Origin of the sequence: Streptomyces viridochromogenes, from assembly GCF_001270495.1 — a bacterium.
Taxonomy (GTDB): domain Bacteria; phylum Actinomycetota; class Actinomycetes; order Streptomycetales; family Streptomycetaceae; genus Streptomyces; species Streptomyces viridochromogenes_A.
Window position 1 is genome coordinate 1 of sequence record NZ_LGUR01000213.1, and the last position, 57,671, is coordinate 57,671.

Consider the following 57,671-nt stretch of genomic DNA (forward strand, 5'->3'; position numbering starts at 1 on the left):
ATGCCGGGCTGGGCGCCGAGGATCAGCCGGAAGCCCATGCGGACCATTTCCTGGTCGTCCGCGATCAGTACGCGGATCACCGTGTCGTTCACGCCGGTGGTCCTGCCATGGCGGCCGGCATCGGGAAGTCGGCGGTCACCCGCCAGCCGCCGTCGTCGGTGGGGGCGGCGGTCAGCGTGCCCTCCACCGCTTCTACGCGTTCGCGCAGGCCGACCAGGCCGAAGCCGCCACGTCCGCCGACCGGGCCGGGGTGGCGTGCGGCCGGTGCCGTGTTGTGCACCTCTACCCGCAGCCGGGGCCCGTCCACGTCGACCCGTACGGCCACCACGGCGCCGTGCGCGTGGCGGCGCACGTTGGTCAGGGCCTCCTGCACGACTCGGTGCACGGAGGTCTCCACCTCGGGGGCGAGACGCGCCTCGCGGGCCGCCGCGGCGACGTGCAGCTGGACGTCGGCTTCGTCTTCCGAGAACGCCGAGACCAGCCGGGCGAGTTCCGCCCACACCTCGCCGGGCCGGATGCCCTCGTGGCAGTCCTCGCGCAGGACCCGCACCAGGCGGCGCATCGAGTCCAGCGTCTCCGAACCGGACCGGGTGATGTTCTCCAGCAGTGGTCCGACCTGTTCCGGCGCGGTGTGCTGGAGGGCCAGCGCGGCATTGGCCTGGACGATCATGCCGGTGACGTGGTGGGCGACGAAGTCGTGCAGGTCGCGGGCCCGCTGCTCCTCCAGCAGCCGCGCGCGCAGGCCCCAGGCGAGAGCTGTGCCGGCGCCCAGCGTCATCAGCAGGCACCAGTTGACGGCGGTCTGGCTGTCGGTCTGGATGTCCCTCGGCAGCCAGCGCAGCGGGATCGCGATGGCCGCCACGGCCAGTGCGGCCGACACGGCTGCCGCGGTCCTCGGGTGCGGCACCTCCCACACTGCACGGGAAAGCAGCACCAGCAGAGCGACGCTCTCCAGCAGTCCCCAGGTACCGGCACCGTCCGGGCCCGCGACTGTGCCGATCCCGATAGTGAGGGCCAGTGAGCCGCCGGCGACGAGTACGGCACGTACCTGCGTCTTGGGCCCACGGCCGGGCCACAACAGCGCCGCTGTGGGTCTCCCCGGCGCTCGGCGCCCTGCTCGACCGGCTGCCCGCCGACCGCCACCCGGTCCCCGGCACACCCACCGGAACCCTGGGCCGCGAGGCACTGGCCCACCCCGGTGAACTCGTCGCGGTGATCGGAGACCGCCCCGGCGACCCGGCGGTCACCGCCGAGCGCGCGCCCGACCCGCGCCGGGCCGGCACCGGCGCGCCGCTGACGGACGGCACGGGCAGGATGTACGAGTCCCTGGCCCGGGTCGCCACCATCCTCGTCATCGTTCCGCTGCTAGTGCTGGCGGCCTCCGCCGCGCGCCTGTCGGTCTCCCGCCGCGACCAGCGCCTCGCCGCGCTGCGCCTGATCGGCGCCACGCCGGGCCGCGTCGCCGCAATGACGGCCGCCGAGGCACTGCTCACCGGAACGGCCGGGGCGCTGCTCGGGGCCGTGGGGTACGCGGTGCTGCTGCCGGCGGCGGCGAGTCTGCCGCTCGCAGGAGGCGCCTGGTACCCGGCCGACCTGTGGATCGGCGCGCTGCCACTGCTGGCGGTCATGGCCGGGGTGGTCGCGCTGGTCGTCATCAGCGCGCTCGCCGGGCTCCGTCAGGTGGTCGTCGGCCCACTGGGCGTGGCCCGCCGCTCCCGCAGCCGCGGCTTCGTGGCCGTCGTCGCCGGATACGGCTGGATCAGCAAGGAGTACGGCAGCGACGACGCCGTGGCGCTGTCCGCGTTCGCCGCGGTCTTCCTGGCGCTGGCCGTGATCGGGCCGTGGGTGGTCCGGTTGCTCGGCAGGATCGTCACCGCCCTGGCCAAGCGGCCGGCGACACTGCTGGCCGGTCGCCGGCTGCTGGACGATCCCAAGGCTGCCTGGCGGATCGTCTCCGGACTCACCCTGGCCGGTTTCGTCGCCGGGTTCTTCGCCCTGCTCACCATGGACAGCACTTCCCCGTGGGGAGGACGGCCCGACCAGCTCGCCATCGCCGCCCCGGCGAACAAGGTGACCCAGATGCGGACGCAGGCCGAACAGCGCCTGCACGCCGCCGGGGTGAGCGCCGTGGTCGGAGTGGACGACGGCTTCGTGGCCACGGCTCCCTACGACAGCCGCCAGGTCACCGCCACCGTCTCCGGCGGCCCGGCCGAACTGGACCGCGCCCGCACCGCGCTGACCGGCCTGACGCCGGACCAGTACCCGCTCACCACCATCGACGTGAACTGGTCCGAGACACAGTTCACCCAGGACTTCACCACCATCACCCGAGTGGTGCTCGTGGTGACCTTCACGGTCGCCATCACCTCGGCCGGGATCACCGCGGCCGCCAACGTCCTGGACCGCCGCCGCACCTACGCCCTGCTGCACCTGGCCGGAACCCCACTGCGCGTCAACCGCGAGACGCTCATCCCGGTCACCGTGCTGGCAGGCGGCGCTCTCGCGACCGGACTGCTGTGCGGGGGATCGATGATGCTGGCCGGCGGCGACTCCTCGTTCGACGCACGCGGCCTGACCGTCCTCGCGGTGTGCTGCGCCGCCGGCGTCGGCGGAATCCTGGCGGCCGGCGCACTGAGCCGCCCCCTGCTGCGGGCCGTCACCGGGCAGGCAGGGGCACGGGGAGAGTGAACGCTGCGGGGCTGAGCCCGACGGCCGGGCCCAGCCCCTGCGGCACACGGAGCCGGCGTACGGCCGCGCCAGGCATCCGGGCTTGGCAGTGATCTGCTCGATGCGCAAGCGGGCTGAGGGCCCGCCTCTGAAACGCAGCAACGGCTTCCCAAGGAAACAAGCCCCAGGCCGTCGGCCTGGGGCTTCAAGAAGAGCGGGTGACGAGAATCGAACTCGTGGGCACGGGCCACACGTCCTGCCCGGCCTCACCACGGTCAAGGATGCCGGAGCTGCAAGGGTGGTCGACGGTGCTGAGGGCTCCGGTTGATCCCCGGGGCGGAACCCTCAGCACCGTTGCGATGCAGTCCACCAGCCACTCATGCAGAATCGCAGAATTCAGCAATTGGTCAGATGCTGAGTTGGCTGGTCAAGACCCGCAAGGAGGGTTCGAACGTGTACTACTCGCTGACCAGTCCGCGGGTCGCGGAGCTGCTGCGGGTCGCACGGACCATCCTGTCCGGCGTTCTCGCCGGGCAGGCCGACCTGCTGGCCGACCTGCAGGCCGCGCAGGGTGAGCAAAAGCCGCCGTCGTAGGGCCGACCCTCAAACATCGGCTGTCTCCCGGGAGTTGGACAGCTGGATGGCCATCCGGGGGAGCAGAGGCCACCCGTGAGCACCCTTGACCGATAGACCCCCGCAGGTCGGCACGCACCCGCGCGTCTTCGCCACGTTCACCGCGCCGAGCTTCGGCCCGGCCCACAGTCGTCCCTCCAGCGGGCGGCCCTGCCGATGCCGGGTCCGGCACGACGACACAGACCCTGCCCTCGGCACCCCTCGATCCGGACACGTACGACTACGAAGCGGCCGTGCTCTGGAATGCTCACGCCGGTGCCTGTGGCGCCGCTTCTCCATCTACCTCCGCCGTGAGGTCGCCAAGCGCGCCGGCCTCACCCGACGGGCCTCGAAATGGCGTCGTGCCGAGCGGCAGCGGGTCTGCCGGACGGCTTCCGCTTCTACGACCTTCGTCACACTGGTCACACCGGTCAGCACTTCGACGACGAGCGGCAGTGTGAGCCGGCGGCCGGGCTCGACGAGATGGTGCGCGCCGAGCGCGCGAAGAGCCCCAAGGACAACTCCGCGCACCACAAGGAGGAAGCCGCGGCACCTCTACGACGGCCGCGACGGGGAGGACCTGGCTGCCTGGCTCCGCGATCACCTCGAGGTGACGGTCATGTGCCGGGACCGTTCCAGCGGATACGGGGAGGGCGCCGGGTCGGGGTGCCACAGGCCGAACAGGTCGCGGATCGCTGTCACCACCTTCTTCGTGCGGTATCCGTTGTGGCCGTTGCCGCCCGAACGCGAGCCCCGCCCGCCGCCGCGCTCGGCCTCGGCGGCGGCCAGATACTCATCCAACTCGCTCTCCAGGGCGGCCTGCATCAGGTGCTGCTTGATCGCGGGCAGCGGACCGTCCTCACCGACCAGCCTCAGCCCGCCGCCGCGGACCCTGTCCTGGGCTGGCAGCGTCAGCGCGTCCAGCAGGTCCAGGCTCAGCCCGTCCACGGACTCCTGCGTTCTCCTCAGGCCGCGCCGTCCGCGGCCGCCCCGTCGACGGCAAGCGACACGCCGCCCACCGTCTCAAGAGAGTGAGTCTTCTGGATCGTCATCAGGTGTCCTTTCTGGTGAAGTACCCACCTGATTCATGACACTCCCCTGGACTATGGAGACCGACGTGTCTCCTGACGGACGCGGCCGGGAGGCGGCGATGAGGCCGAAGCGGCGACCGCACAGGACCCATATCGCTTTTCCATACGAGGCACAGGGACGTGCCCGAATTTTCGTGCTTTACCTGGAGTTGAACAACCGGCAGGTCACGGCGGCCGTCTTCGTCGGCGCCCGGCAGGATGCGGGACGCGCTCCACATACTGCCGCGTACCGCGCTTGCCGAACGCGGGGAGTTGTCAACCCATGGTGCAGGCTACGGACCAGCTCCGTGCGCAGTACGAAAGACGGGGGCCAACGTGACCAGGGTGATCGCGGAGGGCGGGAATCTGCCCGCCGTCTTCACGAGTTTCGTGGGCAGGCGGCATGAGACCGCTGAGATCCGCCGCCTTCTGGATATGCGGCGGTTTGTGACGCTCACGGGCATGGGCGGTGTGGGTAAGACACGGCTGGCGCTGCAGGTGGCCGCCGCGTCCCGGGAGGCGTTCGCGGACGGGGTGTGGCTGGTGGACCTCGCCTCGGTGCACGACCCGTCGGCGGTAGCGGTCGCGGCGGCGAGCGCACTGCGGGTGCCGGATCTCGGGGTTCTGCCCCTCATGGACCAACTCGCGGGCTATCTCGCGGGGCGGCGGGTGCTGCTGGTGCTGGACAACTGCGAGCACCTGATCGAGGCGTGCGCCGAACTGGCCGACACCCTCCTGTCGACCGCTCCGGAGCTGCGCATCCTCGCCACGAGCCGCCACACCTTGGGAGTCACGGGCGAGCACGTCTTCGCCCTTGCGCCCCTTCCGCAGGACGAGGCGGTTGAACTGCTGCGGGACCGGGCGACCGCCGTCCAGCCGAAGTTCCACGTCACCGAGACCGCCCATGCCCAGATCGCGTGTCTGTGCGCCGATCTGGACGGTCTTCCGCTGGCGATCGAGCTGGCCGCGTCCCGGCTGCGCACGCTCACCGTCGGACAGCTGACGGACCGGCTGGAGAACCGCTTCTCGCTGCTCACCTGCGGCAGCCGGACGGCACCGACCCATCAACGCACCCTGCGCGGGGTGATCGACTGGAGCTACGAGCTGTGCGCCCCGGCCGAGCGGCTGCTGTGGAACCGCCTGACCGTCTTCGCCGGCGGGTTCACCCTGGAGGCCGCCGAGGGCGTCTGCTCCGGGGACGGAATCGCGGAGGCAGAGGTGCTGGATCTCCTCGACCGGCTCATCACCCAGTCCGTCGTACTGAGGTGCGAGGTCGATGGTCTGCCTCGTTACCGGCTGTTGGAGACCATCCGGGAGTACGGCCGCGAGCGGCTCGCGGACTCCGGCGAGCAGGACGAACTGCGTCGACGGCACCGCGACTTCTTCCTCGCCCTGGCCCACGGAATCGACCGGAACTGGTACGGCCCCGGCCAGTTGGAGAACATGGCCCGGCTGCGCGTCGAGCACACCAACCTGCTGGCCGCTCTGGAGTACGACGGTGAGCCCCGGCCCCGGCTGGCGCTGGTCGCGGCCCTGTGCTGGCACTGGTGCGTCGGCGGCTTCCTCAGCGAGGGGCGCCGCCAGTTCGAGCGGGCGCTCGCCGCCGTGCCCGACCCCAGCCCGGAGCGCGCCCGTGCGCTTCTCGCCGCCACCTGGGTAGCGCAGACGCAGGGTGACCTGGCGACAGCCGACCGCTGGCTGGACGAGGCCGACGCGCTGGCCGAGCGGCTGGGCGACCCGTGGGTGCGGATCCAGGTGGAGGGCCTGCGCGGGGTGTCCGCGCACTATCGGGGGCGACCGGAGGAGGGCGTCCGTCGGTACGAGGAGGCCCTGGCCGCCATGACCGCGCTGGGCGACGAGCGCGAGGCGACCTCCTGGCTGATCGCGCTGGCAGGTGCCCGGGCGTACGGCGGGGGCCCTCATGCGGCGGAGACGGGCAGACAGTACAACGCCGCCGCCCAGGCGAGCGGGGAGCGGTGGGGTCGCGCTCAGGTTCTGATGGCCCTGGGGCACGACGCCTGGGCCCGCGGTGACCGTGAGTCGACCGAGGCCCTGGTCAGGTCCGCGCTGGAAAGCATGCGTGGCTTCAGTGATCACGCGATGGTCGGGAGGATGGTGGAACTGCTCGCCTGGACCACCGCCGAAGACCGCGCTCACGAGCGGGCCGCCCGGCTGCTCGGCGTGGCGGAGGCCCTGTGGCGCGACGCCGGCAGCTCGATCTGTGCGTTCGGACCACAGATGGCTGAACAGCACGCGCGTTGCGAGCGAGCTGTCGTCGGGGCGCTGGGGGAGGCGTCGTACAGGAAGGCGTTCGCCGAAGGCGGCATGCACCACACTCCCAGCCGGGCCGTCGACTTCGTCCTGGCCGCCGATTCCGACGTCGTCACCGAATGCGACGTCGATACCGAGGTCGGCGGTGATTCCGATGTCAGGGAACCGGCATCGGGTGGGATGCGGCGACGGCACGCGCCTGCCACGGCACACATCGAGCCGGTGTCGCCCGACGAGGGATGCCGCGTGTACGACGTGCTGCTTGTCGACGACGACCCGACGGTCAGGGAGAGCATCCGGCTCATCCTTGAGCAGAGCGGCCACCGGGTGCGTACCGCCGCCGACGGCGTGACCGGGCTCAGCCTGTTCCGTCAGCAGACTCCGGACGTGGCCGTGCTCGCGGGCCGGTTGCCCGGCTTGGACGGGGTGAGCCTGGCCGGGCGGATTCGCGAGGAGTCCGTGGTGCCCGTTCTGCTCTTGTCGGACCGTGACGACCCGGAGGATGTGGTGACGTGCCTGGACGCGGGAGCCGACGACTGCCTGGCCAAGCCCTTCGACGGATCGGTGCTGGCCGCCCGCGTCCGTGCCCTACTGCGTCGAACCGTCGCCGCAGACCAGTGGCCCGACACCCGTGCGGTCCGGTTCGGGGACCTGGTGTACTCCCCCATGTCGCTGGAGGTGCACAAGGGTGGGGAACCCGTCCACTTGACCACGACCGAGATGAAGCTGTTCCGGGAGTTCGCGGCTTCGCCCGGCATCGTCCTCACCCGCGACCTTCTGCTGGAGCGGGTCTGGGGCTACGCGTGGTCCGGCGACACGCACGTCGTGGACGTCCAGGTGATGCGGCTGCGTACCAAGATCGGCCGCGACCGCATCGAAACGGTCCGCGGCTTCGGCTACAAGCTACTTGCCTGAGCCGGGGGTTCGGCCGTCACCACCCTGCTGCCGCCATGCGCCGCCCAGTTGGGACAGGCGGTCGGACGTATCGTCAGGGAGGAGCACCAGACGTGCTTCGTCCCCGCCGTCACCGGCGACGTCGTCGAGGACGAACACGAGGGCGGCCAGGGCGCTCTACGGCTCGTCGGCGAGAAGGCCGCCGCCCTCCCGGACGACGACAGTCGGCGGCGCGGTTGCCTCGCCGGCCGAGCTGACCGCCCCGGGGTCCGCCCTCGACACGGCGTCTTGGAAGCAGTCGCGGAAGGCGTCCCAGTTGCGCCCGAAGTAGTCCGGGAACCCGAGCACGGCGGCCCGTTCGGTGAACAGGTCCTGGCCGGTACGGCAACGGCAGACACGCACCTCCGCGCCCGCCGGAACGTCAGCCGCCGCCTCGGCCGGCGGGCGGAGCACGCCGTTGTGCCGATCAATGCGGTCCTCTCACTCTCGGTTGTCGGGGCGGTGCGGCAGAAGGCCGCCTGTCCGCCGCACCACCCGGTTGTCGGCGGTCCCTGGGCCTGAGGTTCCCCCGAGACGTGGGGAGAGGTGACAGCGGAGTGACACGACAACCGCGTCCCGCCGGGCACTGCTCCGCGGGACGCCGTTCCCGTGGGGGAGCTACGGCCGGCCTACATACCGGAAGCTGGAGTAGTGGTCGATCGAGACGAACACGTCACCGGTTTGCACCGCCCGCACGATGCGGAAGTTGCCGGTGGCGATACCGGAGCGTTCCGGGTTGCTCGGGTACACGGAGCCGTAGTACTCCTGGAACGTCCCCGCGTAACCCCGCGCGCGGGCGTCGGGCCCGTGGTGGTGCAGGAAGTTCCGCAGAGCGCTGCCATGGTCGTAGTACTGGCCGCCCGACTCGATCCAGCCATGATGGTGGGTGCCCCAGCTGTCATGGTAGTTCTCGACCTCGAAGGCGGCGCCGCGCGGGGCGACGTTGTGGAAGTTGGGCCAGCTGATCTGCCGCCAGTAGTTCAGCGCCGCCTGAACGCCCCGGGGAATCGCCTGCGGGTGCGCAGGGGTGCCGGCGACGCTGGGTGTCGCCGAGCAGGACGCCGCGGGCAGGCTGGCGCAGCTGGGGCCTGAGGCGGCATGCGCTGTCGCCGACATGCCGAGCCCGCCGATGGTGAGGCTGAGCAGTACGGCCGGAACGGCGAGCTTGTGCAGGCGGCGGCTCTTCGGGCGGGTGCGGGTGGGACGCTCGGCGTGTGCGGTGCGTGACATCTCGGTGGAAGACAACACGTCTCCTTGACTTGTTTCGGTGTTTCGCCCGGGGGCTGTTCGCCCCGGTGCCACCAAGGAACCGGACGTCCATGGCAATGGCCTCTCAGTCGGCTCACAGTTGTTTGACAGACGGAAATGACACCCGACCGTGAGAAAGCCCCCATCCCGGCAGCGGGGGACAAGAGATTTCGGCGGGGACCGGTCGGCATGGCAGTGGCCCCGGGCCGGACCGGTTGCGTGGACGGCTGCTCCACCACCGAGTGGTGGCTCGCGGGAGCGTCATGACCAGGTGGTACCGCGCGACGGGGTGGAGAGCGCTAGATGTATTGGCCCGCAGGGTTGTTCAAGCGGGTTGTGGGTGGCTGGCCGCCCAGTGCGGCATCAGGGCTTGATCAAGTTCCGTAGGTGTCCGGATCGTTGGTGATGCCCAGGATGGGGAGTGCTCGTTGGGGATCGTCGCGGATCGCCCGGGTGGTCTTGGCGATGTTGTCGGCTCCGAGGGTTTTCAGCACGCCGATGGCGAGGGGTTGCCGGGGGCGCGGTTGGAAGCGTCGTCGGCTCGCGTACGACCCCGGCGCTTGCTGCCGCCGCCCGTACCCGCGCCACATCAAAGCGGCGCTGCCTCGACTGTGACGGTAGCGGCAGGAAGTGAGCACCGGATGGCTTACATGATCGACCGCTACCCGTCTGAGGAATCACCGCGTCTCGGTGCGATGACCTTGCACCCTGTCGCTGAGTCTGTGCCGCTGGCTCGGCGCCGGTTCCGCAAGTTCATCGCCCCGTACAACCCGGCCTGCTCCGTCGACGACTGTGCGCTGATGATCTCGGAGCTGGTGACCAACGCCATCGCTTACGGCCGGTCGGACGATCCTTGGCTGGTCCGGGTTGAGTGGTTCCGTGAGGGGACCTCGCTCCGGGTCGACGTGCACAACCCCGGCTTTCCGGCGAACGTGCGGCTGAGGCATCCCGACGCCAACGACTCCCACGGGCGTGGACTGCTCCTGGTCGACTCGCTGGCCGAGTCGTGGCACGCCGCACCGAGCCGCTTCGGCGGAACCGTCGTCTCCTTCGTGGTGGCCGATGCCTGGCCCGGAAGGTAAGAGTTCGCTCCGCTTCTACTTCGACGATCGCAGGTTCGCTGGTCTGGTTGACCAGTTGACTTGACCGATCCCGACAGGCGGCGTTCATGGCGTATGAAGTGGAGCCACCGAAGTACGTGCGCCTCGCACAGACGATCCAGCGTCGCATCGAGGACGGCACCTACCCGCGTGGCACTCGGGTGCCCAGCGAGAACCAGTTGGTGCAGTCCTTCGGGAAGTCCCGCCCCACGGTCGTGCGGGCGCTGGAACTGCTGAAGCGTGACGGTTGGCTGGAGTCCCGACAGGGGTACGGCACGATCGTCCGGGACCGGCCGGAAGTGGTGGGGCAGAAGGACAGGCGGGGGCGAGAGGCGCTGGAGCGCGATGAGTCCCAGGCGTCGGGACGCCTCGTGGAAGTCGCTGAAGTCGTTGTCCCGGCGCGGGTCGCCTCAGCGCTCGACTTGCCGAAGAAGGCCAAAATTCTCATGGGTCGCTTCCTCGTTGAGGAGGAGGGCGAAGCAGTTGAGCTGGTCTCGTCGTACTTCCCCGCCGGCCTGGTGGAGGGCACTGAGCTGGCGAGCACTGAAGGCCTGGCCAGCAGTGTGCGCGAGCACCTGGAAGCGAAGAAGAAGATCCGCTTCGACCATGTCACAGAACGGGTCTCAGCTCGGCTCCCTGAGACAGGTGAAGCCGGACTCTCGGGCCTGCCGGACGGCGTGCCCGTGCTGAGCGTCCTGGTCATCGCGTGCGACGCGTCAGGGCAGGCGTTGCAGGTCTCTGAGGTGCTGCTTCCTGTAAAACGGCCCAGGTCTCTGACCTGGGCCTTCTTCATGGAGCGGGTGACGAGAATCGAACTCGCGCTCTCAGCTTGGGAAGCGATGGCGCTTGCGTGACGGTATGGCTTCTGACCTGCATGGATCCGGTCGCGGTGGGGCGGTACAACGGCTTGGTCGCACCGCCGTTGACCGTGGTTGTCCGCTCTTACGGGCACGCGGAGGGCACGGCGCCGCGGCGAGCGGGAAAGCAGCCTGCGGGCGGCCCTCGTTTCGCTCGGGCTGCCTTGACCCGAACACGTCCCGGGTGCGCCGTTGCGACTGCATACGTGTGGCCCTGGTCGTCGAGTTCGGGCCGGCACGCAGATCGTCTCAGCGGGTCGTGGAGAGGGCTCTGCGCAGGAATTCCGTGAGGCTGCAAGGGGAGGTGATCATGCCAAAGCCGAGGGCTCGTAACCCCGTTGCGGGGCTACGAGCACGGTAATGGGGAGGGGATCCGGTGGCGGGCTCTTGAGGGACCCGCCACCGGATCAGGGCCGGGCTACTCGATGTCTCCGTGGATTTCGAAGTCGTCGATCTCGCCGTCGAGGTGAGGGTCGGCGTACTGGGACTTGCCGAGGTAGTTGCCGGTGGTGCGGCCCAGGTCGTGCGGTGACACGGTCATGGCGGTGTTCTGGCCGAGCTGGGTGCCGTTGGCGTAGAGGGTTCCGGTGGTGGTTTCGTTGCCGTTGTCCTTGAAGGTCAGCTTGAGCGTCACCCATTTCCCGGTCGGCAGGGTGTAGTCGGTGGTGATCTCGGATTCGTTGCTGCCACCGGTGGTGGTGATGCCGACGCCGACGGAGCCGTGCTCGGCCTTCGGGGTGAGGCGGAGGTACTTCTGGGTGCTGGAGCCGATGTCGAGCAGCGAAGTCCAGTCGGTGAGGCGGTTCACCTTGGCCCGCATGCTGATGGTGAGGTCGGTGCCGCCGGCCAGGATGTCGTCGGGCAGTTGGGCGTAGGTGCCGTTGCCGCCGTCGAGCTTGAGCACGGTGTCGCCGCCGTCGGTGCCGGTGACGGCGTTGCCCTTGAGTGTGAGGGTGTTCTTGTTGCCGGACAGGTCGGCGACCGTGCCGTCGGAGGAGGAATCGAAGGAGTATTTCACCCAGTTCGCCGGCATGGGTGGCACTTTGTCCACAACCACCCGGACCGTGTCGTGCCTGCTGAACTCGCCGTCGCTGACGGTCAGCCGGAACGCGTAGGTGCCGGGCTTGTCCTCGGTGACGGTCGGGTGGAGGCCGGAGGCGTCGCTGAAGCGCACGGTCGAACCCGCGGGCTTGCTGTCGACGGACCAGGTGGTGGTAAGGGTGCCGTTGGGCGAGCCCAGGCCGTCGTCGGAGGCGGTTCCGCTGAGCTGGATCGTGTCCACGCCGTGACGGATGCCGGTCTGGTCGCCGCCTGCGTCCACCGTCGGTGCGGTGTTCGCGTCCGGGGTGGTGGGCACCAGGTGCACCTTGTAGGCGGTCCCGGCGGGGGCGTCGTAGACGATCGAGGTGGGTGCCTTCAGGTTCGACGCGTCGGCGGGCGCCGTGTAGACGTTCACCTTCCGCTGGGTCCTGCCGTCGACCTTGACGGCGTAGGTGCCCTGCGCCAGGCCCGTCACCTGGAGGGAGGCGCTGTGGGCCGCGCCGCTCACGTTCTTGAAGGTGAGATCGACGTCGCTGCCCGCCGAGTTGACGTCGGCAGCGGTGTACCGGTCGTTGTCCAGGGACACCGACAGCCGCTGGGTGACCAGGTTGAGCCGGCGACCCAGTCCGTCCCTGGGGATCACGTGGGTGGAGTGGGGCCCGGAAGTGACCGTGGCGCCGTAGCCGACCGTGCCGAAGACCGGGTCGTCGGTGACGACGTCCGCGCTCAGCGTCTGGAGCGCTCCCCACAGGCCGAGGTCGGACTCACCGGTCATGCCGCGCCAGCCGTTGAGCAACTGGACGTCGGGGCCGCCGCCGACGCCCGAGGTACCGAGGTTGCCCTTCTCTGACTGGTAGGTCCACGCAGAAGCGCCGATGTTGTCGGGGTGGTTGCTGATCTGGCCGGAGTTGACGGTCGAGAAGGCGGCCGTCTTGGCTGCGTAGTTGAGCCGTTGCAGTACGGCGCGGTCGGCGGAGGAGACGGCGTGGGAGCCGCTCTCCAGAGCGGACGTGTGGTTGATGTAGTCGTCCATCGTGTAGCCGGCGAGGGCGACGGTGTACTGGAACTGCCACCAGTTCTCACCGGTGTTGGTGGTGGGGTTGGCGTACCAGTACCAGACCGGCATCTGGCCGCGGGTGGCCCGGGTCTTGAGGACGATGTCGCGCATCATCCGCAGCGCGTTGTCCCGGTCGCTGTCGACGTTCTGCCGGGCCAGGGTGTAGACGGCCTCTTCACCGGTGTTGTCGTAGCTGTACTCGGAGCCGTAGGGGTACTTCTGCGCCGAGAAGTTGGCGTACTTGGTCGCCATCTTCGCTTCGACATCGTTCGCGTAGTCGTCCATGCCCTCCGCGCGCAGGGCGCTGATCAGGGCCGGAGTGGTCAGCTCGCCCATCAGGCCGGTGTCCCAGTTGTAGTAGACCGGGCCGTCGTAGAGCTCCTTGAAGATGTGGTAGGCGGTGCTGAGGTACCAGTCCGCGCTGTGTGCGTAGGTGATCAGACCGGGGTTCTGCTTCGCGATCCGGTACATCCCGAAGTAGGTGTTGTAGACGTGCGGATAGGCGTAACCGCGGTAGGCGGGCGAGGTGTTCTGGCTGCCGGGGTGGCCCTGCTCCCAGAAGTCGTAGACGAGGTAGCTGGGGTTCTTCTGGTGGGCGGTGTTGCCCAGCAGGTGCTCCCAGACGGCCTTCTCCAGGTAGTCGTCGAGGGACTTGACCTGGGTGGCGTCGGGGCGTGCGACCAGTTTCGCGGAGAGGAACTGGGCGTGAGTCAGTCCCCAGTCGTCGCCGAGGCCCCAGTAGCCGTCGTACGCGTCACGGCGTCCGGCCGGCGGCTTGGAGCCGGTGGGCACGGAGCCGTCCTTGGCGTTCATCAGCCAGTCGTCGAACGTCTTGTAGCGGATGTCGTCGGTGGTGATGCCGTCCGAGGCGTTCCACTGCGTCTTGTCGACCATGAACTTGGCGTGTGAGTCCACCAGGTCGGAGATCTTGCCGATGACGTCGAACTGGAGGACCGACGTCCTGGGGCGTCCGCCGCTGTCGGTGTAGTGGACCGTCAGCTGGTTGTTGCCTATCTGCGACGGGCCGAAGCGGACCTTGTAGATGCGGTACTGCCCGTTGGTCCGGGAGAAGGTGACGCGGGGGTCGGTCGGTGAGCTGTTCTTGGAGTCGTTCTCGCTCTTCGCGACGATGCTCTTGATGGCCCCCTTGACGCGCAGGGCGACCTGGGCGGTCTGGTCGTACGGGACGACCAAGCCGGGCACGACGGTGGTGTCGAGCAGGCCCTGTCTGTAGAGGCTGTCCTTGACGTCCTGGTCGGAGTTCACCTTGCCTATGTGGAAGGCGTACGTCTTGCTGGCACCCCGGGCCAGGGAGAGGCTGGTCGAGGGCAGATACCCACGGTTGGTCTTCTGGATCGCCTTCGAGTGCACGTAGTAGACGTTGAGGCCCTTGACGTTGGATCCCTCGTTGTTCTGGTTCCAGGCCCAGGGGGTGTCGCCGACCTCCTCGGTGCGCCAGCGGTCCTGGTACTCGAAGCCGGAGCCCGTGGTGGTGTCCGGGGTGAACAGCAGGGACGGACCCTGGCCGCTGGGCCGCCCTATAGTGACGTAGGAGCTGTTCTTGCCGACGTAGGAGTGGCTGAGGACGCGGGTCTCGTAGATCTCGTCACCGCCCTTCCACAGCTCGTTGTCGGGCAGCGGGACGCCCCAGTCGCCGATCACCAGCCGCTGGCCCGAGGTGTTGGTGACCTTCTGCTTCCAGGTGAGGGAGCCGTCCGCCGCGAGGCTGTAGGTCTCGGTGAAGGTGAACTTCTTGATGGCGTTCGAGTCGGTCGAGGGCTTGTAGGTGACGGTGATGGTCTTCCCGTCGGCCGACTGGGCGACCGTGCGGGAGTCCGCGGAGGAGGTGGTCCACGCGGACTTCCACGGATTGCTGCCGACGCCCTGCTTGCTGACGGTTCCGGCGCCGGTGGCGTAGGAGAACATGACGTTCCCCAGCCACTGGCGGTACTTGGGGTTGGGTTCCTTGCCCTGGTCGGGAGCTACGTCGGGGTTCATGACGTACTCGGTGTCGAAGGTGTCCCCGGCGACCTTGAGGGACTGGATGCTGCCGTCGGAGGCGAAGCCCACGTGCAGCTGGCGGGAGGAGAGGGTGTAGGGGTAGGTGGTAGCGGCATGTGCCTTGCTCGGTGGAACGATGGTGAAGGACACCACCGCGAGTACCGCCGCCGGCGCGGCGATGGCCAACCGTGGTTTCGACAGGGAAACCATGACGACCTCTCAAGTTGTGGGGGGTGCCGGCTGGGGTGGCCGGTCAGGCCACACTTTATGGATCCGACGGAACTGACCTTCACGCAGGGCCGGAAGGTGGCCGGGGGCGGCGTACTTCGCTCATCGGTTTCGGTACCACCCGGGCTCCCGCCGGCACCGGTGATGCTGTCGAGCTCGGTGAGGATGCGCAGCGCCTGGCGGGTCTAATCGTGCGTGCCGCAGCCGCCGCCAGGGTGTGAGCCCGGCACCTGTGCGGTCGCCGCCGGGCCGGTGGCCGGCACGATGGCCGCCACCAGGGCCGCGAGGCCGACATGCCTGCCGGTCCCAGAAGTCGGTGAGAAGGTTGGCATGCCACTTCACGGTAGGCACGGGCGGTTCCGTGATCACCGGCAGACATGTGCTTCGGAGCTGAGGCCAGCCCAAGCAGAGAGCCGGGAGCAGTCCCCCGGGACGGTCGGGGCCTTCCGCTGGTACGGGCGAGCCGGCACGGCGGTCACCGCCGCGCTGATCTATCAGCACGCCGACGGCAACGGCAACGCGAGGTCGCGGCCGGCTCTGTCGACTTGGTGCGCACCCCGCCCACGGATCTGGACAACAAACGACCCCCGGGTCTCTGACCTGAGGGTTCGTGGTGGAGCGGGTGACGAGAATCGAACTCGCGCTCTCAGCTTGGGAAGCGACGGCGCTTGGGCGGCTGGACGACGCTGACCTGCGCGGATTCATCGTGTCAACACCGCTGCGTGGCCCCGTGGTTGTCCGCTCTTGCGGGCACGCTCTGGGCACGGGCACCAGCGGCGATCGAGTCATATGTGCGCGCGGCGCTTCGCACCGATCAGTCGGCATCGTCTGCCGGGCTGACCTGGAGTGTCCGTTGCGACTGCAGATCCGACACTAAGACGTGGCCGCGTCAATGTTGGTGACGTATTCTTCTATGTACATCACCAACATCGTGCGGGAGGTGCCACATGTCTGTGACCCAGATCGACATCGATGACGACGCGCTGGAGCGCGCCATGGCCTTGGCCAGGGTCAGGACCAAGAAGGAGGCGGTCAATCTCGCTCTGCACTTCTACGCCGAGCAGCAGGAGCGTGCGGCGCGCATCAGCCGTCATTTCGAGCGGGCGCGTGAGTGGGGTGCCGTCGAGGACGCCGAGCGCCTGCACCAGGCGGAGAAGAACAGCCGGTGATCTACTTGCTCGACACGTCCGGCCTGGTCCGGCTGCTCCGCGATTCAAAACTGCAATCGGCCTGGTACGACGCGATCGACGCCGGGGCCATCGCATCCTGCTATGTGCAACGCACCGAGTTTCTTCACAGCGCCCGGACTGGACGGGAGTACGACGAGATCGTGGAGATGTTCACCGATCTCTACCCCGACGTGTCGGTGCCGAGGAACGCGGGGCGCTGGATCGGCGGGGTGCAACACCGTATGGCCCTGGCCGGGGAGCATCGCAGTGCCTCGGCGGTGGACCTCATGATCGCTGCCACCGCGGCCCACCACGGCTTGGCCGTCCTCCACGACGACGCCGACTACCGTGCCATCGCCCGGCACGCGTCCGACCTGACCGAGCACAACATCCACGACGTCTCCTGAGGCGCTTTGTCCAACCGACAGGTTCTGTATGGGGACGTCCTACGAACACGCGGCCTTCGTTCGGCGGCGCGCTCTGATGCTGGACATGGCTTCCGCCACTCCTTTCTCGAACGTCCGTCCTACGTCGGCGAGACGCTCGAAACGCGGGATGCGTGCGAGGTCGCATCGCACCGTCACGGCTGTGGGGCCCTCGACGACAGTGCCGTCGTCGCCGCGCCAGCGGCCTGCCGGGAGGGCGACTCTCCGCTCGGTGGCGCCCTGCGTGGTCACCGGTGCCACGATGAGGTCCGGGCCGAGGAAGAACTGATCGGTGACGTTCTCCAGTCCGCTCGCGTGGTAGGCCATCGGGCGCACGATCGGCTCACCGGTCCGGGCGGCCTCGTCCACGAGGCCGAGGATGAGCGGCAGGAGAGACGCGCGGACCGCCAGCGCCGCGTGCACCGCGGCGAGATGGACGTCGTCGAGAACGCGAGAGGGCCTGACGGAGAACTGCATCATCGGACTCAGCGCCGCGATCTGGGCGTACCGGACGAAGAATTCCTGGTCCGTCGCCCCCTGCTCGCCCATCGCCACGATCTCACCCCCGCCGATCATGTCTGGGCAGGTGAAGGGGTAGCCGATCATGCCCTGCGCGAGCATCTCGGGGATGAGCGACTCGATCCCGGCCGTACCCCACAGGGGCGGCTTGTCCTGCAGCCGCTGCCCGAGCGGCTGACCGCCCATCCGCCAGCACGCCCGGTACTCGTTGAACGGGTACCGCAGTCCCACCCGCGACCATGCCTCGCACAGGTCGACAGGTTCGGCCGGCGTGGCCGTGAGGTCGTCGGCGCGGTAGTCCCGTATGTCACCGGCGTCGAACTTGAAGCCGTCGACGCCGGTCTCGGCCGTGAGGGTGTCGAGGTGGCCCGTCAGCCAGGCGGTGGCGGCGGGGTCGGTGACGTCGAGGAGGGCACTGAACCCGTTCCACCACCGGCGGATCGCGGTGTCGTCGTTCCGGTCGCGGATCAGCAGTCCCTTGCCTTCGAGTTCCCGGAAGGCGGCGGAGTCCGGGCTGACGAACGGGACGACCCACACCATGACCGAGAAGCCCCAGTCGTGCAGCCGGCGGATCATCGCCGCCGGGTCGGGGAAGCGGGCACCGTCGAATCGCCAGGTGCCGTAGCCGGGCGACCAGCAGTCGTCGATCATCAGGACACCGGGCGGCATCCCGGCGGCCAGGAGATCGGCGGCGAACCGCAGGACCGCCTCCTGCGTGGGCGTGTAGGGGAACTCGATCCACGTGTTGTACTGCGGCCCGGTGAACAGTTCCCGCGCGGGTGCTCGCCCCGACGGGCGGAAGAAGCGGCGCGCGGCCCTCTGGTACGCCTCCCGCAGGGTGGCGCCGGCCTGGCAGACGCGGACCTTTCGTCCCGTCACCCGCAGCAAGCCGCCCTCTCGGCCTTCGAACGCGAAGGTGAAGGGCCGGTCCGACCAGATCACCCGCCCGTGCGTCGATACCAGGAGCGGGCTGCTCTGATTCGACGGCGCGGAGTCACCGGACTCATGCCGTAGGGCTGCACCGAGATCGCGTACGAATGGTTGCTCGCCAAAAGGCATCAGCAGGCCGTCCTCCGCGGCACCGCCCCACCAGCGCTCGCCTGCCTCGAGGATCAGCTCCACTTCGTCGTCCACGGTCAGTTCCTCGAGACCGTCCACGGGCGGAGCAGGCACAGGGTGGGAGGACATCATCACGACCTTCAGCGGGAAGAGGGCAGGCGAACAACAGCAGGCAGCCACACGAAAGAGCGATACGTATCGCGCGATACGTATCGAACGTAGAGCAGGCATCGAGACAACGGCAACATCCCTGCGGTGCCGGAGCCGCGACAAGGGCCGCCACACTCCGGGGCGAGGGTCGGCTAGCGTGTCGACACATGGCACGAGATGAGCGGTCGCCGGACCGGCGCAACGGTCGGTCCGCGCCCACGAGCAGGGACGTTGCCGCGCTGGCGGGTGTCGCGCAGAGCACGGTGTCCGCGGTCATGAGCGGCAAGCGCGCCGTATCCGCCGAGACACGTGCTCGCGTGGAGCGGGCGATGCGCGAACTGCGCTACCAGCCCAACGCCGGCGCCCGGACGCTGCGTACGGCGAAGACGAATGTGATCGCACTGATCGTGCACCTCGGCCCCAAGGCCGACGCGGCGGAATCGGTCCCCTACATCGACACGATCATCGAGGAGGCACGTCGGCACGACTACGAGGTGGTCCTGAGCACCGTGCGGGAAGGCCCGGACGGCGTTACCCGCCTGGCCGGCCGCTCGATCTGCGACGCCTTCGTCATCATGGACATCCAGCCGGACGACGACAGGGTTCCGGCGGCACACGAGCTGGACCTGCCCGTGGTTCTCGTCGGCCGCCCGAAGGATCCACAGGGCCTCGACGTGGTCGACTTCAACACCCGGCGCTCCGCCGAGCTGCTGGTGGACGAGCTCGCCATCACCGGACACCGGCACATCGCGGTGCTGGGAGAACCCGCGGATGAGCAGGAGCGTTTCCAGTTCGTGCTCGACTTCTACGACGCCGCCGCAGACCGGGCCGCCCTCCACGGAATCGAGCTGACCATCGTCCCGCGCCCGTTCGACGGCTGGGACGGCATCGCTGCCTGCGCGGATCAGCTCCTCACCCACCGTGACGACCGGCTGGGCCTGATCACGCGCACCCCGCACGTCACCGAGTGGCTGGTCCGGCTGCTGCACGACCGCCAGCTCACCCCCGGCCAGGACGTCTCGCTCGCCGGCTTCTGCACGGACGACACCGCACTGTCGTACGCGCGCCCCGTCACGAACGTCTCGCCCAGGCCGCGGGCCGTCTCGAGCCTGGCGATGAGGTTGCTCTTCGAGCGGCTCGAGGGCGCGGACGGTCCGCCATGCCTGGAGCTCGTCCAGCCCGAAGGACTGGTGCGACGTGCCACGACTGCACTGTTCATCGAGGGGGGCTGACGCGGTCGCGCCGGTGCACGGGCGCCCTGCCGGGTCTCGATACGGCGAAGAACGCGGCTTCCTCCGTCCCCGCCATCGTGATCGACGACATCGACCGGGCCAGAGCCGCGGCCACCGCCCATCTGGCCTTCTACGGCTCGATCCCGTCCCACCGCCGCATCCCGGCATGCAGGGCGCACACCGCGCCGTCGACCTGGCATTGATCGGCGACGAGGCGACGGTGGCAACCCCGTGCGGTGGACCCGATGGTACGTGCTGTCGGGTGCTGGTGACCCGGTACGGTCGCTTATCAACCGGTCAGCGGGGTGGGGCGTGGCCCAGCGCCGCTGCCTTGCCTCGCCGATCACACAAAATCCAACGTGTTTCGACAGAAACATTGACGATCCCTCGTCCCAGTTCTACTTTCTGCTCAACTCACCGAACCGCGGTCGGCATATCGGACGGTGGTGGATGCCGAGGGGGCGTGTCCTTCACGGATCCTGACTCGCCGGCCGCTCTCCTCCCACACGCCTCACCTGGAGAGCAGATGAGCGCAAGACCCACTCCTCTCCCGGACTCACCGACAGCTCGGAGTGCCCTTCCGGTCCGTCAGCCCCCCGACCCGCTCCCTGCTGCACCACAGCTACGAACTGAGGCTGGGCGCCGACGTCGGCACGAGCGCGTTCCCCCAGGACGCCCCGTTCCGCCGGACGGCGGGCCTGGCCGCATCCCCCAGTCCCGTAACATCCCGATCCGCTACACCAGGTACGCGAACCAGGTCCTGTGCATCGTCCGGTCTCCACCTGCATCGAGCTGCATCGAGCTGTATCGAGCGCGTGGACGCCGCCTTGTCCGACGTCTGCTGACGCGCCGGGACTGACCACAGCGCCCGTGCGCCACCGACCGCCGTCACGGCCCTTCGCTGCCCCGGGCCGTTCTTGAGGTCGGTTTCCGTTCCACCTCCCCTCTGGAGAGCCGCATGTCGCACACCCCTGCCCGAAGATGGGTCAGACGGGTCACCGCCCAGGTGATCGCCGCCGCACTCGCCGTCGCCGGTCTGGCGAGCCTCGACCGGCACGAGGCGTCTGTTCCCCTGGCCGCCGAACCGGCCGCCGTGAGCACCAGTCAGATCGGCGTCGCGCCGCCGCCGATGGGCTGGGCGTCCTGGAACACCTTCTTCAGCAGCATCGACCACAACGTGATCAAGCAGCAGGCCGACGCCCTGGTCTCCTCCGGCATGGCGGCGGCCGGCTACAAGTACGTGAACCTGGACGACGGTTGGTGGCAGGGCCAGCGGGACGCGAACGGCAACATCGTCGTCGACGAGAACCTGTGGCCCGGCGGCATGAAGGCGATCGCCGACTACATCCACAGCAAGGGCCTGAAGGCCGGCATCTACACCGACGCGGGCAAGCAGGGCTGCGGCTACTACTTCCCCACCACCCGCCCCGCGGCGCCCAACACCGGTATGGAGGGCCATTACCAGCAGGACCTGGAGACGTTCCAGCGCTGGGGCTTCGACTACGTCAAGCTCGACTTCTGCGGCGGTCGGGTGGAGGGCCTGGACCAGGAGACCACGTACAAGGCGATCTCCGCCGCGAACGAGGCCGCCTCCGCGGTCACCGGCCGCAAGCTGGTGCTGTCCTTCTGCGAGTGGGGCACCGGACGGCCCTGGAACTGGGCCACCGGCTACGGCGACCTGTGGCGCACCAGTGACGACGTCCTCTTCTTCAAGCAGACGCCGGACCTGAACAAGATGTACCGCAACTTCGACCAGGCGCTGCAGCCTGCTGCCCAGCACACCGGGTACTACAACGACCCGGACATGATGATGGTCGGCCTGAACGGCATGACCGCCGCCCGCAACCGGCTGCACATGAGCCTGTGGTCGATGGCCGGCGCCCCGCTGCTGGCCGGCAACAACATCGCCACGATGAGCGCGGAGACCCGCGACATCCTCACCAACCCCGAGGTCCTCGCGATCGACCAGGACCCGCGCGGGCTGCAGGGCGTCGAGGTCGCCGAGGACACCCGTAACCTTCAGGTGTACGGCAAGGGGCTCTCCGGCACCGGCAAGCGCGCGGTGCTGCTGCTCAACCGCACCGGTTCCGCCGCGAACATCACCGTCCGCTGGGCCGACCTCGGCCTGACGACCGCGTCCGCCACCGTGCGCAACGCCTGGACCCGCAGTGACGTCGGCTCGTTCGCCACGAGCTACACCACCTCCGTCCCCGCGAACGACGCCGTGCTCCTGACCGTCTCGGGAACCGAGGCCGCCGGCTCCACCTACGAGGACACCACTACCGCGACCACGCCGACGTTCAGCAACGTGACCGCCTCCTCGGCCGGCACGAAGCTGGTGGACATCACCTACGCCAACGGCGGCAGCACCGCCCGTAAGGCCACCATCCAGGTGAACGGCCAGTACACCTACCGCGTGGCCTTCCCGCCGACCGGCTCGGCCACCACCTACCGCACCGTGTCCGTGCTCGCCCACCTGGCCAAGGGCGCGAACACCGTGAAGTTCGCCGCGGTCCCCGGCAGCACAGCCCCCGACATCGACGCCCTGCGCGTCCAGGGCATCCCCGGCACCGACGGCACCGCCCTCGTCAGCGCCGCCTCGGGCCGCTGCGTGGACATCGACAAGAACACCTACGTCAACGGCACCCAGGCCCAGATCTGGGACTGTTCCGGCGGACGCAACGAGACCTTCACCCACACCTCGCGCGGTGAACTCGTCGTCTACGGCAACAAGTGCCTCGACGCCGACAACGGCGGCACCACGAACGGCACGAAGGTCATCATCTGGGACTGCACCAACGGCACCAACCAGAAGTGGACCGTCAACTCCAACGGCACGATCACCAACAACCTGTCCGGCCTGTGCCTGGATGTCTCGGGGGCGGCGACCGCCAACGGCACCAAGCTCATCCTCTGGACCTGCACCGGAGGGGCCAACCAGAGGTGGACCCGCACCTGAGACCCCCGGCAGAGTCCTGACCACCCGCCCACCCGCCCATCCGGCGCCGGACCAGGACCGACTGCCCACCGGAGGGACCGACACGGCACAGCACTGGTCGCGGTGGGCGGAGTCTGACTCCGCCCACCGCGGCGCCCAGCCGGCGCCCCTCCGGGAGGAGTGTCCCAGGCATGCCCGGCCGGGGCGCGCGGTCCCCGGCCGGGTCCCTGACCGACTCCCCGGCCACACGCCCTCCCTCGCCGCCGGACACGCGTGCGGCAGCACCGCTCGCCAAGCGGGCACCCCAGCGGGGCGGTCTGCTCACACCTGGCACCTCGCGCTCCCACCCCCGCCTCGCACCCGTACGTGCCGAAGCATCGGCGCGGAAAGCCCCGTCCCAGGAGGACCGACCCTTGCCCGACATCCTGCGTCTGCCCGACAGACACCTCAGACGGTTGGCGGCCGTCACTGCCCTGTTCCTCGCGCTCGCCATGCTCTACGGGCCGTTCCCGTCCACCGCGCACGCGGCCATCCCCGCCACCTCGATCACGGTGGACGGCACGAGCGGCGGCCGGACCTTCGACGGCGTCGGCGCGATCAGCGGCGGCGGCGGCAACACGCGCCTGCTGTACGACTACCCGGCCACCCAGCGGGGCCAGGTCCTGGACTACCTGTTCAAGCCGGGCTACGGCGCGAACCTGCAGATCCTCAAGGTGGAGATGGGCGGTGACACCAACTCCACCGACGGCGCCGAGGCCAGCCACCAGCACACCAAGGGCACCATCAACTGCGACGCCGGCTACGAGTGGTGGCTGATGGAGCAGGCCAAGGCCCGCAACCCGGGCATCAAGGTCCTCGGGATGCCCTGGGGCGCGCCCGGCTGGATCGGGGGCGGCAACTTCTACTCCCAGGACATGATCGACTACTACCTGTCCTGGCTGGACTGCGCCAAGCAGCACGGTGTGACGGTCGACTACGTCGGCGGCTGGAACGAGAAGGACTACAACGCCACCTGGTACGTGAACCTGAAGTCGGCCCTTCAGGCGAACGGCTACTCCTCGGTCAAGCTGGTCGGCGGCGACCACTTCGGCGCCAACGCCTGGAAGATCGCCACCGACATGAAGAACAACAGCGCCCTGTACAACGCTGTTGACATCGCCGGCGGCCACTACACGTGCGGTGGCATCTCCGAGATGACGTCCTGCTCGTCCACCTCCGACGCCCAGACGCTCGGCAAGCCGATCTGGGCCAGTGAGAACGGCTCGCAGGACTCCGAGATCGGTGCCGCCCCGGTGGCCCGCGCCCTCAACCGCGGCTACATCGACGCCAAGACCACCGCCTACATCAACTGGCCGATCGTCGCGTCCATCTACCAGAACCTCGACTTCGAGACCGTCGGCCTGATCAACGCCAACCAGCCCTGGTCCGGCCACTACCGCGTGGGCCGCACCGCCTGGGTCATCGCGCAGACGACCCAGTTCACCGCCCCCGGCTGGAAGTACCTCGACACCGCCACCGGCTACCTCGCGGGCAACCGCGTCAACGGCAGCTACGTCAGCTACGCCGCGCCCGACAAGAGCGCCTGGAGCACCGTCCTGGAGACGACACAGGCCAGCGAGGCGCAGACGGTCAACCTCAAGGTGGCGGGCGGACTTCCCGGCGGCACCCTGCGGGTGTGGTCCACCGACCTGTCGCAGCCCGGCAGGGACACGCCGAGCATGGTGCGCGGCTCCGACCTGACGGCGACCAACGGGACGTACACGCTCACCGCGCAGCCCGGCCGGGTCTACACGGTGACCACCACCAGCGGGCAGGCCCCCGGCACCGTCACCTCCCCCCAGCGCAGCCAGCTCGCGCTGCCGTACTCGGACACCTTCGCCGGCTACGGCGCCGGACGCGAGGCCAAGTACTTCGCCACCATGAACGGCGCGTTCGAGTCGGCCTCCTGCGCCGGCGGCCGCACCGGGCAGTGCCTGCGCCAGATGGCACAGGTCCAGCCGATCAAGTGGACCCATGAGAACAGCACCCAGCCCTACACGATCATGGGTGAGCTGGGCTGGAGCAACTACACGGTCAGTGCGGACGTGCTGCTGGAGAAGAGCGGCAGCGCCGCCGAGATCCTCGGCCGGGTCGGCACCCAGGGCCGCAACAACGGCGGTCTGAACGCCTATCACCTGCGCCTGTCCGACACCGGCGCCTGGTCGGTGCTGAAGACGAGCTGGACCACGAACAACACCTGGATCTGGACCACCCTGGCCAGCGGCACCGTGTCCGCCCCGGGAACGAACACCTGGCACAAGCTGTCCCTCGGCTTCCAGGGCTCCACGATCACCGCCAGGATCGACGGCACCACGGTCGGCACGGTCACCGACACCAGCTTCAGCGGCGGCCTGGCCGGCCTCGGCACCGCCGGGTACTACCCCGTGCAGTACTCCAACCTGTCCATCACCCCCGGAACGGTCCCCGACCTCTCCGGCACGTACAAGATCGTCAGCGTCCGGAGCGGCAAGGCCCTCGACGCCTCCGACGGCGGTACCGCCAACGGCACGCCGATCATCCAGTGGGCCGACAGCGGCGGTACCAACCAGCAGTGGAGGCTGGCCCGCAACAGCGCCGGCTACTACAGCATCACCGGTGTCGCCAGCGGCAAGGCACTGGACATCCCCTACGCCACCACGACGCCCAACACCCAGTTCCACCTGTGGACCCCCACCGGCCAGCCGAACCAGCAGTGGCAGATCGCCCCGTCCGACAACGGCAACTTCACCATCGAGTCACGCTCGAACGCCTACAACGTCGCCGTCGACGCGAACTCCACCGCCGACGGCGCGGCCATCATCCAGTGGCCCACCACCGGCGGCACCAACCAGCAGTGGAAGCTGGTGAAGATCGCCTGACCCTGACCCTGACCCTGACGCAGTGAGCCCCATGGCGGGGCAGGCCGTGCCCCGGCCTGCTCCGCCGTGTTGGCATGCGGTCTTCCAACGGGCCTGCGGACGGGGCGGACGCCGGGCCGCTTCCCGTGGGGGGCATCAGACCCGCATGCCGGGACGTGGCTGACGGTCGTTCTCAGTATCGCCGAGTGCCCCTCTGAAGCCACGTCAGGTGAGCCACAGATCAACTTCGTGACTGCCGTGCGGCGGTCGGCTGCTGAGGACGTACATCCTTTGGTGTACACGGCTTTGGCCGGATGGCGGACGGTTGACCATCCCGCCCTGACGAGTCTGGTGCCCCGCCGGTGCCGAGGGGGTGCCGGCAACCGAGCAACTGGAGAGCACCGCATGGCCCAGCCGTCCAAGCCCCGCAGAAGGTCCCGTCTCGCCCAGGCGGCCGTCGTCCTCGGCAGCGTCACCGCGCTGACCGCCGGACTGGCGGGCAGTGCCGACGCCGCTGTCCTGAACCCGCTGGGGTGGAACGCCAGCACCTTCCAGAACAAGTACATGCCGCGCTTCGACTACGACTCCGACAGCTGCTTCCCGGCGGCGGCCGTCGACGCGAGCGGAAGGCTCAACGGCGGCCTCAACCCGTCCGGCTCGCTCACCGGCATGTGCCGCAGCAACCACCTCGGCAAGGCCAACACCTACGCGCAGTCCAAGTGCCAGCACGGCTGGTGCGCGTACGTCTACGCGCTGTACTTCGAGAAGGACCAGTGCGACCCCACGAGCATCACCGAGTGCGGGCACCGCCACGACTGGGAGTCCGTCGTGGTCTTCCAGAAGCAGGGCGAGGAGCGGCCCCGCTACCTCGCCGCCTCACGGCACGGCGGCTACAGCACCCACCCGATCAACGAGGTGCCGATGGACGGCAACCACGTCAAGATCGTCTACCACAAGGACGGACCCAGCACGCACGCCTTCCGCTTCGCCAAGTGGGGCGAGAGGCCGGTGGCCTGGGGCACCGGCAAGTGGGACACGCCCGCCCTGGTCACCATGGAGAACATGGCCAAGACGCCGCGCGACGCCCTCTGGAACTCCAAGTGGGGCCTGGCCAACTTCCCGCTGACCAACAACCTCGTCCGCAACATCAACAAGGCCCGGCCCGCCGCCGTCCCCGCATTCTCCTGACGCACCGCCCCACCCAGAACCGCCCCCGGCGAGGACGACCCCCTGTCCCGCCGGGGGCTCTCCGTGCGCCCGTCGACCGTCTGTCCGCTGACCTGAAGCTGCCGCAGCCGCTGGTGGACGTTCTCCAGGCTTGCCCCGCCCACGCCCTGGTACCCGGCTGCGCAACTCCGCGAGGAGGGAGCCCAGTTCGCGGACGAGCGACACCAGAGCCAAGGGGGCAGGGCCAAGGGGTTGTGAACTGCTGGCGGCCGGCTGTGCATCGGCGTGTTCAGGTGCGCATGAGTGAGTGTCCGGGCTGCGGAAGGTGCGGCCTCGTGCGCGAGAACAAAAGTTCCTTGGTCGAATGTGTGACCTCTGCGCGTGGGGGTCGTTGAACGCGCTGAGGGATGGGTCGACCGGCGCGTGACCGGGGGGTGAGGGGATTGAGCGGGCTGCGGAAGGTCGGAGCGCCGTTCGTGGTGCCCGGCCCTTGCGGGATCGCGGTTCGTGACCGGCTCAAGCACCTGACCGGCGAGGACGAACGCGTGCTGCGCCTGGTGGGTGACCATCTGGGCACGCTGGCCTCGCGGGACCTGAAGGCGCGTTGCGTGGCCGGCTCGGAGCACGACGCCGAGCTGTGGGCCGAGCGCAAGCGGGCCCTGACGCCGGGGTCGTCCTCCCGCTGGGCGGGCAGCATCACGAAGGCCTCCCATGATCAGTGGGCGCTGGCCCGGCGCGGTCAGCTCGCGCACATCCAGACTCTTCAGGCGGGGGTGCGCACGATCGAGCACCGGTTGTCCCTGCCGGTCGGCCAGGCGGGCAGCAGGCGAGCTCCGGGCGGATACCGCAGCAAGCGGGAGTGGTTCGCCAAGACGCGCCGCCTGCACGTGCTGACCGACCGGCTCGATGCGGCGCGGGCGGACTGGGAAGCCGGACGCGTGGGCGTGGTGCGCGGTGGGAAGCGGCTGCTGAACACCCGCCACCACCTGCGGGCCGCCGGGCTCACAAAGGAGCAGTGGCGCGCCCGGTGGCGGGCCGGGCGCCGGTTCCTTGCAGCCGACGGCGAGTCGGTTAAGCGGTTCGGCAACGAGACGATCCGCGTCACGCCCGACGGCGAGGTCTCGGTCAAGCTCCCCGCGCCGTTGGCGTATCTGGCGAACGCCCCGCACGGCCGGTATGTGCTCGCCGCGACGGTGGCGTTCGCGCATCGGGGCGAGCAGTGGGCCGACCGCATCCAGACCAACCGGGCCGTCGCCTACCGCATCCACGAAGACACGATCCGGGGCCGCTGGTACCTCACCGCGTCCTGGACGATCCCCCCGGTCAAGACCGTGCCCCTGACCACGGCCCGCACGAACGGGCTGATCGGTGTCGACACCAACGCCGACCACCTGGCCGCCTGGCGCCTGGACACCCACGGCAACCCCGTCGGCCAGCCCCTCCGCTTCGACTACGACCTGTCCGGCACCGCCGCCCATCGCGACGCCCAGATCCGCCACGCCCTGATCCGCCTGCTGCACTTCGCCAAACGCCACGGCCTTGCGATCGCGGTCGAGGACCTCGACTTCACCGCGGACAAGACCCGCGAGAAGCACGGCCGCCGCAAGACGTTCCGCAAGCTGATCTCCGGCATGCCCACCGCCCGGCTGCGGGCCCGGTTGGTGTCGATGGCGGCCGAACTCGGCATCACCATCGTCGCCGTCGACCCCGCCTACACCAGCCGCTGGGGTGCCCAGCACTGGCAGAAACCCCTTACCAGCACACACCGCAAACCCACCCGCCACGACGCGGCCGCCGTGGCGATCGGCAGGCGCGCCCTGGGGCACCCGATCCGGCGTCGGACGGCACCGCCCCCTGCTCACCGGAGTGATGAGCAGGGGCATCGGACCGTCCAGGCCGGCTCGGCGGCCCCGGGGCGTGAGGAACCCCGCCCCCGCATTCCCGGACCACGGACACGATTCGTGCGCACTGGATACGGAGCGAAAGCGGGCAACCAGGACACCCAACACCGTTCGGGATGTCCGGCTGAGCATGAGCCCTGGCAGCAGGACTCACTCCCGCTCAGTCTCTAGGAACGGTTCGGGCCGTGGTAGCCGCCGATCGAGACCCGCATGCCGTGATGTGGCTGACGGTGGTTCTCAGTGTCGCCGAGTGCCCCTCTGAAGCCACGTCCGTGAGCCACGGATCGACTTCGTGGCTGCCGTGCGGCGGTCGGCTGCTGAGGACGTACATCCTTTGGTGTACGCGGCTTTGGCCGGATGGCGGACGGTTGACCGGCCCGCTGTGACGAGTCTGGTGCCCTGCCGGTGCCGAGGTGGTGCCGGGATTCGTGAGGGGACAGATCAGGATGATCGTCGCGCAGGGGTTGACCAGGCGGTACGGGCAGGTGACAGCCGTCGACGACGTGTCGTTCACGGTGGAACCGGGTGTGGTGACCGGGTTCCTGGGGCCGAACGGTGCGGGCAAGTCGACCACGATGCGGCTCATGCTGGGCCTCGACCATGGAGAGGGCCGCACCACGTTCGACGGCCGCACCTACGCGGAGTTGGAGCACCCGACACAGACGGTCGGTGTGCTGCTGGACGCGGGGGCCGTCCACCCCGGTCGGACGGCGCGGGCGCATCTGCGGATGATCGCCGCGGGAGCGGGTCTGCCGCGCCGACGGGTGGACGAGGTGCTGGAGATGGTCGGCCTGGGGTCGGCCGCCAACCGGCGGGCCGGGGGTTTCTCGCTCGGGATGCGGCAGCGGCTCGGGCTTGCCGCCGCCCTGCTCGGCGACCCGGCGGCGATCATGCTGGACGAGCCCGCGAACGGACTGGACCCCGAGGGCATCCGGTGGCTGCGGGATCTGCTGAAGGTGTTCGCCGGGGAGGGCCGGGCGGTGCTGGTCTCCTCCCATCTGCTCAACGAGATGGCGGTGCTCGCCGACTCCCTGATCGTGCTGGGCGGGGGCAGGCTGATCGCCGCCGAGTCGGCCGACGACTTCATCGCCCGTCACTCCCGCAAGGAGGTGATCACCCGCGCCGACCGGCCCGAGGAGTTGCTGCGGACGCTGTGGGCGGCCGGGTTCGAGGCGTCGCAGGGGCAGGACGGCCGGATCACCGTGGTGAAGGCCACCACCGACGACGTGGCCGCCGCGGCCAGGAGCGCGGGGGTGACCCTGCTCGAACTCTCCGCCGTGCGGGCGGACCTGGAGGAGGCGTTCTTCAAGGCCACCTCCGACGTGACCGCCTACAAGGCGCACGCACCGCAGGGCAGCAACTGACCGCCACCGACTTCGAAGAGAGAACCGTCATGCTCAACGCGCTTCGCTACGAACTGATCCGGATCCGGACCCTCCGCTCCACCTGGATACTCCTGGCCGCCGGTGCGGCCGTGCAGTTCCTCGTGGCCTACATGGCGGCCGGCCACAGCGACCAGACTCGGCTCTGGCGTTTCGTCGGCTCGTTCAACACGACGCTGCCCCTGGTCCTGCTGTTCCCGATGGCGATCGTGGTGGGTGCGTTCGGTCACGAGTACCGCTACCGGACCATCACGACCACGATCCTGACGCTGAGGTCCCGCCCGGTGGTGATGGCGTCGAAGGCCGTGATCTCCGCTCTCCTCGCCGCCGTCACCGGCGTTCTGCTGGTGGGGGTGACACTGCTGGCCCAGGTGCTGCGGGGTGGCGCGCCGGACGACTGGGCGCGCATCGGGCAGGTGCTGGCCGCGGTGGTCGTCTACGGGGTGCTGAGTTTTCTCGTCGGGCTCGGCCTCGCGGCGCTGACCCGCAACGCGACCGTGGCCATGATCGTGATGCTCGCCGTGCCGACCGTGGTGGAGGGCCTCCTGTCGAACGTGCTGAAGCTGAAAGAGTGGTGGATGGCGCCGTTCTTCTCCGCCGCGTCGCTGGTGGACGCCTTCAAGTGGCAGTCGCCGCTGCCCCTGACGGCGCTGGCCGCGCTGGTCGTCGTCGGTGCGGGTACGGTGCTGGCGCGGCGGGACGTGTGATGCCGTCCGCCGGACAGCCCGGGGGCGCCGCGATCGCGGCGAGCCGCGGCGACGGGACCCCCCGCCCCTGGTGGGGCGGGGACTCCCTGATGGTGTGGCTCGGGGACGGGGCAGTGGGGGCGGTCGTGGCGGCCCTCGGCGTGGCGATGGCCCGCGGCTCGGGGTTCGGGCTGCTGTCCGGCGGACGGACCGTGGTGCCTCTCGCCGTGGCGTGTGTGATCGTCCTGCGCCGCCGCCTGCCCCTCACCGCGGCGTCGGCCGGGCTGCTGGGCTGGGTGCTCGTGGGCACCCTGTGCGCGGTGCCGGTGGCCTGCTGGACGGTGGCGAGGCGGTACGGGTCCTCCGCCGTGACCTGGGTGACCGCCGTCGTCAGCGGCGTGGTGGTGGTCGCGCCGTGGAGCACCTGGCCCTTGGGGCTCGGCCTGCCGGTCATGGCGGGCGTCGCGGTCACCGCGGTCGGTGCCCCGGTGGTGCTCGGACTGTGGCTGCGGCAACGCTCGCAGCTCCTCGCCTCGCTGCGCGAGCGTGCCGAGCAGGCCGAGCGCGAGCGGAGGCTGCTGGCCGCGCGGGCGGTCTGCGAGGAACGCGCCCGTATCGCACGGGAGTTGAACGACGTGGTGGCCCACCGGATCAGTCAGATGACCCTGCTTGCGGGCGCCTTGGAGATGACCTCCGGCGACGCCGCCGCACTAGAGGCCGCGACCGCGATACGGACCGCCGGAGCGACGGCGCTGAAGGAGCTGCGCAAGCTCGTCGGCGTGCTCGGCAAGGGGGACGAGGACGTGCCGCTGCACCCTGTACCGACCGTTCAGGGGGTACGCCGACTGGTCGAGGACGCGTCCCGCTCCGGCCGCCGGATACGCGTCGGCCTGCCCGGCGAACTGCCCGAGCTGCCCGGCACGACCGAGCGCGCCCTGTACCGGCTGGTGGAGGAGTCCCTGGCCAACGCGGCGAGGCACGCGCCCGGCGCCGAAGTGGACGTGACCCTCGGGGTGTCGGACGAGCAGGTCACCGTCTCGGTACGCAGCTCACCCGCAGCGTGCCCGTCGGCGGCCGCGGCCGGAACCGGATTCGGACTACTGGGGCTGCGCGAGCGAGTGAAGCTCGCGGGTGGCAGGATGACCGCCGGCCCCCGCCCCGGGGGAGGCTTCCTGGTCACCGCGAGCCTGCCGAGGTACCCGTCATGATCCGAGTCGTACTGCTGGACGACGAGCCGCTGGTACGTGCCGGGCTGCGGATGATCCTGCAGAGCACCGGGACCGCCGAAATTGTCGCGGAGGACGCGGACGGCACCCGCGCGGTCGAGCTCGTGCAGGCCCACCGGCCCGACGTGCTGCTGACCGACATCCGCATGCCCGTCGTGGACGGCCTGGAAGTCACCCGCCGGGTACGCGCGCTGGCCTCTCCGCCCGAGGTGTTGGTGCTGACCACCTTCGACCTGGAGGAGTACGTGTACCTGGCCCTGCAGGCGGGTGCCGCGGGGTTCCTGCTCAAGGACGCCCCGCCGGACGAGATCGCCCGGGCCGTCGAGGTCGTGGCCAAGGGCGAGGCGATCCTCGCCCCGGCCGTCACCAAACGGCTGCTGACCCGGTTCGCCACCGGAGCAGGCAGCAAAGTGTCCGAGGCCAAGGGGAAGTTGTCCCGGCTCACCGGCCGGGAACGCGAGGTCGCCGCCGCTGTGGCCACCGGAGCCGCCAACGCGGAGATCGCCCGCACGCTCCACATGAGCGAGGCCACCGTGAAGGTCCACATCAGCCGGATCATCACCAAGCTGGACCTGGAGAACCGCACCCAGATCGCCATCCTCGTCCACCAGGCGGGCGAAGCCTGACCCGCAACGGGCAGGCGCGGCCGGTGTCTCCCGGCTGCCACGGGACATCTCTCCTCCTCACCTCTTCCTTCCCCTCTCCCTTTCCTCCCTCCTTCGGCCGGAGACCTCCGGCACGATCAATGACGTACAAGGGGCCGGCACAGTGGTGCACCTGGTTCTGTTCACTCCCGCAGGCGTCTTCTTCCTGATCTTCGCCTGCGGCTTCGCGTACGACCGAAGACTCATACGCAACGGCGTCTACCTGTTCTTCGCGCTCCTCTTCCTGTTCGTGGGGCTGGTGGGGGAAGTGCTGCAGGTGTCGGTGAGGGCGGCCGGGGCCCTGTTCGCTGTCCCCTTCCTCCTCCTGCCCCCGATGATGCTCGTGCTCGCCGTCTTCCTGATCGTCAACGGGGTGACGATGCTGCGCCGTGAGGGCAGGAGCCTGGCGAACCTGCTGTCGCTGGCGGCAGGCGTCGGCATCATCCTGTTCCTCGGGCTACAGGTGCTGGCCGACGACACCGGCTGGAAGCCGCTGGAGTTGGTGATGGCCCCGGTGACGGGCGTCCTCAGCTATGTCTCGTTTCTCTTCACGTGCTTCCTGCTCTACTCCTTCGTCTACGGCAGGATCGGGCACCGGGGTCGCCACGCCGTCGACTTCGTCGTCGTCCTCGGTTCCGGGCTGGTCGGAGGCTCGCGTGTCCCCCCGCTGCTGGCCGCCCGGCTGGAGCGGGGACGTACCGCCTTCGACGCCGAACGGGCCAAGGGCCGAGATCCGATGCTGCTGACGTCCGGCGGCCAGGGGCCGGACGAGGACCTCCCCGAAGCGCACGCGATGGCCGACTACCTCATCGCGGCCGGCGTACCGGCCGACCGGATCCTCATCGAGGACAAGTCCCGCACCACCCAGGAGAACCTGCGGTTCAGCAAGGCGCTGATGCAGGACCGCAAAGCCGACTACCGGGCCCTGGTGGTGACCAACAACTTCCATGTCATGCGCGCCGCGCAGATCGCGCGCAAGGAGAAGGTCATGGCACAGGTCATCGGCTCTCCGACGGCCCGGTACTTCTGGCCCAGCGCGACGATCCGTGAATTCGTGGCCGTCTTCCTGTCCCATCGGGTGCTGAATCTCGGCATCTGCGCGCTGCTGGCCGTCATCGGCGTGGTGCTCGCCCTGTGAACCCGTCCTCCGTTTACGGACGCGTCGGCCGAGCACAGGTGACATCCAGTGCCAGGTCGATGCGCCCTCCGCGGGCCGCACGACGCAGCTGCGGGCAGAAACCACGGACGCTGCTTGACCTGCATGGATACCCGCACGATCGCCACATGGTGATCCAGGCCGTCACCCCTCGGACACGGTCGGGCATAATGCGCGCCGTCCGGCCGACGGCCGGGTCCGGCCGCCACCGCTCCGGCGGACCTGCCCACCGTGCACCGAGGTGACGTGTGATGACGCAGCCCCCTGCCGATGACCTCGCCGCCCGCCCCATCCGCGGGCGCGGCGTCCTGAGAGCCACCGTGGTCGCCATGCTGGTGTTCGCGGCCTACTGGGAGCAGGAACAGGTCTGGCACTACCACGTCAGCCTGTGGTGGGACCTGCTCGTGCTGCCGGTCTGCCTGGTCGCCCTCGCATGGCCGGTCGCCAAGCGGCCGGCCTGGTTCACCGCCGAACTGCGCACCGCCGTGCCCGCCGGCCTCGCCTTGATCACGTGGGTCCTGATGGTGATCGATGTCGCGCAGGGAGACGATCTGCCCTTCACAGTGCCCGGCGCCCTGTCGGGTCTGCAACTGATCGCGGTCCGCGACTGCCGTCCCCGGTGGGTGGTCGGGTGCTCCCTCCTCGTCGGCGTCGCGCTCCTCGTCGGGGGCGGCCCCGTCGGCGTCTTCGCAGGCGCTGGCATGGCGGCACTCGGAGGCTATCTGCGCGCCCTGGCCAAACGCCGCCGTGCCGCCGTCGCCGCGACCCAGCGCGCCGAGCGCCTGGCGATGGCGGCGGACCTGCACGACTTCGTGGCCCACCACGTCACCGGCATCCTGATGCAGGCCCGCATGGCACAGATGATCCGCACCACCGATCCGGCGCAGTTGGAGATGCTCCTGGAGGGTGTCGTGCACGGCGCCACGGAAGCGCTCGCCTCCATGCGCCGCACCGTCGGGTTCCTGCGCGACAGCCTTGAGGAGACGGCCGAGGGAAAGGCGGCCGCCGATCGCCGCGTGGGCACGCTGGCATCCCTTCCGGAACTCGTCGAGGGCTTCGGCGGGCCGATAGGCCCGCAAGCGGTGCTCCACCGCGACGAGTCGGTTCCCGACGATCTTCCCTACGACGTCCAGGTCGCCGCCTACCGCGTCGTGCAGGAGGCCCTCACCAACATCCGCCGCCACGCCGCCGACGCCACCGAGGTCGCCGTCCGCCTCACCTACGGCAGCCAGGCCCTTGAGGTGACCGTGGTCGACGACGGGAAGGGCGGTACGGCGCTGCCTGCCGCGGCCCGTGGCGGCGGCTTCGGACTGGTCGGCCTCACCGAACGCGTCACCGCGCTCGGCGGCGAACTGCGCACCGGGCCACGCCCCGACCGAGGCTGGCAGGTCACCGCCGTACTCCCGGCCACAGCGGGCAATCCAGCACTTGAGGCCGACCCCGGCGCCGGCGGTGCGGGCACCGCCGGCGTCCGCATCGCTTACGGCTGATCCGAGCCCCTGTGCCCGCACCGTGACGGACGGCTGCGACGAGGTCCGCGAGTACGGTGCGCGGTGAGCGCGAGGGCTGCTCGGCGAGTGCCCTTCGCGCCCGCTCTCGGTGTCAGGCGACGCCTGGCCGGCGTCGGGAGTCCTTACGGCCGATGACGAACCAGCACAGGGAACCGAGGAAGGGGGCCGCGAAGGCGAAAGCGATCCAGACCAGCTTCATCCCCCCGGCAAGGCGGGACCTGAGGATGCTGACCAGTGCGCTGATGAACAACACAATGGCGGCAAAGCCACAGAGAATGAACGCAAAAGTCACCGCCGCGCCGGCCACTTCTTCGCTGGTGGCGGCAAGGGTCATGTGGTGTACAAGCTGCGTCTGCATCCTGTGTTCCTCTCAAGGTGGGGATGATCGGATTTCACCGATCAGGTGCAGCGATAGTGGCTGCTGCGGGAGGCTGACGGCGTCCTACTTTTGATCTTGCCGAGGTAATCCAGAAGTGGTACACAGACGGCCTGCTGCCCCATGAGGAGCGCCCACACGTCACCAAGGCAGCGTCAAGTCCGCGGTGCAGGGCCGCAATGCAGGGGTCAGTCCTCGCCCGCGTAGGTCTCGTTACTCTCGTGTTCCTCGACGGACAGCCGGTCCACGCACACCGCGATCGCCAGGACCAGCGGCACATCGGCGCCCTCCGCGCCCTGCGGAAGATGACCGTCTGCCGGTGATACGGGGGACCTCGGCGGTATACCGGGTGACGGGTGCGGCACGGTAGGGGCGCAGGTTCTGGGGCCGCCCGGGCGGGACGGCGGCACAACCTCGCCCGGTGGCGCCGTCGACGCGGTCGAAGAACGTGTATCCGTCGCCGGTGGTCCCGCTTCTGGACCACTGGTACTTGATCGAGTCCGGCGGTCGTTCCCGGAAGGGTCAAGCGTTGTCGTCTGCCTCCCGAGCCTTCCTCACCCTGCGGTCGAACGCCCGGTTCAGCAGAGGCATCAGCACACTGCCGAACCGTGCCAGCGCCCAAGTGCCGATGTCCGGGCAGATCAGGAAGCGCCGTCGGTCGATGCCGACCATGATCGCCTCGGCGACCCGCTCGGCCGGGATAGGTGCGATGGTGCCGCCGATCGCCCGGGTCTCGGGCGGCTTCCACCGGTTCTCCTCAGCCAGTTGCGGGGTGTCCACGTCCGGCGGGAACACCACCCCCACGTGCAGACCGCGCGGTGTGAGCTCCGCCCGCAGCGACTCCATCAGTCCCCGTACGGCGAACTTCGCCGGTCCGTAGGCGCTGTAGCCGTAGATCCCGATGAGGCCGGCCGCGGACGACACCGCGACCACGCTGCCCTGTCCACGCTCCACCATGCCGGGGACGACGGCCCGCAGTGCGTGGAGCGTGCCGAAGTAGTCGACGTCGATCATCTGCCGGAACACATCGTCCTGCAGTTCCAGGAAGTGCCCGGGGCGGGCCAGCCCGGCCGAGGCGACCAGCACGTCACAGGGCCGTCCCTGCTCCTGCTCCAGTTCGGCCACGGCACGGGTGACGGCCGCCCGGTCGGCGACGTCAGCCACCCTGGCCGCGGCCCCCACCTCCTTGGCCGCCGCCTCCAGCCGCTCCTTTCCCCGCGCTATCAGCGACACCTTCGCCCCGCGGCCCGCGAGCAGCCGGGCCGTGGCCAGCCCGATGCCGCTCGACCCGCCGGTCACGATCGCATGAGCCGAGCCGAGCTCCAGAGAACCGCCGCTTGCTGTGGTCGCCTTCATGGGATGCACCTCTCCGCCGCGCGCCGTCACTGTTGGTCCGCCAAGTCCTGGTGTGCTCGCCCTACCAGATCCACGAAGCCCCGGGGACAGCGCAGCGGAAAAAGGTGACCGCCGCGGACGCGGGTGAGCCGTGCCAGTGCTCCCGCCCGGCGCAGGGCGTCGAGGAAGGCGCGCTCCCCGGCGGAAGAGGCCGGACCATCGAGGCCACGATCAGACGATTGCTGATCGCCTACGAGCACTGCGGCTCTCTCATCCAGGCACGCCGCGCGCGGTCACGGCCTTGAGCTCGTCAAGCGATTCCCGCATCACCTGGGAGATTTCGCGTTCCTCGGAGGCCGAGAGCCAGAGCTGGAAGCCGACCTTGAAGACGGCGATCCCCGCCTCGGCGGTCAGGGTCGCGGACGGCTCGGCGACGCCGCGTCGGCGCAGGGCGTCGGCGATCGCGGCTGACATCGAGGCGTACTTGGTCAGTTCGCGCTCCTGGAGTTCCGCGTTCGCCGCGATGACGGCCTGGCGCTGCCGGTACTCGCGGCGGTCGGCGAACGCCTGGGCGACCGCCTCAAGTCCCGCCGCTACGGCGTCGATAGGCGCCATGGACTGCGGTGCCTCGGCTACCGCGGTCACGAACTGCTCCTGCAGCACGCCGGATTTACCGAACATCACCTCGCACTTGTCGGCGTAGTGCCGGAAGTACGTCCGCTCGGTGAGGCCCGCCCGCTTGGCGATCTCCGCCACCGTGGTCTGTTCGTAGCCGCGCTCACCGAACAGCTCCAACGCCGCTTGCGCCAGGCGACCGCATGCGTTCGGCTCCCATCTGCCCATGCCTGGATCCTACGCGATGACAGTGACTGACATCAGGTGTTAGAGTCCGATGACAGTGACTGACATCAGTGGTCAGGGGTCCTCTCTCATGCGCATCTTCGTGACCGGTGCGTCCGGCTGGAGCCCGGCAACGCGCACGGTCGTCAGCCGGACCGCCATGCCCGGTTGCGGGCCCGCCGTTTCATCACTTCACCAGCACATTCCCACCGATTGAGGCCCAGTAATGACGAGCGCGTCGCTCACCAGGACAAGGGAGAACACATGCGCGTCGGAGTAGCCATGCCCCAGTTCGCGCCGACAGAGAATCTCAAGAACGTCGCTGACCGCGCCGCCGAACTCGGCCGGGAAGCCGAACAACTGGGGATCGGCTCAGTCTGGTTCAACCAGCCGGCGACGCACGATGCCATCGTGCTCGCAGCAGTCGTGGGCCGCGAGGTCCCCCGCATCTCCGTGGGCACCGCCGTCGTACCCATGCATCCGCGACACCCGCAGATCCTCGCATCCGCGGCCAAGACAGCCCAGGCGGCCACCCACGGCCGCTTCCAACTCGGCATCGGCCTCGGAGCGCCGGACCTGCTCACACACGCCTACGGCCTGCCCTACCCGCCGCCGATCGCTCACCTGCGCGAGTACCTCAGCGCTCTCCGGCCACTGCTCGCCGGTGAGGTCACCCCCTACGAGGGCAGCACCCTGACATCGCGCCCGGTCGGACCCACAAAGGTACTCGGTGCCGAACCGGAGATCCCGCTCATCGTGGGCGCCATGGGCTCCCAGGCCCTGCGCGTTGCAGGCGAGTTGGCAGACGGAACGATGCCCTTCCTGGCCGGGCCTCGGACCCTGGAGGAACACATCGTTCCCCGGATAACCGAAGCAGCCACGCGTGCCGGCCGCCCCACTCCACGGGTGAACGCCTCCGTCCCCGCCATCGTGACCGACGACATCGACCAGGCCAGGGCCGCAGCCACCGCCCATCTGGCCTTCTATGACTCGATCCCGTCCTACCGCCGCATCCGCGACATGGAGGGTGCACACCGCGCCGTCGACCTGGCACTGATCGGCGACGAGGCGACGGTCGCAGCCGGACTGCGCCGCTACATGGAGGCCGGCGCCACCGAGATCACCGTCGCCTACACCGACATCGCGCGCGAAGAAGACCGCCTGCGCACCTGGCAGCTCGCCGGCGAGCTGACGCGCTCAGCCTGACCTCGGCAGCGGCATGGCGACCCGTTCCAGTGGCGTTGCCGGCCTCGATCCGGGGCCTGGAGGTCCTCCGGGTGGGCGCCCGGCTTCGATTTAGGGCGCGCAGAGGGCACGCCACCCCCAAATTGGACTAGACAACCAATAAGCCCCAGGTCGCTGACCTGGGGCTTCATCATGGAGCGGGTGACGAGAATCGAACTCGCGCTCTCAGCTTGGGAAGCGACGGCGCTTGGGCGGCCGGATGGCTTCTGACGTGGGTATATGTAACCCGGTGTGGCAGGCGAGGGCGCATGATGGCACCCCTGTTGACCGCGGTTGACCGGCCTTACGGGCACGCCGTGGGCACGCCGTCCGATCGGATTCGCCTGGAGCCTCTCTCGTCGGTTGAGGAGTTGCGGAGCACTGAAAAGCGAGGGCTGGGCGGAGGTGTGCCATTGCAGGAGCACACAGAGGAGCTTGCATGCGCGCTCACCTTGCTCCGTCGACCTCAAAAGAAGCGTTCCACGCACTCGCCCGCAGCTACGGGGCACTCGGGAAGTAGGACCGCGAACGACTGCCGCCTCAAGCGGCCGCATCGACCGAGCGGAAGATACGGTCGAGATGGTCGTCCAAGACCGCGGCGGCGGACTCGGGACTGCGCTGACCGACGAGGATGCTGGTGCCGAGCCCCGCGGACATCGCGAGCAGGCCGGCCGCCGTCAACTGCGAGTCCACACCGGGCTGTAGCAGATCCGCGGCCTGCGCCTGCCGGAGGATGTCGGTCAGGGCACGTTCGGCTGCGTCGGGGTCCTTGATGAAGGGCTGGGCCGCGAGGGTCCGGTCGGTCACGGCCAGAACGGCGTACGAGGTGTAGAGGTGGTGGAAGATACGGCTCTCCTCGTCGGTCGGCAACGCCGTCATCAGCAGCGCCTCGACCATCGCGCGCGGCCCCGGCCCGTCCCCGGCAGCTCGGATGCGGGCGGCGAGCCGCTCCCCGAACTTCCCGGTCAGGTGCTCCAGTCCGAAGAGCAGCAACTTCTCCTTGGTCTCGAAGTAGTACTGCACCAGCCGCAGTGACACGCCTGCCTCGGCTGCCACATCGCGCATCCCCACGGCATGCAGCCCGCGTCGCCCGGCGACCCGGACGAGCGCCTCAGCGATCTCGGTGCGCCGTTCCGCATGGTCCACCCGCTTTGGCATCGGCTGGTTCTCCGCTCATCGTCCGCTGGGCCCGCGCCGGGCCCTTTCATGGTACAGCCGTATCAACATCGTGATACGTTCGTACCACGAAACCGAGACCCTCCGGAGGTGGCCGTGTCCGAGACCACTGCCCGTAACCAGGCCGACGTCGGCCGCTATGTGAGCGACACCTGGCGCGACCGCTACTTCGCCGCCTGCGACGCCGTCTACGCGCTGGGCGCACCCGCCCTGGCGGAGCAGGACGTGGAAACCGCGTTCGGTACCACCCACGTGTACCGCTACGGGCCCGCAGACCCCGCGGCCCAGTCCCGCACCCCGGTCGTCCTGGTGCACGGAGCGGGCTCCTGTTCCGCCATGTGGTACCCGAACACCCCTGACCTCAGCGCCGACCGCCCCGTCTACGCCATCGACACCCCCGGCGACCCCGGACGCAGCGTGCAGCGCGAGCCGATCCACCAGCCCGAACGGGCCGCACAGTGGCTGGACGAGACGCTCGCCGGGCTCGGGCTCGAACGAGTCCACCTCGTCGGCATCTCCTACGGAGGCTGGCTCGCCCTGAACCAGGCGCACCGCAGGCCCGAACGCCTCGCTTCGGTCACCCTGCTCGACCCGGGCGGCCTGGAGAAGGTGGGGCTGCGCTTCTTCGTCTGGCTCTTCGCCGGCCTCTTCGCGAGCTTCGCACCCCAAAAGCTGCGCCCGCGACTGGCGGCCTGGCTGGAACAACCGGTCCTGGTCATGCCCGAACTGCGCACGATGATCAGGACCGCCGTCCGCGCCTACCGCATCCGTCGCCCGGCACCGCTTCCCCTGTCCGAGGCGGAACTGTCCACCATCCGTACGCCGCTCTATCTGGTGCTCGGCAAGCGCAGCCTCCTGCTGCACCCCGAGCGGCAGATAGAGCGCGTTCCGAGCCTGATACCGGGTGCCCGTGCCGAGATCATCACCGGTACCGGGCACGGACCGCAGATCGACCACGCGCAGGAAATGAACCGCAGGATGCTGAACTTCATGGCCTCCGTCGACTGACAACCGCCGAGCCGACGGACAATCCGGACAGCCGGGGCGGGCGGCATGGAAGCCATCAGAAACCGAACCCAGGGCGCATGCGGTCATGCCGAGGGTGCAAGGATCCCGCCTGCCGCTCTGACGGGAGAGCCCGGTACGAAGTCCCCTCCGTCACGCAGGACTTGGGCGTACGCGGCCTCTGGCGCTTCCGGGACCTCGCCAAGGTTTACCAGGGGAACGGCAGGCTGGGTGCTCGCAGGTGCGGAGGCCGTGCTGAACGCAGCGAATCCGCAGGTCAGCGGCGTCCGGCGGCGCCGGGGCGGTGATGCCGTCATGTGGGCGGAGAACTCGTGCCCTTTGCGTGCCCGATCTTCGTACGCCTGGCAGGCCCGAACTGGCGGCGAATGGCCGATGACGCACAAGCCCCAGGCCGCTGACCTGGGGCTTTGAAGAGAGCGGGTGACGAGATGGCCGTGTGGATCGGATCGCACCGCTGTTGGCCGTGGTTTTCCATCCTTACGGGCACGCGGAGGGCACGGAATCTCGGAAGGGTGGCAGGTCGGGGCCGCTGAGGGGACACCTGCGCACGGTCAGCCCGGTGCGGAGATCAGCTGTTGAAGGGGCGTTGCGGCTGCGTAGCACCCACGAGCCTCTGGCGCCGGGTTCCTCCGTCATCCGGCCAGAGTCTCGTGGTGCATTTTGCCGCCCGCTATGCCATTTTCAATGGCATACTCGGGGTGTGACTGGCGACGACGTTGACTTCCCGCCGGGCGACGGCCCCACCAGCGGTATCTCCGTCACCCTGACTGCCGGAACTCTGCAGGCGATCCGTGAGCGGGTCGGCAAGCGGGGTGTCTCGGCCTACCTGGAGAAGGCGGCCCAGCGGCAGATCGAGCGGGACAATCTGGACGAGCTGATCGCGGACTTTGACAAGGTGCACGGTCCGGCCGACCCCGAGGCCGTGGCGGCCAAGCGTGCCCGGCTGACCGGTGGCGCTTCCAATGCCGGGGCGGCCGCGTGAGCGGTGCCCTGGTACTGGACAGCGAGGGCCTGGCGAAGGCCGTGCAGCGTGATCGGGAGATCCACGAGTGGCTGACGGCGGCTCGTGACGCGGACCTGCCCGTGATCACCTCCGCGGCGGTGCTGGTCGAGGTGATCCACCCGAGGATCAACGACGCCGCACTGAAGTGGACTCTGTCCCGCCTGAGTGTCGAGCCGGTGACCCAGGCCGTCGCGCAATCCGCTGCCGCGTTGCTCCGTGCAGCGGGACTGCACGGACACAAGTACGCCATTGACGCCATGCTGTGCGCGACCGCCCTGCAGCATCCCGGCCGGGTGACGATCCTGACTTCCGACGTAGAAGACGTCGGGCTGCTCACTGCCGAGCATCCACGCGTGAGCGCAGAGAAGGTCTGAACCCAGGGTGTCCCAGGAGACCTCTCATGCTCAGGCGCCGTCGGCGGAGGGCTCCGGGACCCGCCAGATGATCGTCACCTGTTCGTCTAGTGGTACGGAGGGGCCCAGGACCCGCACTTGCTCGACGAGGTAGTAAATGACGAGCCGATGGCTCTCGTACGAAAGGTCATCCCAGGTATCGGGAGATGCTGTGATCGCCTCTCGGAGAACGGCGGCATCCGATTCAAGCTCCTGGACGTTGGCCAGCACCTCCGGTACGACGGACTCGGTCTCTCGCAGCACATTGATCGAACGGGCGAGGAGGCTTGGCTCCTTCGCCAGCCGGCGGACGATGGCCCGGGACAGGTAGTCGTGCAGGACGTCGGCCTCGATCTCGGCGTGCTCGGTCTCCTCGTCCTCGCCCTCGTCCCCGTCCCCGTCCGAGTGCTGGTCAAAGTGATATCCGTACGGCGAGGAACCGTCGTCGGACGTCGTGAAATCTCCTTTGAGCGAGTCGAGGAGCAGACGAAGGAAGTTCTCCGGACCTATGACCGACATCATCTTCACACCGTTCTCAATCCAGCTCTCCTCCGAGACGAACGGTTCGTGGGGAACGGCGAGACGCGGGTCGATCTCGATCGCGCTGAAGGGATTGCCGATAACCCCCAGCACGAAGTCGGGGATCTCTTCCTTGGGCACCTCGTACGCACCGTCGGCTACCTCGTACGCGTCTTCTTCCGGAGCAGCGTCGCTGGTTTGAGTTCCCACTCCTGCGGTTGAGCCCCTGCCACCGTGCGCGGTGCTCCACAGCGTGAACATCCGTGCTGCTTCGGCATCTGCGTCTCTGGACGGAGTGCAGAGCCCGGCCAGAGCCATGGTGATTGCCTTGACGGTGTGCCATCGAGGGCTCGCCCGGCCGTTCAGCACCGTCCTGACACTCTCGCGACTCACGGTCGTGTCATAGGGACCGTTCTCTATGAGCTTGCTGATGCGCCGTTGGCTGGGTTCGCCGGCGTCCAGATGGAGCTCCCTGAGGGCATCGAGAAGTGCCTGTCCAGCCTGCGTGGGCGGCTCGATAGTCGTGATGGCCGTTCTCCCCCCCCCCTGCCGGTTGCCAACTTCTGCCAATGAACGGCAAGTCTGGCCATGCGCACATCCTGGCGCAGTGGCAAATTCTGCCAAGTTTTGCCTCAGCTCCGGCAGAGATCGACTACGGCCCTCGGCGCCCAGTGAGGATCGAGAAATACCGCGCGTACCTGGCGCGCAACGACCGATGACGTAACGATCAATGGGAGGGTCTGGTGCCCGACATCACGACATTGGGGCCTGCCGGAACGCTGACTGCTGCGGTCGCAGCGCTGGCGGTAGCCGCTGCTTGCCGCTGGTTCGCCTTCGTTCTGTGCCTGGTGGTCCTGGCTGCTTCAAGCGATGCTGCCCGCCGGCAAGACGTGCTTACCTATGCCTCCCTTCTTTGCCGCGGAGACGGCGCACGGGGTAGGACGCCGCGGCCCCGAAGCCCTCGGACCTGATCAGGACGCTCTCACCGGTCCTGAGTGCCGTACCAGGGATACATCAGTGTCGGCTGCCCTGAGGCAGAGCAGTCCTAATCCATAGGCGCGTCCGCGGCCAATACCGGACAAGACTGCTCTCTGCAATGCGATGGGGTCAGTGATCAGAGCCAGACCTTCGAGGCGGGTTGCCTGGAGAAAGGTCGGGCTTCTTGCTTGGCGCCTCGCAATGACAGGACCCAACGAACGGCTGCGGACTTCGACAGTCGCCAGCCCGGCTCGGGAGGCTTGGCGTTCCCACCAGGCGATCACTTCAGCAGTCTGTAAGCCCACGCGCTTGCCGCGTTGCCCTGTCCTCACTGTCGCCTTGGTGGCATTCGCATCCAGGAGAAACGTCACCTGCTGCCCCTCGAAGCCTGTCTCCGACCAAGAGACCCGCTCAATTGCCACTGCGTGGGCGTAGTCGGCAGTTAGGGCGCGGAGAAATACGGTCCCACTGGTCTGAACACGCAGGATCGCGTCACCACGGTCCCCATCCAATCGGTAGAGCACGCGTCCGGTGTCCGGTGAGACATGCCCCGCAGCGTTCGGACACAGGGAGCGGACAGTTTGATGGAGGTGAAGGACATCGCCGAGGTCACGCTGCACTTGTGGGTTGCAAGGATTGAGGTGCAACACGATCTGCTGGGCGCTGTGGGGTGGCTGCCGCGTCTGCTGAACGGAGCCCTCCGCCTTGGCCCGGTGCCACAACTCGTGAAGACTGCTGGAGATCGCATCCAAAGTCTGCTCCTGTGAACCACCCATGGGGCGACGAGCAAGAGCCAGCAGGGCAAGACACCCTGTCACCGCCATGAACTGGTCATACTGCGGTAGCCGATCCCGGGCGAACAGGTTGTGCACGGTGGAATGTCCCAAGCCAACTGCGCGGGCCATCTCACGGGCTGAGGGAAACGCCGCGTCCCGGTGCAACTCATGCAGCGCCGCGTTGAGGTCCCGCATCCGCCCTGCTGGCAGGTCTGGTCGCTTCAGCTCACCGGCACGGCCCATGGCTTGCTCCCCTTCATGAGTCGGACGTGTCCCCGTGTCGCCCCGCAGCTTCTGCCGGTGCTGTGGGCTCGCTCCGCGGCTGGCCGTGCCGCAGCCGAGTGCGCTGCCATAATTTTCTCGCTTGCCGGGCTGACCAGAGGACGAATGCCGCAATAATGCTGGCTGCTGTGTTCTCCAAGATGTTCACGGAGCGAGCCTTCCTCCGCTCTCCCTGGCTGTGGACAGCTGTGGACACCGAGTTGCCGCGATAGTGGCGGGCTGAGCGCCTCCGCACCACCAAAGCCAAGGCGACCGTCGCCAAGGCATATCGCCTCCTCGAGGGCATCCCTGAGGCCGTCCGTCGATGACGACCCATGCCGAATCAAGGGAGCGGGCACGGAGTCAGCCGCCGAACGCCGATTTGCCGCCGTCGGTTCAGGTCGACGCTCTTGCCGACGCCACCGGGATGCGCCGGCGGCCTGCCTCATGCTCTACCTCGGCACGTACGGCCCGATGCCGGTCGGAGGGACTGGTCGGCCTTTGTCACAGCGACGTCGATCTCGACAACCTCGTGATCCGCGTCCGCGTCGCGGAGCCGGAGCGGACCCAACGGCAAGCGGGCCCCTGGCGAGACCAAGGCCGACACGGGTGTCGCACCGTCGTCCTCCTCCCAGCATTTCCTCCACAAGGAGGTGAAGCGGCACCTCGCCTGGTACGCCGTGAAGGGGCCCGATGGACTGCTCTTCGTCGGCGAGAAGGGCGTTGCTTTCCGGCGCACATCCTTCGGTCGGAAGTGGCGTCGTGCGTGCACCACTGCGGGCCTCTCGGATGGCTTCCGCTCATACGACCTTCGTCACACCGGATACACGCTCTCAACCCGCTCGGGAGCAACACTCAAGGACACGATGGTCCGCGCCGGACAGTCCTCCGAGAAGGCGGCGCTGATCTACCAGCACTCCGACGAGGAGCGGCAACGTGGAGTGGCCGCCGGCCCCGACGACCTGGTCCGCGCCGAGCGTGCGAAGCACCACAAGGACGACCCCGACCGCCCCGCGCACCACAACGAGGAGGCCGCCGAGAGCTAATGGTGCGGTTGTGGTGCGCGACCGGCGCACCGGTCTAGGCAACAAAGAACCCCCGGGCCTCTGACCTGGGGGTTTCATATGGAGCGGGTGACGAGAATCGAACTCGCGCTCTCAGCTTGGGAAGCTGATGTTCTACCATTAAACTACACCCGCGTAAGACGCCCGTTCCGTGATCATCCGGAGCCGGTGTCCGATCGCCTGGTCACTGTACCTCATCACCGGCTCCCGGCGCTGACGCCGTGGGGCTTGAGGGTGTTTCAGGGGGCGGATGTGGCTGTGGGGTACCGGAGTTGGGGCGTACGGTGGAGGGGTGGGAGAGGGTCAGGGCGGGGTCGGAGTGCCGCCTGGAGGGCCGTCCCTTTGATCCCGTAATGTGGCCTCTCGTCGTCAGGCAGGCAGTAGCCAGACGCGGCTCTTGGGGAAGGGACTCTAGGACTTGATGGAGCGCACCGTCGTCCGTTGTGCCGATGGGCACGTGTTCAGCACCGCTTCGTTCCCGATGCAGCAGGCCGAGCGACTCGGCCCGGGCCGGCTCCTCCGGTGTCCCCGGTGCGCCCGGCTCCGCAGTGTGGTGCCGGTGACGTTGGAGAAGCGGTAGCAGCAGCGGTCGGTAGCAGTAGCGGCGAGCAGCGGCACGGTAGCTGGCGGTAGCCGCAGTCACAGCAGTATTGGCAAGTAGTAGCAAGTGCAGCGCCTGGCGCGCGGTGGCCGTGATTGTGGTCGTTCCGCGCGCCTTGCGTATCCTCGGGGCGTGCTTCTCTCAGACAAGGACATCCGGGCCGAGATCGACGCCGGGCGGGTACGGATCGATCCCTACGACGAATCCATGGTGCAGCCCTCGAGCATCGATGTGCGGCTGGACCGTTACTTCCGGGTGTTCGAGAACCACCGGTATCCGCACATCGACCCCTCGGTCGAGCAGGCGGATCTCACGCGGCTCGTGGAGCCCGAGGGCGATGAGCCGTTCATCCTGCACCCCGGGGAGTTCGTGCTGGCCTCCACGTACGAGGTCATCACGCTTCCCGATGATCTTGCCTCGCGGCTTGAGGGGAAGTCCTCGCTCGGGCGGCTCGGGCTCGTCACCCACTCCACCGCCGGGTTCATCGACCCCGGGTTCAGCGGGCACGTGACGCTTGAGCTGTCCAACCTCGCCACGCTTCCGATCAAGCTCTGGCCCGGCATGAAGATCGGGCAGCTGTGCATGTTCCGGCTCAGCTCGCCCGCCGAGTTCCCGTACGGGAGCGAGCGGTACGGGTCCCGGTACCAGGGGCAGCGCGGGCCCACCGCCTCGCGGTCCTTCAAGAACTTCCATCGGACCCAGGTGTGAGCGAGACGTGAGCGGAGGCGTGAGCGAAGGGATGAGTGGCGGGATGGGTGACGGCGCAGGCGTGCGGGAGAACCTGACCTACGAGCGGTTCGGCGTCGCCGTCCGGGAGCTCGCGCAGAGCATCGCCGACGACGGGTTCCAGCCGGACATCGTGCTCAGCATCGCCCGCGGCGGGGTGTTCGTCGCCGGGGGGCTCGCTTACGCGCTCGACTGCAAGAACCTCCACCTCGTGAACGTCGAGTTCTATACGGGCGTGGGGACCACCCTCGACATGCCCGTCATGCTGGCTCCCGTTCCCAACGCGATCGACTTCACCGACAAGAAGGTGCTGATCGCCGACGACGTCGCCGACACCGGCAAGACGCTGAAGCTCGTCCATGACTTCTGCGTCGAGCATGTCGCCGAGGTGCGGTCCGCCGTCGTCTATGAGAAGTCCCACTCCCTCGTGAAGTGCGAGTACGTGTGGAAGCGCACCGATGAGTGGATCAACTTCCCCTGGAGTGTGTTGCCTCCGGTCCATAAGGCCGGGGACGCTGCCAAGCCGAACAAGGAAGCTGTCTGAGCCCGGGCTGAGTTCAGCCGAGTTGAGCTGAAAGCGGTTGGTTGATCAGCGGTTGGTCAGTCAGTCCTGAACGGGCGGTAGCGCACGTTAACCGCGGCGGTACGGTCGTCGCCGTTGAGCAGCTCGAGCCGTACGGGGGAGCCGCCCGGGTTGTCGAACAGGCGGATTCCGTCGCCGAGGAGTACCGGCGCGATGTGCAGGTCGATCTCGTCGATCAGTCCGCGTTCGAGGAGCTGTCGGCCGATCGTGGGGGAGAAGACCTCCAGGTTCTTGCCGGCGGCGGCCTCCAGGCCGATGCGTACGGCCTCTGCCACGTCGCAGGTCAGGAACGTCACGCCCGCGGCGGGCTGTGCGTCGTCGGGGTGGTGGGTGAGGACGAACACGGGCCCCTGCCATGCGCCGCCGTAGATGGCGCCCGCATCCGGGTAGGCGTCCCAGCCGTCCCGGCCGCCGAGTACCGCGCCGGTGGTCTGGGCGTATTCGTCGGCCAGGCCGGAGCGGTGCGAGACGCCCGTCATCATCCAGTCCATCGTGTGGTTCGGGCCCGCCACGAAGCCGTCGAGCGACATCGTGAAGTGCCAGAGCACCTTGCCTGCGGCGGTTTGCGGTTCCATGTCGGTCGTCGCGTCAGTCATCGCGTCAGTCGTCGCGTCGGGCATCGCGTCGGTCCTCTCCGGGCGGGTGGCGGCGGCCTCGGCGACCGCCGCAGCTGTGGACCCGGCTCGCTTGCGGAACTCATCGCCGCCGTGCCGACCCCGCACCGGAGCGCCCCCGTGGCTTGGCCTCGGGGGCGCTCCGGTGGGCGTTCTGCCGGCTACTGCCGCCAGGCCCGGTGCAGGCGGTCCAGCCCGCTCTGGTTGTTCAGTCGCAGGCTGAGGTCGGTGCCCGTGCCCTGGAGGGTGGTGAGGGAGTAGGTGTCGCCGTTGCGCAGGCCGGGCCAGTAGACGGAGCCCAGGCCCAGTTCACGGATGGTGTCGGTCGCGGCCTGTATGTAGGCGACCTCGTGGGAGCCGTTGACCGGGCCGTTGTAGTCCAGGCCGGTGGTCATGGACGCGCCGAACTCGTCGAGGATCGTGCGCGAGGCGCAGTCGCCGATGCGCGCCTTGAAGTCCGCCTTCCACTGGTCGACGCTGGTCCAGTCGGTGTGCCAGAAGCCGTAGTTGTGCAGGGCGAGCCGGGTGCCCTTGAGGCGCGGGTCGGCGCACACCGGCTTGACGTCCTCGCTGTACTTGTACCCTCCGATCAGCATCCGGTCGCGGGGCACGTTGCGGTGGGTGGTCACCCACTTCGCGGCGATGTCGGTCCACTCCTGGGCGGTGTAGCCGAACGGCTCGTTCATCGGCTCGAAGTACACCTTGGAGTCGCGGGCGTAGGCGGAGGTGATCCGCGCCCACATCTGGTCCCAGGCGGCCTGGTCGTCGATCTTGCCGTCCTTGGCGTTGTCGGCCTCCCAGTAGCCCAGGATGACCTTGAACCCCTTGGCGGTGGCGGCGTCGATCGCTCCCTTGTACGACTTCCAGAAGGGGCCGTTGACGGAGGTGGGGTTGACCGGCAGCCGGACGGTGTTGGCGCCCAGCTTGGCGAACCCGTCGATGATCGCCTTGGACTTGGCGTAGGTGGTGGCGTAACCGTCCGTGGTGGACAGGCCCGAGGGGACGACCGCGTCATCGGCGTAGTTGTCGCGCGGGTCGGCCCAGTTGACCCCGCGGAAGTCGCTGACGGGCGGGACGGCCGCCTTGGCCGAGGCGGCTGAGGGGGCCGAGGCGGATGCGGGGGAGGCGAGCGCGCCCCCGAATGCCGTGGCGCAGGCCAGCAATGCGGCGAAGCAAGCTGTCCCGCGGTGGTTCTTTCGTGGCACGGCGTCCCCTTCTGAGCAGTTGCGTGCGAAAACCTCGCGGACGCAGACCGGCGGGCTCGATGGTTCCCGCAAACTAGAAGACGATCCGAACACAGGTCAACACATCTGCACACAAAGTTTCATCGCCGGAACCGCAAAGGGAGCGGTGCACGGCGACCACGTGAGGCGACAGCGCAAACGAAGGGCCCCCGGCGCAAACGAAGGGCCCCCGGCGCGAACGCCGGGGGCCCTTCACCTGCCGTATCTAGAACGTGCCGAGCTTCACGATCGACAGCAGAGCGATCAGCTGGATCGCGCTCGCGCCCAGTGCCTTCGGCCACGGCAGGTCGTGGGACTTGGACACCATCAGGGTGAGGAGGGCGCCCGCTGCCACCCAGGTCGCCCAGCCGAGCGCCTGGACGAACGTCGCGTCGCCGCCGGCGAACATCGCGAAGACCAGGCGGGGGGCGTCCGTGAGGGACATGACCAGCATGGAGAGGCCGACCGTGGGCTGCCAGGCGCCGTCGCCGCCCAGCTGGCGGGCCAGGGTGTGGGTGACCACGCCCAGGACGAAGGCCGACAGGACCATCGCCACGGCGGTCGTCAGGACGATCGGGACCGCGTTGGAGAGGGTCGCGTTGATCGCGTCGTTCCGGGCGCCGTCGAAGCCGAAGACCGCGAGCAGGCCGTAGAGGAAGGTCACGACGAGGGCGGGGCCCCACATCGTGTAGTCCCGCATCTGGAGGAACGTCTGGCCGGGGGAGAGGACGATGCCCCGCAGTAGGGCCTTCCAGTGCAGGCGGGGGCCGACCGGGGCGGCCGGTGCCGCGCCCGCCTGGTAGGTCTCGCCCTGGGTGTAGGGGTCCTCGCCGACCGAGAACGCCTGGGTGTGGCCCGGGTTGTTCGCCGCGTACGGGTCCGGCGCGCCGCCGGGGCCGTGCGGGTAGCCGCCGTCGCCGAAGTACTCCGGCTCGCCGTGACCGCCCTGACCGCCCTGGCCACCGTGAGGCCGGTGACCGCCGGGGCCGTAACCGCCGTGTCCACCGCCGCCGTTCGCCTGCGGCCAGCCGCCTCCGCCGCCGCCCGAGCCGCCGTACGGCTGCTGCGACGGCGGGGGATAGCCGTACGACGGCCCCTGGGGTGCCTGCTGCCCGTACGGAGGTTGTTGGGGGCGCGTTTGCGGGGTGCCGTTGTTCCGGCTGCCCCGTCCGATCCTGAATCCAGCCACGTCTTCGAACGTACCTGGTCCCGGAGATTCGCGTGCCGGGCCCTGCGGTCAGGGCCCGGCTTTGCGGCCGAGCTGTGACATCCCCTAAGGGAAGCCCCCAGCTCGGGTCAGGGATTCGCTCGGGGGAACCCAGGAGCTGAGAGCCGCTGGTCAGGCCGTGTTCTGGGTGATCAGCGTGCGCGTCGAGGTCTTGAGCCCGCTGGAGCCGCCGTAGACCGTCACTGTGCGATCACCGAGCCGAAGTAGTTGGTCGCCTTCAGGGAGACGGCGGCGGCCGTGATGCCCTGGGCGCCCGTGGTGGTCAGTCCGGTGGAGGCGCCGCGCAGGGTCCATACGCCTCCGGGGCCGTTCTCGCCGTCGACACCGACGATCAGGTCGGCCTTGCCGTCCTTGGTCACGTCGGTGAGGGCGACCGCGGAGCCGAAGCGGTCCCAGGCCTCGGCGGTGCCGGGCACACCGGCGGTGTTCTGGGAGTACGACTTCGCGCCCGAGGTCCGCAGTCCGGACGCCGAGCCGAACAGCACGGTGACCGAGCCGGCCTCCACGACCCCGTCGAGGTCCTCGCCGGGCGCGGCGACGGCGACGTCGGCGAACTTGTCGCCGTTGATGTCGCCGGTGCTCAGGAACATGCCGAAGCCGTCGCCGGCCTCGCCCGAGCCGGGCACGTTCGCGCTGTCCTGGTGGATGACCGTCGGCGTCTGCGCGGGGTCGGGGCCGTTCGGGCCGCCGTACCAGACGGTGATCTGGCCGCCCTTGTGGCCGCCGGGCTTGTCGCGGCCGGGGTCCGAGGAGTCGCCGAGGACGAGGTCGCCGTAGCCGTCGCCGTTGAAGTCGCCGACGGAACCCGACATGCCGTCCGCGTTCGGCAACTCGGTGAGCTGGTGGTCGCCGCCGGCCCAGGTGTAGTAGAAGATCTGGCCGCCGGAGTCGCCGTCCACAGCGAACGGATAGACGCGCTCGGCCGCGCCGTCGCCGCTGAGGTCGCCCGCGAACACGTCGTAGGTGCTGCCGAGTTCCCCCACGCCGTGGTGGCTGAGGGGGCCGCCGGTACGGGTGAACGGGCCCAGGTAGAGGTGGGTGTCGCTCTGGCCCGTGAGCGTGACGTCCAGGTCGCCGTCGCCGTCGAAGTCACCGGTCGCGACGCCGCGCGAGAAGCCGCCCCACTCGGAGAGCCCGGACGGCTGCGGCAGCCCCTTGCCGCCGGACAGGCCGGTCCCGGAGCCCCACAGGACGGTGCCGGAGCCGACGCCGTCCCGGTCGCCGATGCTCTCGCCCGAGGACCCGACGACGAGGTCGGAGTAGCCGTCGCGGTCCAGGTCGGCGGCGGCGAGGGAGGACCCGAACAGGTCGTTCGCCTCGGCGGTGCCGGGCACGCCGGCGGAGTTCTGGGTGATCACGGCCTTGCGGGTGGCGGACACACCGGACGAGGAGCCGTACAGCACGACGACCGCCCCCGCGCAGGACGCGGTACCGACGTCGGTGCACATGGCGCTGACGGCCACGTCGCGGTAGCCGTCGCCGTTGAAGTCGCCGGCCAGGCCGGAGGGGGCGGCGGACGCGCTCGTGGCCGGGAGGGCGGTGAGCAGGCCGGTGGTGAGGGTGGCGGCGAGGAGGAGGGGGCGCTTGCGCAAGGTGGTGCTCCTGGGAAGGAAGAGGGCCGGGCCCGCGGGGGAACGGGCCCGGCCGTTCAGGGGTACGGCGGCGGACCGCCTGTCGGTGCCGTACGTCCGTACGTCCGTACGTCCGTACGTCCGGATGTCCTGGCTGGGTCCCGCGGCCTCAGTCCGCGAAGACGGCGCCGAACGCGGGGGACCCGGTCGTCGAGAGTCCCGAGGTGCTCGGGGCGACGGCGCGCGAGCCGGACGTGGTGATCTTCGTGCCGTTGGAGGGCAGGTAGGTCAGACCGCCGTTGCCCGCGTTCTCGTACGAGCCGATGACCAGGTCCGCCTTGCCGTCACCGGTGACGTCGTCGAGCTTGACGTCGGCGCCGAAGAGGTCGTTCTTCTCGTCGTTGCCGGGGACGCCCGCGGTGCTCTGGGCGAGGCCCTGGACACCGGAGACGGTGTCGATGCCGTTCGCGGAGCCGTACAGGACGGTGACCTGGCCGGTGTTGGCGGCGCCGTCGATGTCCTCGTTCGGGGAGGCGACGACGAGGTCCTGGTAACCGTCGCCGTTGATGTCACCGAGGTCCAGCTCCCAGCCGAAGCCGTCGCCCTTCTCCGCGGTGCCGGGGACGTTGCCGCTGTTCTGGGTGATGCCGGCGGTGGTGGCGGGACCGGAGGTGGAGCCGTACGTGATGTTCACCTTGCCACCGTTGGCGGCGTCCGGGACGGGCGTGCCGTCCTCGGTCGTGCTGTCCCAGCCGGCGCCGCTGACGATGTCGCCGTAGCCGTCGCCGTTGATGTCGCCGATGGCGGTGATGATGCCGGGCTTGAGGGCCTCGGCGTCGCCGGCGCTCAGGCCGCCGGCGGTGCCGGGCACGTAGTAGTTGGTGTTCCAGCCGTAGTCGGTCCGGGTCTCGTACCCGTCGACGATCAGGTCGGTCCGCTTGTCGCCGTTGACGTCACCGGCGGTGAGGCTCATCGGGCCGTACGGGTAGTCGTTGGAGCCGTTCTGGATGGGCGGCTTGATGGTGTAGCGCCCGCCGGGAGTACCGGTCGAGTCGAAGCCGCCCTTGAAGACGTGGATGGTGTTGGACGAGTTGCCGACGGCCAGGTCGGCCTTGCCGTCGCCGTCGAAGTCGCCTGCCGCCAGGTCCTTGCCCCAGTAGTCGTGCGAGGACGGGGCCGGGTCCGCGATGGTGACGCCCTTGCCGGTGAGGCCGCTCGCCGAGCCCCACAGGACGGCGACGCCGCCGCCGTTGGTGTCGGTGCCGACCTTCTCCCACGGGGAGGAGACGGCGAGGTCGTCGTAGCCGTCGCCGTTGAAGTCGGCGTACGCGGACTCGGCGCCGAAGCCGTCGCCCGCCTCGGCGGTGCCGGGGTTGCCGGTGGTGTTCTGGCTGATGGTGGTGCGCTTAGCGGACGACACGCCGGTGGCGGTGCCGTAGAGCACGACGATCTGGCCGGCGCTCTGGCGTCCGCTCACGTAGGCGCCGTGCGCCGAGGCCACGACGTCCCCGGTCCCGTCGCCGTTGAAGTCGGCGTACGGGACCTGGACGGAGTCGGCGGCGGTGGCCGACGTGGCCGTGGCGAGGGTGAGCAGTCCGCCCGTCAGCGCGGTCGCGGTGGCCGTCGCGAGGGCGAGTCGTGCCGGGCGGCGCAGGTGGTGCTTGTGCATGCGGTTCTCCTGCTGCATGCGGGGGATGCCTGGCCGGCATCCGCAGTTGGTGGGGTGCGACCTCGGGTGTTCTCCGGGAGTTGTCCTCGGGTTCACCCGTGGGGTCGGCGATCAGGAGACCCACGATGGGACGGAAGGGTTGCACGTGAGTTCGGGAAATCTTTGAGGCCCCTGAACCGGAGGCCGGCCGGAACGGCCTCCGGTTCGTCACGGGGGGAGCGGGTGGAGCGGGTGGAACTGGCGGATCAGTCCGCCATCTGGCTGCCGAACAGCGGCGTGCCGGACGCCGACACCTTGGCGGCGGTCAGGCCGATGCCCCGCCCGGACGTGCTGATCTTCGAGCCGTCGGAGGCGAAGGCCACGACATAGCCGTCGCTGTTGTTCTCGCCCGGCAGGCCGACCGCCAGGTCCGCCTTGCCGTCGCCGGTTGCGTCGGTGAGCAGCAGTTCGCCGCCGAAGCCGTCGTTCTTCTCGTTGTCGCCGGGCACGCCGGTCGTGTCCTGGGCCAGGGACTGGGCGGCGCCGCCCTGGAAGCCGGACGTCGAGCCGTAGAGGACGGAGACCATGCCGGCGTCGGCGATGCCGTTCAAGTCCTCGCCGGGCGAGCCGATGGCGAGATCGTCGTAGCCGTCGCCGTTGATGTCCCCGAGGGAGAGCTCCCAGCCGAAGGCGTCCCCTGTCTCGCTGGTGCCGGGGATGCCGGAGCTGTTCTGCTCCAAGGTCCCCGTGCCGCCGTTCGGACCGGTCGACGTGCCCCAGACGACCTGCACGGCACCGCCCTTGGCGGCCCCGGCGCTGTCCGAGGAGGCGTCCCAGTGGTTGCCGATGACGATGTCGCCGTAGCCGTCGTTGTCGATGTCGCCGATGTCGGAGATGATCCCGGCGGGCAGCTTGTGGGCGCCGGATGCGGTCACGCCGCTGGAGGAGCCGGGCAGGTAGTAGTTGGCGTTGAAGTAGTAGTCGCCGCTCGTCTCGCCCTCGTAGCCGTCGACGAGCAGGTCGGTGCGGCCGTCGCTGTTCACATCGCCCGGCGTGAGGTTGAAGATGTCGTTGCCCTTCACCTTCAGGACCGGTGTGGTGACCTTGTAGTGGCCGCCGGTGGAGCCGGACTTGGTGAAGCCGCCGCGGTAGATGTCGATCGTGTTCTGGTCCGAGCCGATGGCGAGGTCGTCACGGCCGTCGCCGTTGTAGTCGCCGGCGGCGAGCGGGGCGCCGAAGGAGTCGTGGCTGCCGGCGGCGGGGTCGGAGACCGTGGTGCCGCCCGAGAGGCCGGCGGAGCCGCCCCACAGGATGACCGCGGTGCCGCCGTCGGTGTCCGAGCCGACGTCCTCGCCGGGCGCGCCCACGGCGAGGTCGGCGTAACCGTCGCCGTTGAAGTCGCCGGCCGTGGTGTGCGAACCGAAGCCGTCGCCCGCCTCGGCGCCGCCCGGGACGCCCGTGCTGTTCTGGGAGAGCGTCTGGATCTTGGCGGCGCCCGCGCCGGTCGGGGAGCCGTACAGCACGGTCACCGAGCCGGCCGCCGTGTGGCCGCCCACGTAGGCGCGCGGCGCGGAGACCGCCACGTCCTGGAACCCGTCGCCGTTGAAGTCGCCCTCCAGGCCGGAGGCGGCCGCCGCGGGACCGGCGGCGACGACGAGCAGACCGCCCGTGAGTGCGCCGGCGGCCGCGGTCGCCAAGGCTGTACGGAGGCTTTTGCGCATGCGGTTCTCCTGCTGAGTACGGATGACCACCCCCGTTGGCCCGGTCTTCCGCCGGGCTCAAACGGGGGTGATGGGTGGTGCAGGAGACCTCTGAGGTGAGCGGATGGTTGTACGTCGAACAGTCGGACAAGGAATTGTTGAGGCGGCAGGGCCGGACGGCATGGCCGGCCCCGGCAGAGGCGCCGCCCGGACGGCAGGCCCGACTCGCCGCACTCGTACGGCCGCTGGGGCCGGACAGGTCCTAGGCTCGCCCGCGCCCTGTCGCGGACGCGAAGCCCAGCCACGTATGCCGGTTGCCCCACCAGCACCAGCCCACCTTCGGCGCGTTGCGCCGCTCGCGGCCGTCGCGTCCCGTGCCGTTGCTGATCCAGATCGCCGGGGTGCGGGCGTCCAGCGTGCCGTTCGCCTTGCGCAACCGGGAGCCGATCGTCATGAAGCAGCGGTTGCGTTCGAGAGCCGCCGGCTGCTGGAGCACCCAGTGGATGCCCTCGGTGAGCAGCAGGGGCGTGCGGTCCTCCTTGGTCAGGGCCGGCAGCGCCTCTTCGGGGCTCCAGTTGGCCATGTGGTCGCCGCGGTCGACGCCGGTGACGACGTAGAGGGGCGCGTCGGGCAGTGGGACGGCGTCCGGGGTGAAGTCGTCGACGTCGGGCATGTCGACGACGACGAAGCCGGGCTTGTCGTCGCGACGGAGCAAGGGGGCGAGGGCGGACGCGGGGACGCGGTCCGGGTGGACGGCGAGCAGGGCGTTGCCGTGCCCACTCGCACGGTCCCCGCTCGAACGGTCCCCGCTCTCCCCGGCCCCGCTCCCACCCTCGGCGCCTTGCGCGAACGCGCGCAGTTCGTCGGCCGGTATCCCCGCAAGCTCGTGCACCCCGAGTGAGATCAGGTGCTCGGCCTGGGCGGTGAGCGGCGGGAGCGGGGGCAGGGGGGCGGCGTTGGACGACGTATCGGACAAGACACTCCTAGGCTCGCGGGGCGGTTGACCTGAGGGCAACGAGAGGGCCCTGCCGGAACGTTCCCCTCCGGGCCGACCCGGCGAGCGCGCTTCGACGGGCCCCGACCAGCCGGGCCAGTTCGTGTGGATTCCGTGACCTCGCCCCGGTCCCTTTACCGTTTCATGGCATGATCTGGGCCATTCGGCCGAGGATCACCGGCCGGAATTCGCCGATGCGCGACCGCGAAGCGTGAACGGGGAGGATCCATGGCGGGGCACTTCAAAACCGATATTGATCAGCTCGCTGCCTTCACCAAGGACCTGAACAGCGCCCACGACTCCCTTGAGCAGGTGCGAACGGCTCTCCAGCACGTGCGGTCCGACCAGATCGGGACGCCGGAGCTGGACGAGGCGTGCGACGCGTTCCAGGAGCGCTGGAAGTACGGCAACGAGCAGATCAAGGAGCGCATCGGCAAGCTCACCGAGGGGCTCCAGAAGAACACGGACAACTACCGCGAAGTGGAGACCTCCCTGGAGGAGAGCTTCAAGCGGGCCGCGGCTGCGGGGAAGTGACCGATCGCGATGGCACAGAACCCCTACGTCCACCTCGGCTGGAACCCCGTGCCGGGCGAGCCCGGCGAGGTCGAGAAGCTCCGCACCCAGCTCGTCAACTCGGCGAGCGCGCTGCAGACGGCATACCAGAAGATCGACAAGCTGCTCGGCGAG

General features: G+C 69.2%; 48 protein-coding genes, 1 tRNA gene and 3 pseudogenes (1 of these 52 running past the window's edge). 31 read left to right on the forward strand and 21 right to left on the reverse strand.

Annotated features, from left to right (window positions below; genetic code table 11):
* Positions 1–88: 88 nt before the first annotated feature.
* Positions 89–880, reverse strand: a complete 792-nt coding sequence (locus ADK36_RS28160; RefSeq protein ID WP_234329901.1) for a sensor histidine kinase — start codon at positions 878–880, stop codon at positions 89–91.
* A 137-nt stretch (positions 881–1,017) separates the two neighbouring features.
* On the opposite strand from ADK36_RS28160, the gene ADK36_RS28165 reads away from it, so the two are divergent.
* From ADK36_RS28165 to ADK36_RS50505, 3 genes and pseudogenes are all read left to right on the forward strand, one after another.
* Positions 1,018–2,688 (forward strand): ABC transporter permease, encoded by a 1,671-nt coding sequence (locus ADK36_RS28165; protein WP_234329902.1) that lies wholly within the window; start codon positions 1,018–1,020, stop codon positions 2,686–2,688.
* Positions 2,689–3,090: 402 nt separating this feature from the next.
* Positions 3,091–3,261: pseudogene (locus ADK36_RS28170) on the forward strand (transcriptional regulator); the annotation flags it as partial.
* A gap of 85 nt (positions 3,262–3,346) precedes the next feature.
* Positions 3,347–3,571 (forward strand): annotated as a pseudogene (locus tag ADK36_RS50505) (replication initiation protein); the annotation flags it as partial.
* 308 nt (positions 3,572–3,879) lie between these two features.
* On the opposite strand, the gene ADK36_RS49055 reads toward ADK36_RS50505, so the two are convergent.
* Entirely contained in the window at positions 3,880–4,227 is a 348-nt protein-coding gene (locus tag ADK36_RS49055; RefSeq protein ID WP_048584135.1) for a hypothetical protein, read from the reverse strand.
* 458 nt (positions 4,228–4,685) lie between these two features.
* On the opposite strand from ADK36_RS49055, the gene ADK36_RS51150 reads away from it, so the two are divergent.
* Complete coding sequence (locus tag ADK36_RS51150) at positions 4,686–7,535, forward strand: response regulator (RefSeq protein WP_048584136.1); 2,850 nt, start codon at positions 4,686–4,688, stop codon at positions 7,533–7,535.
* 156 nt (positions 7,536–7,691) lie between these two features.
* On the opposite strand, the gene ADK36_RS28185 is transcribed toward ADK36_RS51150, so the two are convergent.
* Positions 7,692–7,967, reverse strand: coding sequence for a barstar family protein (locus ADK36_RS28185; protein ID WP_053084717.1), 276 nt, complete (start codon positions 7,965–7,967; stop codon positions 7,692–7,694).
* A gap of 204 nt (positions 7,968–8,171) precedes the next feature.
* On the reverse strand, positions 8,172–8,798 hold the full coding sequence (locus ADK36_RS28190) for a hypothetical protein (protein ID WP_159029235.1): 627 nt from the start codon (positions 8,796–8,798) through the stop codon (positions 8,172–8,174).
* A 644-nt stretch (positions 8,799–9,442) separates the two neighbouring features.
* Here ADK36_RS28190 and ADK36_RS28195 point away from each other — a divergent pair.
* Both ADK36_RS28195 and ADK36_RS28200 read left to right on the forward strand, forming a co-directional pair.
* Positions 9,443–9,883, forward strand: coding sequence for an ATP-binding protein (locus ADK36_RS28195; protein ID WP_048584139.1), 441 nt, complete (start codon positions 9,443–9,445; stop codon positions 9,881–9,883).
* Positions 9,884–9,969: 86 nt separating this feature from the next.
* Positions 9,970–10,755, forward strand: coding sequence for a GntR family transcriptional regulator (locus tag ADK36_RS28200; protein ID WP_078916459.1), 786 nt, complete (start codon positions 9,970–9,972; stop codon positions 10,753–10,755).
* Between the two features lie 421 nt (positions 10,756–11,176).
* On the opposite strand, the gene ADK36_RS28205 is transcribed toward ADK36_RS28200, so the two are convergent.
* The gene (locus ADK36_RS28205; RefSeq protein ID WP_159391210.1) at positions 11,177–15,067 is read right to left on the reverse strand and encodes a DUF5695 domain-containing protein; all 3,891 of its coding nucleotides are present in this window, start codon (positions 15,065–15,067) and stop codon (positions 11,177–11,179) included.
* A gap of 203 nt (positions 15,068–15,270) precedes the next feature.
* Positions 15,271–15,417: a hypothetical protein gene (locus tag ADK36_RS49060; protein WP_159029237.1), complete on the reverse strand. Its 147-nt coding sequence runs from the start codon at positions 15,415–15,417 to the stop codon at positions 15,271–15,273.
* Between the two features lie 615 nt (positions 15,418–16,032).
* On the opposite strand from ADK36_RS49060, the gene ADK36_RS28210 reads away from it, so the two are divergent.
* Positions 16,033–16,254 (forward strand): type II toxin-antitoxin system VapB family antitoxin, encoded by a 222-nt coding sequence (locus ADK36_RS28210; RefSeq protein ID WP_048584141.1) that lies wholly within the window; start codon positions 16,033–16,035, stop codon positions 16,252–16,254.
* A complete protein-coding gene (locus ADK36_RS28215) occupies positions 16,251–16,661 on the forward strand; it encodes a PIN domain-containing protein (RefSeq protein WP_048584142.1) in 411 nt (136 codons plus the stop codon). The genes ADK36_RS28210 and ADK36_RS28215 overlap by 4 nt, the downstream gene beginning before the upstream one ends.
* Positions 16,662–16,700: 39 nt before the next feature.
* Here the strand turns inward: ADK36_RS28215 and ADK36_RS28220 are convergent, their stop codons facing one another.
* Complete coding sequence (locus tag ADK36_RS28220) at positions 16,701–18,332, reverse strand: glycoside hydrolase family 31 protein (RefSeq protein ID WP_199846855.1); 1,632 nt, start codon at positions 18,330–18,332, stop codon at positions 16,701–16,703.
* Between the two features lie 242 nt (positions 18,333–18,574).
* Here ADK36_RS28220 and ADK36_RS28225 point away from each other — a divergent pair, with 242 nt between their 5' ends.
* From ADK36_RS28225 to ADK36_RS28275, 13 genes are all read left to right on the forward strand, one after another.
* Positions 18,575–19,639 carry a LacI family DNA-binding transcriptional regulator gene (locus ADK36_RS28225; RefSeq protein WP_078942729.1) on the forward strand — a complete coding sequence of 355 codons (1,065 nt, stop codon included), beginning with the start codon at positions 18,575–18,577 and terminating at the stop codon, positions 19,637–19,639.
* A 77-nt stretch (positions 19,640–19,716) separates the two neighbouring features.
* Positions 19,717–19,842, forward strand: coding sequence for a hypothetical protein (locus tag ADK36_RS51025; RefSeq protein ID WP_267887422.1), 126 nt, complete (start codon positions 19,717–19,719; stop codon positions 19,840–19,842).
* Positions 19,843–20,211: 369 nt separating this feature from the next.
* Positions 20,212–20,484, forward strand: a complete 273-nt coding sequence (locus ADK36_RS46795; protein ID WP_078942730.1) for an AbfB domain-containing protein — start codon at positions 20,212–20,214, stop codon at positions 20,482–20,484.
* A gap of 113 nt (positions 20,485–20,597) precedes the next feature.
* Positions 20,598–22,598 (forward strand): lectin, encoded by a 2,001-nt coding sequence (locus tag ADK36_RS28230; RefSeq protein ID WP_048584144.1) that lies wholly within the window; start codon positions 20,598–20,600, stop codon positions 22,596–22,598.
* 470 nt (positions 22,599–23,068) lie between these two features.
* On the forward strand, positions 23,069–25,474 hold the full coding sequence (locus ADK36_RS28235; RefSeq protein ID WP_078916468.1) for an RICIN domain-containing protein: 2,406 nt from the start codon (positions 23,069–23,071) through the stop codon (positions 25,472–25,474).
* Between the two features lie 384 nt (positions 25,475–25,858).
* A complete protein-coding gene (locus tag ADK36_RS28240) occupies positions 25,859–26,641 on the forward strand; it encodes an NPP1 family protein (protein WP_048584145.1) in 783 nt (260 codons plus the stop codon).
* Between the two features lie 422 nt (positions 26,642–27,063).
* Positions 27,064–28,692, forward strand: a complete 1,629-nt coding sequence (locus ADK36_RS28245) for an IS200/IS605 family element transposase accessory protein TnpB (protein WP_048584146.1) — start codon at positions 27,064–27,066, stop codon at positions 28,690–28,692.
* Positions 28,693–28,949: 257 nt separating this feature from the next.
* The gene (locus ADK36_RS28250) at positions 28,950–29,885 is read left to right on the forward strand and encodes an ATP-binding cassette domain-containing protein (RefSeq protein WP_234329904.1); all 936 of its coding nucleotides are present in this window, start codon (positions 28,950–28,952) and stop codon (positions 29,883–29,885) included.
* Between the two features lie 29 nt (positions 29,886–29,914).
* Entirely contained in the window at positions 29,915–30,610 is a 696-nt protein-coding gene (locus ADK36_RS28255; RefSeq protein ID WP_048584148.1) for an ABC transporter permease, read from the forward strand.
* A complete protein-coding gene (locus ADK36_RS28260) occupies positions 30,610–31,797 on the forward strand; it encodes a sensor histidine kinase (RefSeq protein ID WP_053084718.1) in 1,188 nt (395 codons plus the stop codon). The genes ADK36_RS28255 and ADK36_RS28260 overlap by 1 nt, the downstream gene beginning before the upstream one ends.
* Positions 31,794–32,441, forward strand: coding sequence for a response regulator transcription factor (locus ADK36_RS28265; protein ID WP_048584149.1), 648 nt, complete (start codon positions 31,794–31,796; stop codon positions 32,439–32,441). Before ADK36_RS28260 ends, ADK36_RS28265 begins: the two co-directional genes overlap by 4 nt.
* A gap of 142 nt (positions 32,442–32,583) precedes the next feature.
* Positions 32,584–33,597 carry a YdcF family protein gene (locus tag ADK36_RS28270; RefSeq protein ID WP_338060797.1) on the forward strand — a complete coding sequence of 338 codons (1,014 nt, stop codon included), beginning with the start codon at positions 32,584–32,586 and terminating at the stop codon, positions 33,595–33,597.
* Positions 33,598–33,866: 269 nt separating this feature from the next.
* Positions 33,867–35,105: a sensor histidine kinase gene (locus ADK36_RS28275; protein WP_063776910.1), complete on the forward strand. Its 1,239-nt coding sequence runs from the start codon at positions 33,867–33,869 to the stop codon at positions 35,103–35,105.
* A 112-nt stretch (positions 35,106–35,217) separates the two neighbouring features.
* On the opposite strand, the gene ADK36_RS28280 is transcribed toward ADK36_RS28275, so the two are convergent.
* The 3 genes from ADK36_RS28280 to ADK36_RS28290 form a co-directional block, all read right to left on the reverse strand.
* Positions 35,218–35,484, reverse strand: coding sequence for a PLD nuclease N-terminal domain-containing protein (locus tag ADK36_RS28280; protein ID WP_063776911.1), 267 nt, complete (start codon positions 35,482–35,484; stop codon positions 35,218–35,220).
* A 540-nt stretch (positions 35,485–36,024) separates the two neighbouring features.
* Positions 36,025–36,858 carry an SDR family oxidoreductase gene (locus tag ADK36_RS28285; RefSeq protein WP_048584150.1) on the reverse strand — a complete coding sequence of 278 codons (834 nt, stop codon included), beginning with the start codon at positions 36,856–36,858 and terminating at the stop codon, positions 36,025–36,027.
* A gap of 249 nt (positions 36,859–37,107) precedes the next feature.
* Positions 37,108–37,680, reverse strand: a complete 573-nt coding sequence (locus ADK36_RS28290) for a TetR/AcrR family transcriptional regulator (RefSeq protein ID WP_048584151.1) — start codon at positions 37,678–37,680, stop codon at positions 37,108–37,110.
* A gap of 261 nt (positions 37,681–37,941) precedes the next feature.
* On the opposite strand from ADK36_RS28290, the gene ADK36_RS28295 reads away from it, so the two are divergent.
* Positions 37,942–38,883, forward strand: a complete 942-nt coding sequence (locus tag ADK36_RS28295; RefSeq protein WP_053084719.1) for a TIGR03564 family F420-dependent LLM class oxidoreductase — start codon at positions 37,942–37,944, stop codon at positions 38,881–38,883.
* 558 nt (positions 38,884–39,441) lie between these two features.
* Here the strand turns inward: ADK36_RS28295 and ADK36_RS28300 are convergent.
* The gene (locus ADK36_RS28300; protein WP_048584153.1) at positions 39,442–40,059 is read right to left on the reverse strand and encodes a TetR/AcrR family transcriptional regulator; all 618 of its coding nucleotides are present in this window, start codon (positions 40,057–40,059) and stop codon (positions 39,442–39,444) included.
* Positions 40,060–40,173: 114 nt separating this feature from the next.
* Between ADK36_RS28300 and ADK36_RS28305 the strand changes: the two genes are divergently transcribed.
* The 3 genes from ADK36_RS28305 to ADK36_RS28315 all read left to right on the forward strand — a co-directional run bounded on the left by ADK36_RS28305 (position 40,174) and on the right by ADK36_RS28315 (position 42,480).
* Positions 40,174–41,085, forward strand: a complete 912-nt coding sequence (locus ADK36_RS28305) for an alpha/beta fold hydrolase (protein WP_425315333.1) — start codon at positions 40,174–40,176, stop codon at positions 41,083–41,085.
* Between the two features lie 718 nt (positions 41,086–41,803).
* Entirely contained in the window at positions 41,804–42,085 is a 282-nt protein-coding gene (locus tag ADK36_RS28310; protein WP_048584155.1) for a hypothetical protein, read from the forward strand.
* Entirely contained in the window at positions 42,082–42,480 is a 399-nt protein-coding gene (locus ADK36_RS28315) for a PIN domain-containing protein (RefSeq protein ID WP_048584156.1), read from the forward strand. The genes ADK36_RS28310 and ADK36_RS28315 overlap by 4 nt, the downstream gene beginning before the upstream one ends.
* A gap of 30 nt (positions 42,481–42,510) precedes the next feature.
* Here the strand turns inward: ADK36_RS28315 and ADK36_RS28320 are convergent, their stop codons facing one another.
* Complete coding sequence (locus ADK36_RS28320) at positions 42,511–43,587, reverse strand: hypothetical protein (protein ID WP_159391211.1); 1,077 nt, start codon at positions 43,585–43,587, stop codon at positions 42,511–42,513.
* A gap of 401 nt (positions 43,588–43,988) precedes the next feature.
* Positions 43,989–44,645, reverse strand: coding sequence for a type I-E CRISPR-associated protein Cas6/Cse3/CasE (cas6e, locus tag ADK36_RS51585; protein WP_425315479.1), 657 nt, complete (start codon positions 44,643–44,645; stop codon positions 43,989–43,991).
* Between cas6e and ADK36_RS50525 the strand changes: the two genes are divergently transcribed.
* A complete protein-coding gene (locus ADK36_RS50525) occupies positions 44,580–44,762 on the forward strand; it encodes a hypothetical protein (protein WP_053199526.1) in 183 nt (60 codons plus the stop codon). The two genes, cas6e and ADK36_RS50525, sit on opposite strands and share 66 nt — an antisense overlap.
* Positions 44,763–45,265: 503 nt before the next feature.
* Positions 45,266–46,078 (forward strand): annotated as a pseudogene (locus ADK36_RS28330) (tyrosine-type recombinase/integrase); the annotation flags it as partial.
* A gap of 79 nt (positions 46,079–46,157) precedes the next feature.
* Here the strand turns inward: ADK36_RS28330 and ADK36_RS28335 are convergent.
* A tRNA-Gly gene (locus ADK36_RS28335) sits at positions 46,158–46,231 on the reverse strand.
* Positions 46,232–46,829: 598 nt separating this feature from the next.
* On the opposite strand from ADK36_RS28335, the gene dcd reads away from it, so the two are divergent.
* Positions 46,830–47,405, forward strand: a complete 576-nt coding sequence (dcd, locus tag ADK36_RS28340) for a dCTP deaminase (RefSeq protein ID WP_030054451.1) — start codon at positions 46,830–46,832, stop codon at positions 47,403–47,405.
* Positions 47,406–47,448: 43 nt separating this feature from the next.
* Positions 47,449–47,967, forward strand: a complete 519-nt coding sequence (locus ADK36_RS28345; protein ID WP_048584171.1) for a phosphoribosyltransferase — start codon at positions 47,449–47,451, stop codon at positions 47,965–47,967.
* Positions 47,968–48,023: 56 nt separating this feature from the next.
* Here the strand turns inward: ADK36_RS28345 and ADK36_RS28350 are convergent, their stop codons facing one another.
* The 7 genes from ADK36_RS28350 to ADK36_RS28380 all read right to left on the reverse strand — a co-directional run bounded on the left by ADK36_RS28350 (position 48,024) and on the right by ADK36_RS28380 (position 56,966).
* Positions 48,024–48,602: a dihydrofolate reductase family protein gene (locus ADK36_RS28350; RefSeq protein WP_107083839.1), complete on the reverse strand. Its 579-nt coding sequence runs from the start codon at positions 48,600–48,602 to the stop codon at positions 48,024–48,026.
* Between the two features lie 179 nt (positions 48,603–48,781).
* A complete protein-coding gene (locus ADK36_RS28355; RefSeq protein ID WP_053199528.1) occupies positions 48,782–49,825 on the reverse strand; it encodes a glycoside hydrolase family 5 protein in 1,044 nt (347 codons plus the stop codon).
* Positions 49,826–50,069: 244 nt separating this feature from the next.
* Positions 50,070–51,032: a Yip1 family protein gene (locus ADK36_RS28360; protein ID WP_053199531.1), complete on the reverse strand. Its 963-nt coding sequence runs from the start codon at positions 51,030–51,032 to the stop codon at positions 50,070–50,072.
* 218 nt (positions 51,033–51,250) lie between these two features.
* A complete protein-coding gene (locus ADK36_RS28365) occupies positions 51,251–52,663 on the reverse strand; it encodes an FG-GAP repeat protein (protein ID WP_048584174.1) in 1,413 nt (470 codons plus the stop codon).
* A 148-nt stretch (positions 52,664–52,811) separates the two neighbouring features.
* Complete coding sequence (locus ADK36_RS28370) at positions 52,812–54,311, reverse strand: FG-GAP and VCBS repeat-containing protein (RefSeq protein ID WP_048584175.1); 1,500 nt, start codon at positions 54,309–54,311, stop codon at positions 52,812–52,814.
* 245 nt (positions 54,312–54,556) lie between these two features.
* Positions 54,557–56,011, reverse strand: coding sequence for an FG-GAP-like repeat-containing protein (locus ADK36_RS28375; RefSeq protein ID WP_053199533.1), 1,455 nt, complete (start codon positions 56,009–56,011; stop codon positions 54,557–54,559).
* A 241-nt stretch (positions 56,012–56,252) separates the two neighbouring features.
* Positions 56,253–56,966 carry a DUF5701 family protein gene (locus ADK36_RS28380; protein ID WP_053199535.1) on the reverse strand — a complete coding sequence of 238 codons (714 nt, stop codon included), beginning with the start codon at positions 56,964–56,966 and terminating at the stop codon, positions 56,253–56,255.
* Positions 56,967–57,212: 246 nt separating this feature from the next.
* Here ADK36_RS28380 and ADK36_RS28385 point away from each other — a divergent pair, with 246 nt between their 5' ends.
* Positions 57,213–57,518: a hypothetical protein gene (locus ADK36_RS28385; RefSeq protein ID WP_048584178.1), complete on the forward strand. Its 306-nt coding sequence runs from the start codon at positions 57,213–57,215 to the stop codon at positions 57,516–57,518.
* Positions 57,519–57,527: 9 nt separating this feature from the next.
* Positions 57,528–57,671, forward strand: the 5' end (the start) of a protein-coding gene (locus ADK36_RS28390) for a hypothetical protein (RefSeq protein ID WP_048584179.1). 1,158 nt of this gene lie beyond the right edge of the window; the window shows 144 of its 1,302 coding nt (coding positions 1–144); it begins with the start codon at positions 57,528–57,530; the stop codon falls past the right edge of the window.

What these genes read in the sequence shown, in the direction of transcription:
- ADK36_RS28350 (WP_107083839.1), bottom strand. Translation starts at nt 48,602, where the DNA reads ATGACTGACGCGACGACCGACATGGAACCGCAAACCGCCGCAGGCAAG.
- ADK36_RS28225 (WP_078942729.1), top strand. Translation starts at nt 18,575, where the DNA reads ATGGCACGAGATGAGCGGTCGCCGGACCGGCGCAACGGTCGGTCCGCG.
- ADK36_RS28200 (WP_078916459.1), top strand. Translation starts at nt 9,970, where the DNA reads ATGGCGTATGAAGTGGAGCCACCGAAGTACGTGCGCCTCGCACAGACG.
- ADK36_RS28385 (WP_048584178.1), top strand. Translation starts at nt 57,213, where the DNA reads ATGGCGGGGCACTTCAAAACCGATATTGATCAGCTCGCTGCCTTCACC.
- ADK36_RS28235 (WP_078916468.1), top strand. Translation starts at nt 23,069, where the DNA reads ATGCTCTACGGGCCGTTCCCGTCCACCGCGCACGCGGCCATCCCCGCC.
- ADK36_RS28345 (WP_048584171.1), top strand. Translation starts at nt 47,449, where the DNA reads ATGGGTGACGGCGCAGGCGTGCGGGAGAACCTGACCTACGAGCGGTTC.
- ADK36_RS28260 (WP_053084718.1), top strand. Translation starts at nt 30,610, where the DNA reads ATGCCGTCCGCCGGACAGCCCGGGGGCGCCGCGATCGCGGCGAGCCGC.
- ADK36_RS28280 (WP_063776911.1), bottom strand. Translation starts at nt 35,484, where the DNA reads ATGCAGACGCAGCTTGTACACCACATGACCCTTGCCGCCACCAGCGAA.
- ADK36_RS50525 (WP_053199526.1), top strand. Translation starts at nt 44,580, where the DNA reads ATGGAGGTGAAGGACATCGCCGAGGTCACGCTGCACTTGTGGGTTGCA.
- ADK36_RS28275 (WP_063776910.1), top strand. Translation starts at nt 33,867, where the DNA reads ATGACGCAGCCCCCTGCCGATGACCTCGCCGCCCGCCCCATCCGCGGG.
- ADK36_RS28230 (WP_048584144.1), top strand. Translation starts at nt 20,598, where the DNA reads ATGTCGCACACCCCTGCCCGAAGATGGGTCAGACGGGTCACCGCCCAG.
- ADK36_RS28205 (WP_159391210.1), bottom strand. Translation starts at nt 15,067, where the DNA reads ATGGTTTCCCTGTCGAAACCACGGTTGGCCATCGCCGCGCCGGCGGCG.
- ADK36_RS49060 (WP_159029237.1), bottom strand. Translation starts at nt 15,417, where the DNA reads ATGCCAACCTTCTCACCGACTTCTGGGACCGGCAGGCATGTCGGCCTC.
- ADK36_RS28210 (WP_048584141.1), top strand. Translation starts at nt 16,033, where the DNA reads ATGTCTGTGACCCAGATCGACATCGATGACGACGCGCTGGAGCGCGCC.
- ADK36_RS28240 (WP_048584145.1), top strand. Translation starts at nt 25,859, where the DNA reads ATGGCCCAGCCGTCCAAGCCCCGCAGAAGGTCCCGTCTCGCCCAGGCG.
- ADK36_RS28195 (WP_048584139.1), top strand. Translation starts at nt 9,443, where the DNA reads ATGGCTTACATGATCGACCGCTACCCGTCTGAGGAATCACCGCGTCTC.
- ADK36_RS28255 (WP_048584148.1), top strand. Translation starts at nt 29,915, where the DNA reads ATGCTCAACGCGCTTCGCTACGAACTGATCCGGATCCGGACCCTCCGC.
- ADK36_RS28290 (WP_048584151.1), bottom strand. Translation starts at nt 37,680, where the DNA reads ATGGGCAGATGGGAGCCGAACGCATGCGGTCGCCTGGCGCAAGCGGCG.
- ADK36_RS28300 (WP_048584153.1), bottom strand. Translation starts at nt 40,059, where the DNA reads ATGCCAAAGCGGGTGGACCATGCGGAACGGCGCACCGAGATCGCTGAG.
- ADK36_RS28370 (WP_048584175.1), bottom strand. Translation starts at nt 54,311, where the DNA reads ATGCACAAGCACCACCTGCGCCGCCCGGCACGACTCGCCCTCGCGACG.
- ADK36_RS28285 (WP_048584150.1), bottom strand. Translation starts at nt 36,858, where the DNA reads ATGAAGGCGACCACAGCAAGCGGCGGTTCTCTGGAGCTCGGCTCGGCT.
- ADK36_RS28295 (WP_053084719.1), top strand. Translation starts at nt 37,942, where the DNA reads ATGCGCGTCGGAGTAGCCATGCCCCAGTTCGCGCCGACAGAGAATCTC.
- ADK36_RS28375 (WP_053199533.1), bottom strand. Translation starts at nt 56,011, where the DNA reads ATGCGCAAAAGCCTCCGTACAGCCTTGGCGACCGCGGCCGCCGGCGCA.
- ADK36_RS28265 (WP_048584149.1), top strand. Translation starts at nt 31,794, where the DNA reads ATGATCCGAGTCGTACTGCTGGACGACGAGCCGCTGGTACGTGCCGGG.